32 protein-coding genes, 1 tRNA gene, 3 rRNA genes and 1 pseudogene (2 of these 37 cut by a window edge) are annotated in these 42329 nt (G+C 59.3%); 9 read left to right on the forward strand and 28 right to left on the reverse strand.

Annotation, left to right across the window (positions count from 1 at the left end; all coding sequences use genetic code 11):
• On the forward strand, positions 1 to 349 hold the 3' portion of the coding sequence (locus NMD14_18740; protein ID XEI32705.1) for an acyltransferase. 617 nt of this gene lie to the left of the window's left edge; only the last 349 of its 966 coding nucleotides appear in the window; its start codon lies beyond the left edge, outside the window; its stop codon occupies positions 347 to 349.
• Here the strand turns inward: NMD14_18740 and NMD14_18745 are convergent.
• Positions 274 to 780, reverse strand: coding sequence for a DUF523 domain-containing protein (locus tag NMD14_18745; protein ID XEI32706.1), 507 nt, complete (start codon positions 778 to 780; stop codon positions 274 to 276). The genes NMD14_18740 and NMD14_18745 overlap by 76 nt on opposite strands.
• Before the next feature lie 97 nt (positions 781 to 877).
• The gene (locus tag NMD14_18750) at positions 878 to 1528 is read right to left on the reverse strand and encodes a DNA mismatch repair protein MutT (GenBank protein XEI32707.1); all 651 of its coding nucleotides are present in this window, start codon (positions 1526 to 1528) and stop codon (positions 878 to 880) included.
• A 74-nt stretch (positions 1529 to 1602) separates the two neighbouring features.
• On the opposite strand from NMD14_18750, the gene NMD14_18755 reads away from it, so the two are divergent.
• Together NMD14_18755 and pncB are read left to right on the forward strand one after the other, a co-directional pair.
• Positions 1603 to 2238, forward strand: coding sequence for a nicotinamidase (locus NMD14_18755; GenBank protein ID XEI32708.1), 636 nt, complete (start codon positions 1603 to 1605; stop codon positions 2236 to 2238).
• Between the two features lie 189 nt (positions 2239 to 2427).
• Complete coding sequence (gene pncB, locus NMD14_18760; protein XEI32709.1) at positions 2428 to 3606, forward strand: nicotinate phosphoribosyltransferase; 1179 nt, start codon at positions 2428 to 2430, stop codon at positions 3604 to 3606.
• Between the two features lie 72 nt (positions 3607 to 3678).
• Here pncB and NMD14_18765 read toward each other — a convergent pair whose 3' ends face one another.
• From NMD14_18765 to rph, 10 genes and pseudogenes are all read right to left on the reverse strand, one after another.
• Positions 3679 to 4287, reverse strand: a complete 609-nt coding sequence (locus NMD14_18765) for a thiol:disulfide interchange protein DsbA/DsbL (GenBank protein XEI32710.1) — start codon at positions 4285 to 4287, stop codon at positions 3679 to 3681.
• 229 nt (positions 4288 to 4516) lie between these two features.
• A complete protein-coding gene (locus tag NMD14_18770; GenBank protein ID XEI32711.1) occupies positions 4517 to 5506 on the reverse strand; it encodes a serine/threonine protein kinase in 990 nt (329 codons plus the stop codon).
• 103 nt (positions 5507 to 5609) lie between these two features.
• Positions 5610 to 7061 (reverse strand): cytochrome c oxidase accessory protein CcoG, encoded by a 1452-nt coding sequence (gene ccoG / locus NMD14_18775; GenBank protein ID XEI32712.1) that lies wholly within the window; start codon positions 7059 to 7061, stop codon positions 5610 to 5612.
• 155 nt (positions 7062 to 7216) lie between these two features.
• Entirely contained in the window at positions 7217 to 7480 is a 264-nt protein-coding gene (locus NMD14_18780) for a YihD family protein (protein XEI32713.1), read from the reverse strand.
• A gap of 30 nt (positions 7481 to 7510) precedes the next feature.
• Complete coding sequence (locus NMD14_18785; GenBank protein XEI32714.1) at positions 7511 to 8665, reverse strand: GGDEF domain-containing protein; 1155 nt, start codon at positions 8663 to 8665, stop codon at positions 7511 to 7513.
• 126 nt (positions 8666 to 8791) lie between these two features.
• Positions 8792 to 9181, reverse strand: a complete 390-nt coding sequence (gene cueR, locus NMD14_18790) for a Cu(I)-responsive transcriptional regulator (GenBank protein XEI32715.1) — start codon at positions 9179 to 9181, stop codon at positions 8792 to 8794.
• Positions 9182 to 11614: a heavy metal translocating P-type ATPase gene (locus tag NMD14_18795; GenBank protein XEI32716.1), complete on the reverse strand. Its 2433-nt coding sequence runs from the start codon at positions 11612 to 11614 to the stop codon at positions 9182 to 9184.
• A 152-nt stretch (positions 11615 to 11766) separates the two neighbouring features.
• A pseudogene (locus tag NMD14_18800) lies at positions 11767 to 13187 on the reverse strand (IS66 family transposase).
• A gap of 148 nt (positions 13188 to 13335) precedes the next feature.
• The gene (gene pyrE / locus NMD14_18805) at positions 13336 to 13989 is read right to left on the reverse strand and encodes an orotate phosphoribosyltransferase (GenBank protein ID XEI32717.1); all 654 of its coding nucleotides are present in this window, start codon (positions 13987 to 13989) and stop codon (positions 13336 to 13338) included.
• A 75-nt stretch (positions 13990 to 14064) separates the two neighbouring features.
• Positions 14065 to 14781 carry a ribonuclease PH gene (gene rph / locus NMD14_18810; protein XEI32718.1) on the reverse strand — a complete coding sequence of 239 codons (717 nt, stop codon included), beginning with the start codon at positions 14779 to 14781 and terminating at the stop codon, positions 14065 to 14067.
• A gap of 147 nt (positions 14782 to 14928) precedes the next feature.
• On the opposite strand from rph, the gene NMD14_18815 reads away from it, so the two are divergent.
• Positions 14929 to 15792: a YicC family protein gene (locus NMD14_18815; protein ID XEI32719.1), complete on the forward strand. Its 864-nt coding sequence runs from the start codon at positions 14929 to 14931 to the stop codon at positions 15790 to 15792.
• A gap of 622 nt (positions 15793 to 16414) precedes the next feature.
• Here NMD14_18815 and NMD14_18820 read toward each other — a convergent pair.
• The 4 genes from NMD14_18820 to NMD14_18835 all read right to left on the reverse strand — a co-directional run bounded on the left by NMD14_18820 (position 16415) and on the right by NMD14_18835 (position 23279).
• Complete coding sequence (locus NMD14_18820; protein ID XEI32720.1) at positions 16415 to 17407, reverse strand: Abi family protein; 993 nt, start codon at positions 17405 to 17407, stop codon at positions 16415 to 16417.
• The gene (locus tag NMD14_18825) at positions 17407 to 19176 is read right to left on the reverse strand and encodes a restriction endonuclease subunit S (GenBank protein ID XEI32721.1); all 1770 of its coding nucleotides are present in this window, start codon (positions 19174 to 19176) and stop codon (positions 17407 to 17409) included. Before NMD14_18825 ends, NMD14_18820 begins: the two co-directional genes overlap by 1 nt.
• Positions 19176 to 20678: a type I restriction-modification system subunit M gene (locus NMD14_18830; GenBank protein XEI32722.1), complete on the reverse strand. Its 1503-nt coding sequence runs from the start codon at positions 20676 to 20678 to the stop codon at positions 19176 to 19178. Before NMD14_18830 ends, NMD14_18825 begins: the two co-directional genes overlap by 1 nt.
• Positions 20679 to 20786: 108 nt before the next feature.
• Positions 20787 to 23279, reverse strand: coding sequence for a DEAD/DEAH box helicase family protein (locus NMD14_18835; GenBank protein XEI32723.1), 2493 nt, complete (start codon positions 23277 to 23279; stop codon positions 20787 to 20789).
• 326 nt (positions 23280 to 23605) lie between these two features.
• Here NMD14_18835 and NMD14_18840 point away from each other — a divergent pair, with 326 nt between their 5' ends.
• Together NMD14_18840 and NMD14_18845 are read left to right on the forward strand one after the other, a co-directional pair.
• The gene (locus NMD14_18840) at positions 23606 to 23860 is read left to right on the forward strand and encodes a helix-turn-helix domain-containing protein (protein ID XEI32724.1); all 255 of its coding nucleotides are present in this window, start codon (positions 23606 to 23608) and stop codon (positions 23858 to 23860) included.
• Entirely contained in the window at positions 23860 to 25170 is a 1311-nt protein-coding gene (locus NMD14_18845; protein XEI32725.1) for a type II toxin-antitoxin system HipA family toxin, read from the forward strand. Before NMD14_18840 ends, NMD14_18845 begins: the two co-directional genes overlap by 1 nt.
• A 382-nt stretch (positions 25171 to 25552) precedes the next feature.
• Here NMD14_18845 and NMD14_18850 read toward each other — a convergent pair whose 3' ends face one another.
• Complete coding sequence (locus NMD14_18850) at positions 25553 to 26458, reverse strand: LysR substrate-binding domain-containing protein (protein XEI32726.1); 906 nt, start codon at positions 26456 to 26458, stop codon at positions 25553 to 25555.
• A gap of 120 nt (positions 26459 to 26578) precedes the next feature.
• Here NMD14_18850 and NMD14_18855 point away from each other — a divergent pair, with 120 nt between their 5' ends.
• The 3 genes from NMD14_18855 (at position 26579) to ovoA (ending at position 31006) form a co-directional block, all read left to right on the forward strand.
• Entirely contained in the window at positions 26579 to 27706 is a 1128-nt protein-coding gene (locus NMD14_18855; protein ID XEI32727.1) for an S-(hydroxymethyl)glutathione dehydrogenase/class III alcohol dehydrogenase, read from the forward strand.
• 48 nt (positions 27707 to 27754) lie between these two features.
• A complete protein-coding gene (gene fghA / locus NMD14_18860; GenBank protein ID XEI32728.1) occupies positions 27755 to 28591 on the forward strand; it encodes an S-formylglutathione hydrolase in 837 nt (278 codons plus the stop codon).
• A 264-nt stretch (positions 28592 to 28855) separates the two neighbouring features.
• The gene (gene ovoA / locus NMD14_18865; GenBank protein ID XEI32729.1) at positions 28856 to 31006 is read left to right on the forward strand and encodes a 5-histidylcysteine sulfoxide synthase; all 2151 of its coding nucleotides are present in this window, start codon (positions 28856 to 28858) and stop codon (positions 31004 to 31006) included.
• A gap of 79 nt (positions 31007 to 31085) precedes the next feature.
• Here ovoA and NMD14_18870 read toward each other — a convergent pair whose 3' ends face one another.
• From NMD14_18870 to NMD14_18920, 11 genes are all read right to left on the reverse strand, one after another.
• Positions 31086 to 32036, reverse strand: coding sequence for a bile acid:sodium symporter (locus NMD14_18870; protein ID XEI32730.1), 951 nt, complete (start codon positions 32034 to 32036; stop codon positions 31086 to 31088).
• A gap of 291 nt (positions 32037 to 32327) precedes the next feature.
• The gene (locus NMD14_18875; GenBank protein XEI32731.1) at positions 32328 to 33773 is read right to left on the reverse strand and encodes an amino acid permease; all 1446 of its coding nucleotides are present in this window, start codon (positions 33771 to 33773) and stop codon (positions 32328 to 32330) included.
• A gap of 175 nt (positions 33774 to 33948) precedes the next feature.
• A complete protein-coding gene (locus NMD14_18880; GenBank protein XEI32732.1) occupies positions 33949 to 34287 on the reverse strand; it encodes a tRNA-binding protein in 339 nt (112 codons plus the stop codon).
• A gap of 76 nt (positions 34288 to 34363) precedes the next feature.
• Entirely contained in the window at positions 34364 to 35809 is a 1446-nt protein-coding gene (locus tag NMD14_18885) for an amino acid permease (protein ID XEI32733.1), read from the reverse strand.
• A gap of 103 nt (positions 35810 to 35912) precedes the next feature.
• Entirely contained in the window at positions 35913 to 36368 is a 456-nt protein-coding gene (locus NMD14_18890) for a beta-galactosidase subunit beta (protein ID XEI32734.1), read from the reverse strand.
• The gene (ebgA, locus tag NMD14_18895) at positions 36365 to 39439 is read right to left on the reverse strand and encodes a beta-galactosidase subunit alpha (GenBank protein ID XEI32735.1); all 3075 of its coding nucleotides are present in this window, start codon (positions 39437 to 39439) and stop codon (positions 36365 to 36367) included. Before ebgA ends, NMD14_18890 begins: the two co-directional genes overlap by 4 nt.
• A 320-nt stretch (positions 39440 to 39759) precedes the next feature.
• Positions 39760 to 40725 carry a transcriptional regulator EbgR gene (gene ebgR, locus NMD14_18900; GenBank protein XEI32736.1) on the reverse strand — a complete coding sequence of 322 codons (966 nt, stop codon included), beginning with the start codon at positions 40723 to 40725 and terminating at the stop codon, positions 39760 to 39762.
• 165 nt (positions 40726 to 40890) lie between these two features.
• Positions 40891 to 41005 (reverse strand): 5S ribosomal RNA (rrf, locus tag NMD14_18905).
• Positions 41006 to 41028: 23 nt separating this feature from the next.
• Positions 41029 to 41104, reverse strand: a tRNA-Thr gene (locus NMD14_18910).
• Between the two features lie 106 nt (positions 41105 to 41210).
• Positions 41211 to 41325: ribosomal RNA gene (gene rrf / locus NMD14_18915) — 5S ribosomal RNA — on the reverse strand.
• A 128-nt stretch (positions 41326 to 41453) separates the two neighbouring features.
• A 23S ribosomal RNA gene (locus NMD14_18920) occupies positions 41454 to 42329 on the reverse strand (it continues 2013 nt past the right edge of the window).

Below are 42329 nucleotides of genomic sequence, written 5' to 3' on the forward strand. Positions count from 1 at the left end.
GGCGGGGCTGGCCTTTACGCTGGCAGCCATGGGCGAGCAGTTCGACAGCCTGATCAACGTCACCATCCGCTATCCGGACAATGCCGAGACCCCGTTCAAGGACTTCCTGATGGGGCGGGTAAAACGCATTCAGGTGCGGATTGAGGAGCTGCCGGTGAATGAGCAGTTGGTGGGGGATTACTTCAACGACAAGCAGTTCAAGCGCGGTTTTCAGGAGTGGCTAAACCAGCGCTGGCAGGAGAAGGACGATGTGCTGGAGGGGTGGCAGAGCGGTCAGTCACCGCTGCCAGTTGCCGCCAAATCCGGGGATGAATCCAAAGAGAGTGCCGAGGCCAACTCGGCCAACTGATCTTCGGAAAAGACCACAATCCCGTGGCGGCGCAGCAGGGCAGTGGTCTTGCCCTCGCCCGCCACAGAAACACCTTCGAAGCGGCCGTTATAGATACGGCCGCTGCCACATGAGGGGCTCCCCTCTTTCAGCAGGGCGAAGCGAATGCCCTGCGCCAGGCAGATTTCCAGCGCCAGTTCGGCGCCACGATCAAACTCTTCCGTCACATCCAGCCCGCTCGCCGTCACCACGAGCTCGCCCTGCCGCTCGGCAGGAGGACGCGGGGTCGGCAAACCGCCCGCCACTTCGGGGCAGAAAGCCAGCGCTCGCCCGTCGGCGCCCAGCGCACTCAGCCAGTCGCTGACAATCCCCTTGCTCTGGCCGTCGTAACGCACCGGCTGACCCAGCAAGCAGGCACTCACCAGCACCTTGTGCACGCTGGTCTCACTCATGCTTTGCTCCCCCACTGGCTAAAACCTGGGCCATCGTAGCGCAACGAACATGGACCCAGCAGACAGGCGCTCACCAACACACGAACGGGATTCGCACTCACGCTTCCGCTCCATGCATCACCTGATCGAACATCACGCAGCAGGGGCTCTCCAGCCGGTATAGGATGGCGGGGCGCTGTTTGCCGGTGCGCTTGCGGCCGGTATCTAGCAGGATGTCGGCGCGATGGATCCGCTTGCGAAATGCCGCCGTATTCATGGGGGTTTGCAGGATGATTTCGAAGGCGCGCTGCACCTCGGAGAGGGTGAACTCGGGCCCCAGCAGTTGCAATGGCAGGGTGCTGTAGCGGCTCTTGATCCGCAGCCGCTCCAGCCCCCTGGCGATGAGCTGGACATGGTCAAAGGCAAGACTGAGCCCCGGCAGGGTGGAGAGCGGATGCCAGCAACCGTGGATCGGCTCCACTTCCGGATCGACCAGGCAGAGATAGACCAGGGTCGTGGACCAGCCGCGAGGATCCCGCTCCAGATTACCGAGGGTGCAGACTTGCTCGCTGTAGCAGTGACCGAGTCCCCACTCCGCCAGCAGGCGGCGCTGGGCAGCATCCAGATCCCGATCCCGGGTCTCGTCGATGCGCAGCGCCGGCAGTTGCCAGCAGTGGGCAAAGGGGGGGCGATCACGGGTCTCGAGGAGTAACTCGAGCCGCTCCTCGTTCAATCGCAACACCACCATATCCAGACTCATTCTCAGCATGCCGATCGCCCTGCTCGCCTTCCATTAATGTTTGGTAGATAATATCACAGGAATATTATGTGCAGGAGCCACCCATGGGAACCATCGCCAGCCTGGATATAGATGCGCAGAAGGGCTTTACCCCCCTCTGCCCAAACGAGCTGCCCGTTGCGGGCGGGGCTGATATTGTGGCTGCGCTCAACGCGCAGGCTGCCCTCGCCACGCTGCGAGTCGGCAGCAAGGATGCCCACCCCGCCAATGCAGTCTGGGTAGCCAGCGAGCCTGCCGCCATGTTGCAACCGCTGGATCTGCCCAACGCCGATCTCACCTGGCCGGTGCACTGCGTGCCGGGCAGCAAGGGCTTCGAGCTGCTCGACGGCCTGCCCGCCCCCATCGACTATGACTTCTTCGTCTGGAAGGGGGTCGAGCCGGATCTGCATCCCTACGGCACCTGCTTCCACGACCTGGCCGAACGGCGCAGCACCGGGCTCATTGAATTCCTGCAAGCCCGCAAGGTCGATACCGTGCTGGTCGGCGGCCTCGCCACCGACTACTGTGTCAAAACCAGCGTGCTGCAACTGCGTCGCGCCGGTTTCCGGGTGATCGTCCATCTCGATGCCTGCCGTGGCATCGCGCCCGCGACAGTTGCCAGCGCCCACACCCAGATGATCGAGGCTGGCGCCGAGCTGGCCCAGACCCTGATCGATGTACAACGCCTGCTGGACGCCTGATATGCCCCCAATCCTCACCCGCCAACCCGATACCGGCGCCTGCAATTTACCTATGCAACTGGCGTTCGCCCGCCTGCGGGGAGCCTGATATGCCACCGATTCTTACCAGCCTGCTCGATACCGACGCCTGCACGTTACACATGCAGCAGCGGAGCACCATCATGCTCACCAGTCTGCGAGGAGCCTGATATGCCTCCAATCCTCACCAGCCTGCTCGATACCGACGCCTACAAACTGCACATGCAGCAAGCGGTATTCCATCGCTATCCGGATGCCGAAGTGGTGGCCGAGTTTCACAGCCGCAATGAAGAGGATCTGCTACCCATGATGGGGCAGATCGAGGAGCAACTGCGCCTCGCCGGATCCCTGCGACTGACCAAGCCCGAGCTCGATTTTCTGGCCGAACGCCCCTTCTTCACCCCTGATTATCTCGACCACCTGCGCCGCAAGCCGCTCGATGCCTCCCTGCTCAAGGTGTTCGAGCAGGATGGCCGCATCAATGTGCGGGTCGAGGGCCCCTGGCAGGATGTGATCCTGTGGGAGATCCCGGTGCTCGCCATCATCAGCGAGATGCGCAACCGCTTCCGCTACCCCCAGTTTGGCGTCAGCCATGCGCTGGAGCGGCTCGATCAGAAGATCGACAAGCTGGAGAAGGAGCTGAGCAGCGACGAGATGAGCGAGTTCAACCTCATCGACTTCGGCACCCGCCGCCGCTTCTCCCACGCAGTGCAGGATGCGGTAGTGGGTCGTCTCAAGGAGCGGCTGCCGGCGTTTCGCGGCACCAGTAACTACATGCTGGCCCAGAAGTACCAGCTGCCCGCGGTCGGCACCCAGGCCCACGAGTGGTTCCAGGCGCACCAGCAGCTCGGCTTCCCGCTGGAGCACAGCCAGCGCGCCGCCCTCACCAGCTGGCTGGATGAGTTCACCGACCATCTCGGCATCGCCCTGACCGACTGCATCACCATGGATGCCTTCCTGCGGGACTTCGATTTCGAGCTGGCCAGCAGCTATCAGGGCTTGCGCCACGACTCCGGCGATCCCGTGGTGTGGGGCGAGAAGGCGATCAGCCACTATCAGCGACTCGGCATCGACCCCACCGATAAGACCCTGGTCTTCTCCGACGGGCTCAACCTCGACAAGGCGGTGCAGCTGTTCCGCCACTTCCGCGGCCGCATCAATACCAGCTTCGGCATCGGCACCAAGCTCACCTGCGATCTGCCCGGTGTCAGCCCGATGAACATCGTCTTCAAGCTGATCGAGTGCAATGGCGGCCCGGTCGCCAAGATCTCCGACAGCCCGGGCAAGACCCTCTGCCGGGATGCGGACTTCATTCGCAACCTCAAGCAGGCGTTCCACGTCGGGGTCTGATCTTCGAGAGCGCCAGAAAACAAAAAGCCCGCCGGTTCGCACCGGCGGGCTTTTTTATCAACTCAAAAAGTATCAGTCTTGCTTGGCCAGCAGGAACTGCACCAGCTTGTTGAACTGCTCTTGAGAGGTGATGGATTCAATCTTCACCATGTACTTGCCGTTCACCAGGAAGGCCGGTACGCCACGGATTTTGTAGCTCTCCATGTTGCGATCGAACTGGGAGACCATGCCGGAGACGGCGAAGCTGTCGACGGCACCGTCGAACTCTTCGGCCGGTACGCCGTTGTCCACGAAGATCTGCTTCACGTCGTCACGGCTCATCGGCGGCTGACGCTGGGTGTGGATCTTGGTGAAGATGGCCGGAGTCAGCTTGGCTTCGGCGTTGAGCAGGCTGGCAACAGCGTAGGCACGCTGCATCTCGGGGCCCATTTCGCCACCCATGAAGTTCACCGGATTCTTCTTGAAGGGAACCCCTTCCGGCAAACCGGCCTTGAGCTGGTCAACAATAGGTTCGAAAGTAGCGCAATGCGGGCAGTAGTAGGAGAAGAACTCCATCACTTCCGGTTTGGCGGTCGCAGTCTGCTTGACCACATCGTAGTTGACGCCTTCCTTGAACTCGGGGGCGGCGTGAACCATGGGGATCATCAGCATGGCAGCAAGGAAAAATAGAACTTTTTTCATGATGTTTCCTGTTAAGGGATCACTGTGAGGCACGCCCGGCGAACCGAAGCAGTGCCAAGCCTATTGTTTCGCCATGCTGACGTCAATGGTCAGGGCCGGAGATCGAGTCCCGCTGGCCGCGCAAGATCCCTTCCATTTCACCAGTCTGGCATCAGACTCAACGGTGGCGCCTTCAGTGCCTCCAGCTGATCGTACCGCTGGTGGGGCGATCTGCTGGCCACCGGATAAGTTACCACCCCGGCATCAGGGTCAGCGGCGGCGCCTTCAGCGCTTCCAGCTGATCGTGCAGGGTCGCTATCTGCTGGCGCCAGTAGTGATCGGTATTGAACCAGGGGAAGTGACGGGGGAAGGCGGGATCTTCCCAGCGCCGCGCCAGCCACGCCATGTAGTGAACGATGCGCATCGCCCGCAGCGGCTCGATCAGCGCCAGCTCCCGCGAGTCGAACTCCATAAACTCCTCGTAGCCCGCCAGCAGGGTGTCGAGCTGGATCTGCTGCTCGTGGCGCTCGCCGCTCAGCATCATCCAGAGATCCTGAATCGCAGGGCCGGTGCGGCAATCATCGAGGTCGACAAACATGGGGCCGTCGCGCCACAGGATGTTGCCCGGGTGGCAGTCGCCATGCAGCGAGATCTGCGCCACATCCAGGGTCATGGCGTCACTGACATGTTTGATCAACTCGTCCAGCACCCCGAAGAATTGCTTCGCCAGCCCGCTCGGCAGCCACTCGCCAGACGCCAGCAGCTGACGCGGTTCGTGCAGCATGCTCTCCACATCGAGCCGCACCCGATGATGAAACGGCTTGCTGGCGCCGATCTGATGAATGCGACCGAGGAAACGCCCCACCCACTCCAGCTGATCGAGGTTATCCACCTCGAACTGGCGGCCACCGACACTCTGCCAGATGGCAAAGGGGTAGCCCTCGTGCTCCAGCAGGGTCTCGCCCGCGAAGGCGAGCGGCGCGGCGACCGGGATCTCAGCCTCCGCGAGACGGGTGGCAAACTCGTGCTCCTCGAGGATCTGGGCCCGGCTCCAGCGGCCGGGACGGTAGAACTTCACCACATAGCGGCGACGATCCTCATCCTGAAACTGATAGACCCGGTTTTCGTAACTGTTGAGCTCGATAAGGCCGGAGTCGAGCCGCAGGCCACTGAGATCGAGCGCATCCATGATGAGGTCGGGATTGAGGTCGGAATAGTTGAAACGCATGTCATCCACCATAAGAAAGGGGCGCCGTTGCGCCCCATTCTATCACTACTGCCCGATATTGCCGTGCTCGCTGGTGACCGGACGGGTGTCACACCCGGCACACCACCACACGCGGTTACAACCGGCTGATAAACTTGCTGCCCTGGCGCAGGTTGCCCTTGCTGTCATCGGGCGCCGCCCCCTCCCGTTTCAGCACGAACTGGATATCCAGCGCCGGCCGCTTCAGGTTGTAAGGATCGACCGCCAAGCTGACCGGCAGGGTGTAGATCTCGCCCGCCTTCAGGGTCACTTCACGGGGGCCGAACCACTGATACTCGGGCAAACCCTCCACATCCAGCTGGTAGGTCTGGGACTGCAGGGTCTTGTTGAGGATCTTGAGGGTGTAGGTGTTCTCGATAAGCCCCTCGCTGTTTTCGCGGAACAGCTGGTTGCGATCCCGCAGGATATCGAGCCCCATCGGCATGATGGACATGGCGTTGTAGACAAACACCCCCAGCATCACCGCCATCACCAGCCCGTAACCAATCAGCTTGGGCCGCGCCACATGGGTGGAGTCGTTGGCCAGCTTGTGCTCTGTGGTGTAGCTGATGAGCCCTTTCGGGTAGCCCATCCGCTCCATGGTCTGGTCGCAGGCATCGACGCAGGCGCCGCAGTTGATGCACTCGTACTGCAGGCCGTCGCGGATATCGATACCGGTCGGGCAGACCTGCACGCAGAGATCGCAGTCGATACAGTCGCCCAGCCCCATCGCCTTGGGATCCGCCTTGCGGGAGCGGGCGCCACGGGTCTCGCCACGCTTGGTGTCATAGCCGACGATGAAGGTGTCTTTGTCGAACATGGCGGACTGGAAGCGGGCATAGGGGCACATGTGGATACACATGATGGCGCGCATCCAGCCCGCATTGCCGTAGGTAATGATGGTGAAGAAGAGCACCCAGAACAGCACCCAGCCACCCGCCTGCAGGGTGAAGAAGTCCGGCACCAGTTCAGTCACATCCTGGAAGTAGGCGACGAACGTCAGGCCGGTCACCAGCGAGATCGCCAGCCAGGCCAGATGCTTGGCACCCTTGCGAGCCAGCTTCTCGCCGCTCCAGGGCGCCTCGTCCAGCTTGCGCCGCTTGTTGGCGGGCCCTTCCAGCTTCTCTTCAAACCAGATGAACATGAAGGTCCAGACCGTCTGCGGGCAGAGATAGCCACACCAGACCCGACCGAGGAAAGTGGTGACGAAGAAGAGGGCGAAGGCGGCAATCATGAAGAGCCAGGCGAGCAGGGTCAGATCCTGCGGCCAGATGGTGGCGCCAAAGATATGGAACTGCTGGTGACCGAGGTCGAACAGCACCGCCTGTCGCCCCTCGTAACGCAGCCAGGGCAGCAGCACGAACAGCGCCACAAAGAACCAGCCCATGGCCTTGCGCACCCGCTGCCAATACCCTTTTTGGGCCCGCACATAGATGCGGTTGCCCGGGTTGAATCTGTCGTCGCTGGCTTTGAACGTATGGGGGTTGAAGGTCCCGGTTACGTCCTTGTCGGTGACGTCCTTGATATCGATTTTATCGTGGTCGGCCATTGCAAGACATCGCTCCCTTATTTGTTATGGAGCGGATTATATCTTAAACAGCATGCTAATTGTGTGGATTAGATGTATCTAACATTGGCGTTTGATCGCAATTTTCGGCAACAAAAAAGCGCATCACCCCAGGGTGATGCGCTTCCGCAAAAGATTCACTTGATTCCGCGGGCCTTCAGCAGCGCCTCTTTGAAATCGGGTACGTGATCCTTGGCCAGACCGGGGATCATCGCCTGCTTGTCGGATTCCCGCATCTTGAGGTGATAGATCAGCATGTCGTCGGTCAGCTCGGACAAGGCGCCGTCATAGCCAGCTTCCGCCGCCAGTTTGGCAACAAACTGCACCAGGCTGAGATCCTGTTCCTTGATCCAGGCGGGCTGCAACAACTCCAGCAGCTCTTCGATACGATGACATTGCATAGACAACCTCTTTAATCTGTCACGTTAAACTCAGGCAACCTTACCCATCAAGGCTACTTCGATTCGATCCCGCCCATTATGCTTGGCCTGATAGAGTGCCGCATCCGCTTTCTGGATCAAATCGGCGATTTTCATGCTGTTATCCGGTATCAGTGTCGCAACACCAAAACTACATGTGACCCGACCGGAGACCAGTGACTTCTGATGCGGGATAGCCAACTTCTTGAGCGCCTGCCGCACATTGTCCGCCACCTGTAACGCCCCCTGCATGCCGGTGCAGGGCAGCAGCAGGGCGAACTCCTCGCCCCCGTAACGGGCCGCCAGATCGTCCTCGCGCCGCTCCACTTCGGCCAGTAACACCGCCACCTGTTGCAAACAGTCATCCCCCAGCTGATGGCCGTAGAGATCGTTGAATTGCTTGAAGTAATCCACATCCACCAGCACCAGCGACAGCGGCGCCCGGGCGCGATGACAGCGGCGCCAGGCCCGCTCCAGGCTGTAATCCAGATGGGCGCGATTGGCGATGCCGGTCAGACCATCCAGCCGAGAGGTGAGCGTGAGGTGCTCGGAGACCGCTTTCAGTTCGGCCACCAGTTCGGCATTGGAGAAACGGTGATGGAGCGAGGTGATCAGATCCCGCCGCATTCGACACAGCAGGGTCGGCAGAAAGACCAACAGATAGCCCGCCAGCATGCAGGAGACAATCCGCTCCTGCTCGTTGCCACTGCCCAGCTCGAACAACATCGCCATGCCCAGCGGCAGGGCGGAACCATAGAGGGTGCGGCGGCTGCCAAACAGCATGATGGCGCTGCCGGTAAGAATGAGGCTGGAGAGCATCATCATGGCAGCCCGATAGGTATCGGGAAGCTTGTCCATGTAGAGCAGCACCCCGAGGGCCCAGATGATGGAGGTGATAGTAGCGCCGATAAAGAGCTCCCGCTCCAGCACCGGTAGCTGGGTCTGGTGCAGGCGGGATCGCCGCCAACGCAGGTGCCAGCCCCAGCCAAGCAGCCACAGGAAGGTCCCGGCCAGCCAACCGAGTGCTTCGGTGGCGGGCAGATAGTCGTGAAACAGCAGACTCCAGCCAAATGCCAACACGCCCAAACAGGGGAGACTGAACGATGCGTGGGTATAGAGCTGGGCCATGATGGCCTGCTTCACCTGGCGTGTCACACTCTGGGTCAACTGAGTACTCCTGTACAAGAGCCGAGCAGTCTACCACCCCCCCTGAACAGCAACAATAAAGCACCGTTTATTAAGAAGTTAGTCAATCATCTGGGGTTTACCCTGCGCTGGCCGGCGTGCTCTTGCTCACCCCTTCTCCAGCTCTTCGAGGATCGGGCATTCGGGATTTTCGTCCCCGTGACAGCTGCAGACCAACCCTTCAAGGGAGGTAAGCATGGCCTGCAGCCCGGCGATGCGAGCACGCAGATCGACGATCTTCTCCTGCGCCAGCTTCTTCACCTGGGCACTGGTTCTGTGCTCGTCACGGTAGAGCGCCAACAACTCCTGACACTCCTCCAGATTGAAGCCGGTCTCCCGCGCCCGCTTGACGAAACGCAGCTCCCGCAGCGCCCCCTCGGTGTAGCTGCGATAGCCGTTGTCACTGCGCACCGGCGCCGAGATGAGGCCGATGCTCTCGTAGTAACGGATGGTCTTGGCGGTCAGCCCCGTGGCCTTGGCAACCTTGCTGATGTTCATTTATGCCTCCTTACTGATCTGGTTGAGTGATGCTGGCCCGTGCGCCGCCCTGGGCTGCCAGCGTTTCAATAACAGGGAATTGCTCAATACGGTGATGCTGCTCAGGGCCATAGCCGCCCCCGCCAGCTCGGGGCTGAGGTAGCCCAGCGCCGCCAGCGGAATGCCGATGATGTTGAACACGAAGGCCCAGAACAGATTCTGCTGGATGGTTCGCCAAGTGGCCGCCGAGATATCGATGGCATCGGCCACCAAGCGCGGGTCGGATCGCATCAGGGTGATGGAGGCGGTCTCCATCGCCACATCGGAGCCGGAGCCCATAGCGATACCCACATCCGCCGCCGCCAGCGCCGGGGCGTCGTTCACCCCATCCCCTACCATGGCCACCAGCCCGCGGGTTTGTCCCCGCAACGCCGCGACCTTCTCCACCTTGCCAGCTGGCAGCACGGAGTCAAAGGCTCCGTCCAGCCCCAGCTTGGCGGCGATATGGGCCACTGGCACCGGTGCATCGCCGCTCACCAGCCAGCTGGCGATGCCGCGCTGGCGCAGGGTGGCGATGGCTTCAGGACTCTCGGGGCGCAGGGTATCGGCCAGTGCGGCGATACCTGCCACCGTGCCGTCGATGGCCACCCAGACCCGGGTCGCGCCATCGGCGGGTTGCTCATCCTGATGCGGCTCGTCAATGCCGAGCTGGGCCAGCAGGGAGCCATTACCGATGGCGACTGTGTGACCCGCCACCTGACCGACAATACCGGCCCCGACCCGCACCTCCACCGCCTCCGGCTGGGCCAGTGTCGCCTCTTTGCCGACGGCCTCGCGCATGGCCAGCGCCAGCGGGTGTTCGCTCGCCTGCTGTAGAGCGGCGGCGAGGCGCAGCTGCTCGCCCGTGCCGCTCCAGCTCGCCAGCACCGGCTTACCTTGAGTGAGCGTGCCGGTTTTGTCGAAGATGAGCGCCTTGATGGCGTGGGCCTTCTGCAGGGTATCCACATCTTTGATCAGAATGCCGTGGCGCGCCGCCACCCCGGTGCCAGTGACGATGGCCGCCGGTGTGGCCAGCCCCAGCGCACAGGGGCAGGCGATCACCAGCACCGCCACCGCTGCCAGCAGCGCCTGACCGAAGTCGTTGCTGATGGCGTACCACACCAGCAGGGTGAACAGGGCGATGGCCATCACCACCGGCACGAACACGGCGGAAACCTTGTCCACCAGCTGTTGCAGCGGCGCCTTACCCATCTGGGCACTCTCCACCAGTGCGATGATCTTGCTGAGGCTGGAGTCCTCCCCCACGGTAGTGGCTTCGATCTCCAGTACGCCGGAGCGGTTGATGGCACCGCCCAGCACCTTGTCGCCCGCACTGCGCGGCACCGGCAGGCTCTCACCGGTGAGAATCGACTCGTCCAGCTCGCTGGCGCCGCTCACGATTTTGCCATCCACCGGCACCCGCTCACCCACCAGCACCCGCAGCCGATCGCCGCGCAGCACCTCGTCGATGGCGACGCTCTGCCAGCTCTCGCCACGCCAGACGGTGGCAGTTTCCGGCCGCAGCGCCATCAGTTCGCGAATGGCGGACTGGGTGCTGCGGCGGGCTCTCGCCTCCAGCAGTTTGCCCAACGAAATGAGCGTGATGATGATGGCGCTCGCCTCGAAATAGAGCTGGCCGCTGGCGGCCATCCCCAGCGTTAGCAGCAGATAGAGGCTGTAGAAGTAGGCGGCGCTGGTGCCAGTCGCCACCAGCACATCCATATTGGCTGCGCGATTCTTGAGAGCAAGCCAGGCGCCGCGATAGAAACGGGCCCCGATCCAGAACTGCACCGGGGTGGCGAGCAGCAGCTCGAGCCAGGCGGGCAGATGCCAGGGGAACAGTCCGGCCATGGCCAGCATCCCTACCAGCAGCGGTAGGGTGAGCAAAGCCGAGACGATGACCCGGGTCTGCGCCTGACGGGCAGTGGCGGCCTCTTGCGCTTCCCGCTCCAGCAACTGCTGGCGGCGGCCGCTGGCCGAGCCTTGTGCCAGCTGGGCGCCAAAGCCGAGCGCTTCGATCTGCTCGCGCAGGGCGGCGGGCGTCTGCATCCCGGATACCAGCACGATCCGGGCCTGTTCGATGGAAAAATTGACCTCGGCCGAGATAACGCCGGGCAGCGCTGCCAGCATCTTGTTCAGTCGAGCCGAACAACCTGCGCAACTCATGCCGGTAATCTGGAACTGGATGGTCTCGCTGCCGTAGTCGTAACCCTGACTCTTGATGCTGTCGAGCACCGCAGGCAGGCGATCGGGGCTGGCCAGCTCGATAGCAGCCTGCTCCAACGCGAAATTGACGGTGGCCGATACCCCGTCGAGTTTGTTGAGGCTGGTCGCGATGCGGCTGGCGCAGTTGGCGCAGCTCATGCCACTGAGTGGCAATTGCAGATGAATGGGGTGTTGCTGTTGAGTCGTCATGCTGTTCCTCCCCGAAACCCGTCGGCTCCACAAAACGCCGACTGGCAAACCCTAACCTTTACTGTAAGGGTAAGCTCAAGCCACATGATCCACTTTTTGCAGATGAAAAAAACGGCGCCCGTTTGCTGCCAGAGAACAAACGGGGTAAGCGTTCACCGACAGGGGCTTGACACACACAATTCGACAGGAATGGGGTAATCTGTTTTCTCGATGCAAGCACGAACAACTGCTCGCAACCACTCCTGAGGACAACGACCCAGTTTTTTGGCGGTCTCCACCAATGACAGGATGCGCTGGCGAAATTGTTCCCCTCGATGAGACCAAACGCCAAAGCTTCCCTTACGCCACAGCACATAACCGCGCAGGGCTCGCTCCGCCTCGTTGTTAGTCAAGGCGAGCTCATCATCGTTCATGAACCGCCACAGCATCTCGTCATCCCGGAGCAAGAGTTCACAGCGCCCACGGTAACGCTTGGTGCACCATAACGCTCCCAATTCCAACCGCTTGCGCCAGTTTTGCCTGTATCGCCTGAGCCTTCGCAGATAACGCTCTTTGCTCAGCAGACCGTTTTCCCATCGGTGCCTGGCCCTGAACACGCTGTCTGCCAGCAGGACCAGGCGGGCTCCGATTAGCTGATTAACGTCATCACTGCTATCGGCTATTGCGGCCACATTGCGCGCCACATGGGCCCAGCACAGCTGACGCTGACTGGCATCGATGAAGCGGTAACCGGCGTACTGATCTGTCACCAACACGCCATCGAGTTCAGAACCCAGCAACCGCTTGGCGGCATCCTGACCACGCCCGTAGGCGGTCATGAAGCAGACCGCAATCTTGCTCAGCGCCAACCACATCCAGCGCCGCTCGCCACCGCGCTGGTGCCGGGTCTCATCGGCATGGATATGGCTTGCCGACTGCACCTGCCGCTTGATGGCCTGGTGCGTGGGGGTGAGCATGGCGCTCACCCGGCCCTGCGCCTCGCTGATGGCACCGCGACTGAAGGTCAGGCCGAAGTGCTGTTTAAGCTGCTGCTGTATCTGGCTGATGCTCTGATGGAACTGGCCACTTTGCAGGGCAATGTAACTGAGTAAATGGGTGCCCATCTGGCAGCTGCTGATCGTCTCGGGCAGCTCAGCCTGGGCACTGGTCACGCAGTGAGTGCAGGTGCCCCGAAACAGCCGATGCTCAGTGACGAAGTAGCTTACCTCGGGCAGTTCAAACACCTGATGCACGCGGTAGGGTTTGGCATGAGGCAAGACGTTGCCACCGCAACAGAGGCACTCCGACGCCGGATAGTGAGCCGTTGTCGTCAGCCGGGCATCATGGGGATGCAGTTCGCGCCGGCTCCCCTTGTGGCCGGGCTGTGCCCCCGCTTCTTGCCAGAAGCAGGCCGTTTGCGCTCAGAGCGTGGGGCCGCTGCGCCATCGCTGGATGGCGGCTTGGATGAATTGCCGCTGTGTTGATTAAGGCGATCCTCCAGCTCGGCAATACGGTCGAGTAGCTTGTAAATCAGCTCATTGGCCTGCTCCAGCGTGAGCGGCAATCCTGGTGGAGGCGTGTTGTTCCTGTTCATGAAGACAAGGTTGCCTGATGGGCAGGATCAAACAAGAAGCAAATGTGGATCAAGAGACGATCGTATCATTATTTGCCTGTCAATACCCTGCGGGTGAACAGTTACCAAACGGGCGCCGCATTCAGCTATTGCGCGGTGTGAGCGGAGCTCAGATACCGTACTGGGCGCGGTAAGCCTTCATGGCAACCAGCTGCTCGGCCAGCTCCGGCTGCTCGGCCTGCTTCTCTTCCAGATAGGCAATCAGATCGCTCATCTGGATGATGGCGATGATGTGGGCGCTGTAGTCACGCTCCACCTCCTGAATGGCGGAGAGCTCGCCCTTGCCCTTCTCCTGACGGTCCAGCGCGATCAGCACGCCCGCCAGCGAGGCGCCGTTGGCCTGGATCAGATCCATGGATTCACGGATGGCGGTGCCAGCGGTGATAACGTCGTCCACCAGCATGATGCGCCCCTTGAGCGGGCTGCCCACCAGATTGCCGCCCTCGCCGTGATCCTTGGCCTCCTTGCGGTTGAAGCACCAGGGCACGTCCACATCGTGCTGCTCCACCAGCTGCACCGCAGTGGCGGAAGCGATGGGGATCCCCTTGTAGGCCGGGCCAAACAGCACATCGAACTCGATACCGGCATCCATCAGGGCGGCGGCATAGAAGCGGCCGAGACGGGCCAGATCGCGGCCGCTGTTGAACAGACCGGCGTTGAAGAAGTAGGGGCTTTTACGACCGGATTTCAGGGTAAATTCACCGAATTTGAGGACCTGTTTCTCCAGGGCGAACTCGATAAATTGACGCTGGTAGGCTTTCATTCTGGCTCCTTGCTTGGCTTGTCGTTGTCTTGTGTGGGGGTATAAAAAAACGCGGTCAATGCCGCGTTTTTAAAATCAGGAGAGTGACTGCTTCTGCAGCGCAATGATCTCGTCAATGCCGCCCTTGGCGAGCCCCAGCATCGCCAGCAGCTCCTCATGGGTGAAGGGCTCGGCTTCCGCGGTGCCCTGCACCTCGATGATGCGACCATCTTCGGTCATCACCACGTTCATGTCGGTCTCGGCGGCGGAGTCTTCGATGTACTCCAGATCGCAGATGGCTTCGCCCTGATACATGCCGACGGAAACGGCGGCGATCATCTGCTTGAGCGGGCTCTGCTTGATCATGCCCTTCTCGACCATCCAGTTCAGCGCATCCACCAGCGCCACGCAGGCACCGGTAATGGAAGCGGTGCGGGTGCCGCCATCGGCTTGCAGCACATCACAGTCAACGGTGATGGAGTGCTCGCCCAGCGCAGTCAGGTCTACCGCGGCGCGCAGGGAGCGGGCGATCAGCCGGGAGATCTCCAGCGTACGGCCACTCTGCTTGCCGGAGGCCGCTTCGCGGTTCATCCGGGAGTGGGTGGAACGCGGCAGCATGCCGTATTCGGCAGTGACCCAACCCTGACCCTTCCCTTTCAGGAAGCGCGGAACGCTGGTGTCGACGCTGGCGGTGCAGAGCACGCGAGTGTTACCGAACTCCACCAGCACTGAGCCTTCTGCATGTTTGGTGAAATTGCGGGTAATGGTAACCGGGCGAAGTTGCGCGGCACTGCGATCGCTGGGACGTGACATGGAACGGACCTCTGGGCTGGCTCAAATTGGCGGGGGATTATAAGTGATCCCGCCCCAAATATCAGCCGCTAAAACCACGGCATCGGCTGACGAGCAGGGCCGGGCTGAGTATACTGGCCGCACACTTCATCAAGCCCGGAACAATCAATGATTCACAGCATGACCGCCTACGCCCGCAAGGAATTCAAGGGCGACTGGGGCACAGCCGTTTGGGAAATTCGTTCGGTCAACCAGCGCTATCTGGAAACCTACATTCGCCTGCCGGAGCAACTGCGCAGCCTGGAGCCGGTACTGCGTGAGCGTTTCCGCGCCAAGCTGCAGCGCGGCAAGGTGGAGTGCAACCTGCGTTTCGAAGCCGCTCAAGCCGATGCAAAGCAGCTGCATATCAATGAAGAGCTGGCCAAACTGATCATCGATAGCGCCAACTGGGTAATGAAAGAGGCGGGCCAGGGTCAGCTCAATCCGGTCGACGTGCTGCGCTGGCCGGGCGTCATGGCCGCCGCCGAGCAGGACATGGACGCGGTCGCCACCGAGCTGCTCGGCGGGTTTGACCAGACCATGGAAGATTTCCTTGCCTCCCGCGCCAGCGAAGGGGCCAACCTCAAGGCGCTGATCGAACAGCGTCTGGCCGGTATTCAGGTGGAAGTGAAGAAGGTGCGCGAACACCTGCCGCAGATCATCGAGTGGCAACGCCAGAAGCTCACCGACCGGCTGGCCGAAGCCAAGGTCGAGCTGGATCCGGCCCGCATCGAGCAGGAGATCGTGCTGCTGGCCCAGAAGATCGACGTGGCCGAAGAGCTGGATCGTCTGGAGATGCACATCAGCGAAACCAACAAGATCATGAAGAAGGGCGGTGCCTGTGGCCGTCGCCTCGACTTTATGATGCAGGAGTTCAACCGCGAGTCGAACACCCTCGGTTCAAAGTCGATCAATGCCGAAGTGACCCAGTCCGCCGTCGAACTCAAGGTGCTGATCGAGCAGATGCGCGAGCAAATTCAGAACATCGAGTGATCGATTGAACCGCGCTTGCCAATAAAAAGAGCCCTTGATGATCAAGGGCTCTTTTTTTATGACGACGACAGAAGCGGCAGCGACGGTCACTCAGCACCGTAGGTGTGAATAACGTAGCGTATTGGCCCGATCACGCGTTTGGATAACCGCCTGATAAACGAATCATTACAGGCGCTAAATGGAGGCTGGCGGTAAACGGATGGTTACGCTTGGCTAACCACCCCTACGGGCTTCGCCATACAGCCAGTCGGTTGCTAATCATCGGGGTAACCGTTGCACTTTGCGCATCTCATCTACCAGCCTTTGGCGTCAGCGTAGAAGGAGTTACGGCCCCGTCCTCTCCCGGAGGGCGCGGCCAGCTTAATTCCCTCCCCTAGCAGTCAATAACTCCCATACCGTTTCCAGCGCTTGTTGTACTTGCGCCGTTCGTGTTCATGTTCGATGAAAAATGCCGTCCACGGCAGGATGTTGTCACCGCGGTCATCCAGCATCGCCGCCTGATCAGCCCAAAAATCTTGACAGACACGCCCACTGGGCGCACTATTTCCGCAACACGGCCCCTGTCGGTAATGCTGCTAGTCAGCAAAACTGCTCAGGGGTTTTTTGTTGCCTGTGATTTTCTTTACCAATCCTGTTGCCAGTTTGCAGGGGCACCCATGCCTGACAGGTCTAGGCCAAGATGGGCCAGATCCGGGAAAGCGTTGAGATGATCGCGCATCCGCTGCGGCCAGCTTGAGTTTGGGTTGATATAAGCCATCAGGTGGCGGCAGATCCGTAGCAGCAAGAAGCAGCGAGCCTGCGCATGGTGATTGTTTGTGTAGCTCGCAACCCAAGGCAAATTGGCAGCATGCGGCAGCTTTGGCTGTTCCGTAATGTTGCGATTCCACAACCGGCTATGGTGAGCACACACATTGCGCAAGTAGTTGAGACTGCGCAGCCAGGTTGCAAAGACCCGGCCATTAGCAACGCCATAGGCTGCCGCGATCTGATCCTGTTCCGTCTCTCTCATGCCTGCATAGAGCGTTGACATGGTGCCAAAATCCCAGACTTCACAGGCCACCCAAATTGGCAGCGGCAGCCCATATTTGACCTTGTTGTGTTTGACGAACTCCTCTTTGGAGCGGCCAATCAATCTGCCGTGTTTACCTAACCAGTCGTGATGCTTACTGACGCCGCTGCTCTCGTCAAGTTGCTGGCTGAAACCGGCAAACAGACACTCCGGCTTGAGATAGGCGAAGGGGTCAAGCTGCCCCAAGGTGTGGGAAATATCGACACGAATGGCGATTTCGATCCGCTCCAGCGCATCCATCGCCAACATGCGCAGTCGCTTGTCGAACACATAGAGTTCAACCGCATCGATGAAGCGGCTACCCGCCTTGAAGTGTTCCAGCGCGACACGGGTCGTTTTGATTTTCTGCGGCTTTCTGCCCTGCTCAGATAACAGAATCACCTCGCCAGAGCGTTCACGAAACGGATACCAGTAGCCACTGAGCCGGTAGTAACCGATGCGTTCGAGATAATCGAGGGCGATGGTCTGATCGGTGATGGTCATACCGCGCCGTTGCAGTTGGGCAAGCTGATCCTGATGGCTAAGCCACGGTTTGGTGTAGGGCATCAGCTTAGCGTCCCCTCTACCAGCGACTCGGCCAGCGCAAGCTGGGTCTGCTGGCTGGTTTGCAAGCGGGATTTTAGTTGGTCGCAGAGAGCCATTAACTCATGAACCCTGGAAATGATACGAAGTTGCTCTTGATATGGTGACATCGGAATTGGGATTTCCTCCCACTTACTTCTATTGATAATCGGAGTCGCAGAACCAGTCGCTCGTTCTAACAAGAGATTTGTAAAGGCCTTTGTAGTCATTGCAGCCAACAAAAAATATGAATCACATAAGATTGGTCTAATAGAGTTTATCTGTTGATTAAATCCGATCTGCCTGTCACATATGGTGGACTTACCTATAGACCCACCAATACAAACCATCAAGATATCCCCAGCGTTTGCTTCAGAGCTGAGCTCCAAGCCTACGTCACTAAGATACTTTTCTGCTGCCAATAATTTACCAGATGGAGTTATTTGTCCTGGCCCAATAAAAGGAATTTCACCATCATAAAAGGCAGAGTTTCCAGTGCTAGGAGTTTTCCCCGTTGAGCAAATCCCTATATTTCCAAGTCTGGCCCACTCCCATCCCTGCGGTAACTCAAACGGCTTTTCGTCTTCGCTGATCGCAGGTAGCGGTTTCTCTTTTTTGATTTTCTTCTCTTTGACCATCTGGGCTTTTTCGGCGGCGATGCGTTCCAGCAGGGCTGAGGCGGGTTCATCGCTCGGGTCTTGCGGCACCAGCTTGCCCATTACCGCCAATTGCAGGACGGTCTGTTTCAAGGCGTCAATACTGGCCTCGGTGGTAAAGAGGGTATCGAAGTGAGTGGTTAGCCGCGCCCAGTTTTGCGCCAGCTCATCAGCATCGCTGGAGTCTGTCAGCGTGGCGAGCAGGGTCTCCACCAGCGTCTGATGGGCCGCCAGCTGTGATTCGCTGCGCTGCTCCAGCTGGTCGCAGAGAGCCATAAGCTCATCCACTTTGGCAACGATGCGGTGTTGTTCTGGCAAAGGTGGGATGGCAATGACAAGTGGATTTAATTTTTCCAACGATATATTAGCAATATTTGTTGTCTGACTTGAGCTATCGATAAGAACAGACCTTGTCTGAGGTGCTCGTAATACAGCCATCAAAAAAGACGCATCAATTTCATATGGTCTAATTACACTAAGAAAACCACCAAATGTTGCACTTCCAGATGGTATTTCAGAAATGTAAGCAACTTTACCAACAAGCTCCTTGCTGTTTGCCATAGACATAACAATATCACCAACTTCGGCACACTGTTCTTGGCGTTTAACAAATGAGGTGTTTATATAAAGCAAGTCATCCCATTCTATTTTATCTTGGACATTAGCTGTGCGTAGGCAAGCTATTTTGCCCTCTGACGGTTCGCGGTGTTTTTCGCTAGCAGGAAATGTAATACCACGAATAATGGCTACAATATTTCCTAAACATCCCCACTCCCACCCCTCCGGCAATTCAAACGGCTTCTCTTCCTCGCTAATTTCCGGCAAGGCTTTGGGCTTTTTAATTTTGCCCTCTTTGACCAGCCGCGCCTTTTCGGCTGCAATCCGTTCCAGCAGCACGGAGGCCGGTTCATCGCTGGGGTCTTGCGGCACCAGTTTACCGCGCACGGCCAGCTCCAGGATCAGCTCGCGCAGCTTTTTGATGCCGGTCAGTTCCAGCTTGCTGTTGCTGCCGCGTCCGGCACTGCTTTTCGGGCGCACCGCCGCGGTCCAGAGATCCAGATGGTCGGTAATCAGATTTTCTATTTTCAGCGCCGCCATTATGCCTGCTCCCCTTGCTTGGCCGCACTTTTGCCCAAGGCGTCGCCCAGAATGGCTTTTAGCTGGTCACGCAGGGTCTGGATTTCAGCCTGCTCGGTGGCATAGCGCGCCAGCAGCTCGTCGGGGTCATGGCTTATCTGCTCGCCGACATGGGGATTTTTAATATCGAGGTTAAAGTTGCGCTCGATAATGGTGTCGATGCCGACCTTCCAGGCTTGCTCGTTCTCTACCCGGGCAGCAAAGCCGTCCGCCTCATCACCCCACCAAGCGATCTCTGCCTCAAATTCCTCAAACTTCATCGGCTTGGTTTTGCTGTAGTTCTTCACCCCGGCCGGATAGGGGTGCTCGTAGAACCAGACATCCTGGGTGGGCTGCCCCTTGGTGAAGAAGAGGATATTGGTCTTGATGCCGGTATAGGGGGCAAACACGCCGTTGGGCAGCCGCACTATGGTGTGCAGGTTGCACTCGCTGGTGAGCAGTTGCTTGATCTTGGTTTTGACCCCTTCGCCAAACAGGGTGCCATCGGGCAGCACCACGGCGGCACGACCGCCCTTGCCATTTGTTGCCGGGGCAAGGACTTCGATAATCAGCTGCAGGAACAGGTCGGCAGTTTCGCGGGTGCGCAGATCGGCCGGGAAGTTTTGCTCGATGCCATCCTCTTCGGTGCCGCCAAAGGGCGGGTTGGTGAGGATCACATCGATATCGCTATCCCAGCTCGACAGCGGTTTGTCGAGGGTGTTGCCGTGGCGGATCTGCACCGGCACCTCGATGCCGTGCAGCAGCATATTGGTGGTGCAAAGGAGGTGCGGCAGCTGCTTCTTCTCGACCCCCAGGATCTGCTGCTGCAGGGTCTGGTGGTCGGCAGCGGTCTCGACATAGTGCTCTTTGACATGATCGAAGGCGCAGGCGAGAAAGCCACCGGTGCCGCAGGCCGGGTCCATGATCCGCTCGCCGAGTTTGGGATCGATGCGGTTGACCATAAAGCGGGTGACGGCGCGGGGGGTGTAGAACTCACCCGCGTTACCGGCGCTTTGCAGGTCGCGCAGGATCTGCTCGTAGATATCGCCAAACAGGTGGCGTTCGCTGCTGTCGGTAAAGTCGATCTCGTTGAGCTTGTTGATCACCTGCTTGAGCAGGGTGCCGTTTTTCATGTAGTTGAAGGCATCGCTGAACGCCTCTTTCACCACATAGCCACGAGGGTTGAGATCGATATTGGCAGGCTGGTTTTTCAGGCTGTCGAACAGATCGTTGTTGACGAAATCGAGCAGGGCATCACCGGTCAGCCCTTCGCTATCGGCCGCCCAGTTGCGCCACAGGAAGCGCTCGGGGATGGGGCAGCGGTAGTTATCCTGCTCAAACTCCAGCTCCTCTTCCTGGGCGTCGAACACTTTCAAAAACAGCAGCCAGGAGAGCTGGCCAAGGCGCTGGGCATCGCCGTCGATACCGGCGTCCTTACGCATGATGTCCTGAATGGATTTGATGACTGAGCTGATGGATGACATGGGATTCTCTGCTTTTTACAAAAATGGCGACGAATGCGTCAGGAGTATCGATAAAACAAGCGGCCATCATTGGAATGGCCGCATGGTAGTTCAGAAGCAGTCAGGTCGTCAGGCGCTCTGCTGCTCACGATCAGTGTGGCGATAGATTTCTTGCTCCAGTTCGGTGATGGCCTGCTCGAACTGTTTGGGACCACCAAACCCCTTCTTGGCCAACTCCAGCGGGCGACCCAACTCGGTAAAGGGGGCGACTTTTAGCGCATCCTTGGTCTCAATCTCGGTCACGCCCTGATCGGCATACTTGTCGAGCAGGCTGGTAAGCACCTGCTGGGCGGTGTCGTTGTACTTGGTGAAGTAGTTGCGCTTTTTGACGTTGTTGGCCCGCTCGCGGCGGGTCAGTGGCGGCTGATCGTATACCACATGGCAGATAAGGTCGAACGGGTCGAGCTCCTTGCCCACTTCCTGCTCCAACACCTCCCACAGCACGCCCGCCTGAGCCAACTCATCCATGATGGCTTGCTTGCGCTCGGCCCCTTGCCAGCGTTTGGTGAAGGCATCGAGGGTGGCAAACTCCTTGAGCAGGGTCTTCTTGGTGTAGTCCTTGAAAGATTCGGTCACCAGCTTGCCATCGGCGTCATAGTACTGCACCCGCTCGGCGATAACGCTGACCGCGACCCCCTTGACATAATATTTGCTGACGCCGGGCTCGGGGCCACCCAGCGGGCCTGCGCCCTGGCCACCTGCGCCCTGACTCCCAGCGTCACTGTGGCCACCGTCACTACCGGTTGTGTAGCTGCCGGGTTGTTCATCGACTCCGGGAGCAAACGGATCGTCATTGTTGCCGGGTTCATCGGCTGGCAGTGGATCGGCTCCGTCGATGATATCGCCCAGGCCTTCATCCGGTTTGTTGATGTCTATCGGTTTGACCACCATGACGCGCTCCGGCTCGCCGTCGAAACGCGGGTCGGCAAACAGCTCGGTGGCCTTCTTGAAGTCGAGAATGGTAAACCAGAGCTTGCCGTACTTGTCGTCGATACGGGTGCCACGGCCGATGATCTGCTTGAACTTGGTCATGGACTGGATGTTTTGATCCAGCACCACCAGCTTGCAGGTCTTGGCATCGACGCCGGTGCTCATCAGCTCGGAAGTAGTGGCAATCACCGGATAGGGCTTTTTCGGGTTGATAAAGTTGTCGAGCTGGGCTTTGCCAAGGTCATCATCGCCGGTGATTTTCATCACATAGCGCTCATCCTTGGCCATCTGATCCGGGTTGAGGTTAACCAGCGCCCGTCGCATCCGGTCGGCATGATCGATGTCGTTGCAAAACACGATGGTCTTGGCCATCGGGTCGGTTTTCTTGAGGTAGTTGGTGATGGTCTCGGCCACCAGCTGGGTACGCTCGTCGATCACCAGAGTGCGGTCGAAATCCTTCTGGTTATAGATGCGGTCTTCAATCAGGTTGCCCTGTTTGTCCATCTGCCCTTTGGTGGGACGCCACCCCTGCAGATCAACATCGATATCGACCCGCACCACCTTGTAGGGGGCAAGAAAACCATCTTCGATCCCCTCTTTGAGGGAGTAGGTATAAACAGGGTCACCGAAGTAATCGGTGCTGGAGACGGTTTCGGTCTCTTTGGGCGTGGCGGTGAGACCAATCTGGGTGGCCGATGAGAAGTATTCGAGGATCTCGCGCCAGGCGCTGTCTTCGGCGGCGCTGCCCCGATGGCACTCATCCACCACGATGAGATCGAAGAAGTCGGGTGAGACCTGCTTGAAGGCTTTCTGTGACTCTTCCGGTCCGGTGAGCGCCTGATAGAGGGCAAGGTGGATCTCATAGGCAGGATCGATCGTGCGCCCGGTGACCTTGGTCATGGCCGAGCCAAAGGGCTGAAAATCATTGATCTTGGTCTGATCCACCAGAATGTTGCGATCGGCCAAAAACAGGATGCGCTTCTTGGCGCCCGCCTTCCACAAACGCCAGATGATCTGGAATGCGGTGTAGGTCTTGCCGGTGCCGGTGGCCATCACCAGCAATACCCGATCCTCACCTTTCGATATGGCATCTACGGTCTTGTTGATGGCCTGCAGCTGGTAATAACGGGGAGATTTGCCGCTGCCATCCGAGTAGTAATCCTGACTAATCATCGGCAACTGGGCTTGGGTATAACCCTTCCAGCTGCAGAACTTGTCCCACAGCTGGCCTGGGCTGGGGAAATCCTCCAGCGCGATCTCGGACTCCAGCTTCGCCGGGCTGGTCTTGTCATGAAAGACGAAGCCATCGCCATTGCTGGCAAACACGAAGGGCACATCCAGCAAACGGGCATAATCGAGCCCTTGTTGCATCCCCTTGCCAATCTCATGCTTGTTGGCTTTGGCCTCAATCACCGCAAGCGGCAGCCCCTCTTTGTGGTAGAGCACGATATCGGCCGATTTGACCTTCTTGCGTGCCGCCATCTGGCCGCGCACCACCACCTTGCCATCCCGCAGCTTCACCTCTTGGCGAACCTGGGTCAGGTCATCCCACCCCGCCGCCTTGATAGCAGGCAGCAGGTATTTCGAGATGATGTCGGCTTCGGTGAGGGTTGTTTTGTTGATCTCGGCCATGAGCACTCTTCCGGTCGGGGGACAATATTGCTCAAGATTCTCTCATAAATTCAGCCGGGTTTTATTGATTTCAGACTCATAAAGCAACATGGGGGGCTGCTCTTGATGGCATGCCTTCTGGCCAAGGATACGTCTGGCAATGACGCCTTAATGTTGCGCTGAATAGGTAATCTCCTCGCCTGCTGTTCTCTTACCCGCTATAGGGGATAAATGTTAATTACCGCCTTTGGCGTGTAATTTATATTTACCCTCTACAACAGGTAAACATTGATATACCTGCCACAGCGTGTAAATTGGAAGAAGGCACGCGACCAGGTAATCGACTCATGAAAGTAACCAGCGCCAAGCAGCTGAGCGCCTGTATCAAGGATGCCAGGCTTTCGCAAAAGCTCTCTCAAGGCAAAGTGGCCGAGAAAGTGGGGATTAGGCAAGACACTGTATCCAGCTTCGAGCTCAACCCTGAGTCCACCAAGCTGGAGACCCTGTTCAAGATCCTCGCAGCACTCGAGTTGTCACTGGATATCAAACCCCGCAATGAGTCATCCGACAGCCCTATATCAGGCTGGAAGGAGGAGTGGTAATGGCCAATCTGGCTGTCTACATGAACGGCTATCGGGTAGGCACATTCACCAAAACTGCCAGCGGCGCCCATCAGTTTCAGTACCATGAGTCATGGCTAGCACAACCGGGCAGCCGTCCGATCTCACTCTCCATGCCATTGCGCCATCAGCCCTACCGGGGCGATGAAGCCTATAACTTCTTCGATAACCTGCTGCCAGATAATATGGAGGTGAGGAACAGGGTTGTAGCACGCTATCAAGCGGCATCAACCCAGCCCTTCGATCTGCTCAGTTGCATTGGCCAGGATAGCGTAGGGGCATTACAGCTGGTTACCGAAGGGCACGATGTTCCAGATGTCAGGCGAATCGACTACAAGGCACTTTCCGATGACGAGCTCGAGCAGATCCTGACCAGCTACAAATCAGGAATCCCTTTGGGGATGGTCAGGGAGCAAGAGGAGTTCCGGATCTCTATCGCCGGGGCGCAAGAAAAGACTGCGCTGCTCTATCTCGATGGCCGTTGGTACTTGCCACTCAACGCAACGCCGACAACCCACATTATCAAACTCCCTATCGGCAAGATTGAAAGCCACTCCTACTCGATAGATCTCTCCCAGAGCGTAGAAAACGAATATCTCTGCACTCTGATTGCCAAGGAGTTTGGTCTACCCGTACCTCACTGCTTCATGATGCAGGTTGGCCAGGTCAAAGCACTTGCCGTGGAACGCTTCGACAGACGTTACGCCGCCGATCGCAGTTGGATCATGCGTCTGCCCCAGGAAGATTTCTGTCAGGTATTGAATGTTCCGTCAGCACGGAAATACGAGAGCCATGGCGGCCCCGGGATCACTGACATCATGAAAACCTTGCTGGGCTCTGCGACACCAGAACAGGATCGCTACCTGTTCATGAAATCTCAGGTGCTGTTCTGGCTGCTGGCGGCCACCGATGGCCATGCCAAGAACTTCTCGGTCTTTATTGAACCGGAAGGGCGTTTTCGCCTGACCCCTTTTTACGACATCCTATCTGTCTATCCAGTGTTTGGCGGCCGAGGCCTACACCCACGCGATGCAAAGCTGGCCATGGGCCTGGCCGCGACCAAGGGCAAGAAATATGCGATAGAGCAGATATTCCCACGCCACTTCTTTCATACAGCCAAAGCGGTGGGATTTGAAAAGGGGCAAATGGAAATGATCCTAAACGAAATGGCCAGTAGTCTGGATGAAGTGATCTCGGCCGTCCGTCAGCAGTTACCAGATACATTTCCCACCCAGATCGCGGACTCGATTCTGGATGGGCTCAGCACCAGAGCGCAGCGTTTAACTCTGTAGTCAACCAAGTGAAATGAAGCCTGGCCAGAGACAAAACATAAGCACCAACCATTGCCACCTCACATCCGGGCCCAGTTTCCCGGTTTCCCACTTTTCCCACCTCCACTTGGCCTGCGTGGGGATGGTTCAGCATAAACAGGGGCTATCACCATTGTCTGGGTAGTACTTTGGGTAGTTTTTCTTAAAAAAATAAGAAAAATGACATCATGACCATGATTTTTATAGATATTTATACTAAGTCATACAATTAGATCCAGAATATCGAGTGATCGATTGAGCCGCGCTTGCCAATAAAAAGAGCCCTTGATGATCAAGGGCTCTTTTATTTTCCGGCCATCACACCTGTCGCCCGCCGCCGGCGAGTCAACGGGCGGGGAACGTCCTAGCCTATCGGCATCACCAGCGCCGGTTGGTGCGGGTCGCTCAGCCGCTCGGCGAGGTAGTCCACCAGCAGCCGCACCTTGGGAGAGAGGTGGCGATTGTGGGGATAGAGGGCCCAGATCCCCTCGGCCGGGGCCCGCAGTTCGGGCAGCAGCTCGATCAGTTCGCCACGGGCCAGATGGTCGCTCACGTAGTAGTCCGGCAGCTGGATGATGCCAATCCCCTTGAGCGCCGCATCCAGCAGAGAGTGGCCACTGTTGCACTGCAACAGGCCGCGCACCCGCACGCTGTGGGAACGACCATCCAGGGTGAAGTGCCACTCGTCGCTGTTGCCCACCAGACAGGTGTGGCGGGTCAGCTCGGAGAGGCTGTTGGGCATGCCGTGGCGGGCGGTGTAAGCCGGCGAGGCGCAGACATAGGGCACCCGCTGCGCCAGCTTGCGCGCCACCAGCGTCGAATCCTTGAGATGGCCGAGCCGCAGCGCCAGATCGTAGCCCTCGTGCACCAGATCCAGCAGCTGGTTGGTGAGGTTGAGGGTCACCTCCAGCTGGGGGAAACGCACCATGAAGTCATTCACCAGCGGAGCGATGCGGCTCTCGCCGTAGGAGACGGGGGCCGTGATGCGCAGCGACCCTTGTGGTACCGCCTGATGGCGCCCCACCGCCAGCTCCGCCTCGTAGAGGTTATCGAGCAACTGACGGCAGTGGCGATAGTAGATCTCGCCAAGCTCGGTGAGCCGCACCTGACGGGTGGTGCGCAGCAGCAGCTTGGCCTGCAGCCGATCTTCCAGCTGCGCCACCTGACGACTCACTTGCACCACCGACACTCCCAGCTTGCGTGCCGCCGGGGTAAAGCCCCCCTGCTCCGCCACGCTGACAAATTCACAGATCCCTTCCCAGCCGAACATTATTACCTGTGTGTAAAAGTGATTTGAGATTTGCCCTCATTATCACCAAATCGGCGGGAAACTACACTGAATGTCCGAACTCATCTCTGTTCACCCTGCTCAACAAGAAGGATGTCATTCATGGCACAGGTTCAAAGCATCAAGTGTAAAGCCGCCATCGCCTGGGGCCCGGGTCAGCCCCTCTCCATCGAAGAGGTGGAAGTCATGCCGCCGCAAGCAGGCGAGGTGCGGGTGCGCATCGTCGCCACCGGAGTCTGTCACACCGATGCCTTCACCCTCTCCGGTGAGGATCCGGAAGGGGTCTTCCCCTGCATACTCGGTCACGAGGGGGGCGGCATCGTCGAATCGGTCGGCGAAGGGGTCACCAGCGTCAAAGTCGGCGATCACGTGATCCCGCTCTACACCCCCGAGTGCGGAGAGTGCAAATTCTGCAAATCCGGCAAGACCAACCTGTGCCAGAAGATCCGCGCCACTCAGGGCAAGGGGTTGATGCCGGACGGCACCACCCGCTTCTCGAAAGATGGCCAGCCCATCTATCACTACATGGGCACCTCCACCTTCAGCGAATACACGGTGCTGCCGGAGATCTCCATCGCCAAGGTGGACCCGGCCGCCCCGCTGGAAGAGGTCTGCCTGCTCGGTTGCGGCGTCACCACCGGCATCGGCGCCGTGATGAACACCGCCAAGGTGACAGAGGGTGAGAGCGTCGCCATCTTCGGGCTGGGGGGCATCGGCCTCTCGGCAGTGATCGGCGCCCGTCTGGCCAAGGCCGGTCGCATCATCGCCATCGACATCAACGAGAGCAAGTTCGAACTGGCCCGCAAGCTGGGCGCCACCGACTGCATCAACCCGAACGACTATGACAAACCCATCCAGGAGGTGATCGTCGAGCTCACCGACGGCGGCGTTGACTTCTCGTTCGAGTGCATCGGCAACGTCAAGGTGATGCGCGCGGCGCTCGAGTGCTGCCACAAGGGCTGGGGCGAGTCGGTCATCATCGGCGTGGCCGGCGCCGGCCAGGAGATCAGCACCCGTCCGTTCCAGCTGGTAACCGGTCGGGTCTGGCGCGGCAGCGCCTTCGGCGGGGTACGCGGTCGCAGCGAACTGCCGAGCTATGTGCAGCGCTACATGCAGGGTGAGTTCCGTCTCGATGACTTTATCACCCACACCATGCCGCTGGAGCAGATCAACGAGGCATTCGATCTGATGCACGAAGGCAAGAGCATCCGCACCGTCATCCACTACTGAGCTTGATCACCCCGCCCGCCATCGTGGGCGGGGTGCAGGAGTCCTTCGATGAATCTGGAGATTATCAGCAGCAACAAGAGCTTCGGCGGCTGGCACAAGCGCTATCGCCACCACGCCAGCGTGCTCGGCTGCGAGATGAATTTTGCCATCTATCTGCCGCCCCAGGCTCTCACCGGCCAGAAGGTGCCGGTACTTTACTGGCTCAGCGGCCTCACCTGCACCGATGAGAACTTCATGCAGAAGGCGGGCGCCCAGCGCATCGCCGCCGAGCTCGGCATCGCCCTGGTGGCGCCGGACACCAGCCCCCGCGGCGACGGCGTGGCAGACGACCCCGGTTATGACCTCGGCATGGGCGCAGGTTTTTACGTCAATGCCAGCCAGAGCCCCTGGCAGACGCACTACCAGATGTATGACTACGTCACCCGCGAGCTGCCTGACTTGATAGAGACCCACTTCCCGGTCTCGACCCGCCGCGCCATCAGCGGCCACTCCATGGGCGGTCACGGGGCACTGATCGCCGCGTTGCGGGAGCCCGGTCGCTACCGCTCGGTCTCGGCGTTCAGCCCGATCTGCCACCCGAGCCGCTGCCCCTGGGGCCAGAAGGCGCTTGGTGCCTACCTCGGCAGCAATCCCTTGTTGTGGCAGGAGTGGGATGCCTGCCAACTGCTGCGCAATGAGTCGGTCAAACCACTGCCCACCCTGGTGGATGTGGGGCTGGATGATCCCTTCCTCGCCGAGCAGCTGCATATCGATGCGCTGGCCGAGGTGGCCGCCAGCAAGGAGTGGCCGCTGGAGCTCAACCGCCACCAGGGCTATGACCACAGCTACTACTTCGTGGCGAGCTTTATCGAGGCGCACCTGCGCTTTCACGCCCGCCACCTCTGATCCCCACAACTGAAACAGGCCCGTGACGGGCCTGTTTGCTGGCAAAGGATGATGATCGGGCTGGCAAGATGGTCATCACCACTATTCTTATGATGGATTGGCGGGCCATCTTGCCGGTCACTATGCTGACAGCCCGTGGCAATTTTTGATTGCCGTACCGATCTGTTGAGCCAATAGTGGTACTTCGTGCGTACCAAGCTCTCCATTGCGGTAATGCCATTACCACTGTCTTGTCAGTCTTCACTGCCAACAAGGAGTCAGAGCGTGACCCAAGCAAGCCCTCTCTATGCCACTGCCGTCGGTCTGCCGAAGCCGACTCGCACCCCGCTGCTGACCGGCAGCGATCCCGAGCAGAAACGGCGCGAACTGCTCGCCTACTTCTGCCAGACCTTCGATCTCTACGACTCGCTGTTCGACTGTCTGGCCGATGAGCGGGCCTGGTTCAACAAGGCGATCCCGCTGCGCCATCCGCTCATCTTCTACTACGGCCACACCGCCGCCTTCTTTATCAACAAGCTGCTGGCGGCACGCCTAATCGATCAGCGGCTGGATGCCCGCATCGAGGCCATGGTCGCCATCGGGGTGGACGAGATGAGCTGGGATGATCTGGACGAGACCCACTACGACTGGCCAAAGGTCGCCGAGCTGCGCAGCTATCGAGCCAAAGTCCGTTCGCTGGTGTGCGATTTCATTCGGCAGATGCCGCTCACCCTGCCCATCGACTGGCAGAGCCCGGCCTGGGTGATCCTGATGGGGATAGAGCACGAGCGCATCCATCTCGAGACCTCCAGCGTGCTGATCCGCCAGTTGCCGCTCGCCTGGGTGCGGCCGCAGCCTTATTGGCCCGTTTGCGCCGAAGCGCGCCACCGCATTGACCAGGTACCCGCCAACAGCCTGCTGCCGGTGGCGGGCGGCAAGGTGCGCCTTGGCAAACAGGACGCTACCTACGGCTGGGACAACGAATATGGCGAGCGCCATATCGAGCTGGCCCCGTTTCAGGCCAGCCGCATGCTGGTGAGCAATGCCGAGTACCTCGCCTTCGTCCAGGCGGGCGGCTACAGCCAGCAACAGTGGTGGGACGAGGAGGGGTGGGGCTGGTGCCAGTACGCCAAGGCGCAGATGCCCACCTTCTGGGAGGGTGATCCTGCCGCGCCCGGGCAATTGCAGCTGCGGCTGATGACCGGGCAGGTCGCCATGCCCTGGGACTGGCCGGTGGAGGTAAACCAGCTGGAGGCCGCCGCCTTCTGCCGCTGGAAGGCGGCCCAGACCGGACTCCCCATCCAGCTGCCGAGCGAGGCAGAGTGGCAGCTGCTGCGCGAGCAGCTACCCGGCGATCAGCCGGACTGGACGGAAGCCCCAGGCAATATCAATCTGGCCCGTTTCGCCTCCTCCTGCCCGGTGGATGCCTGCCCGCAAGGGGAGTTCTTCGATCTGGTGGGCAATGCCTGGCAGTGGACCAGCACCGCCATCGATGGCTTCGACGGCTTTAAAATCCACCCGCTCTACGACGACTTCTCCACCCCCACCTTTGATGGCAAGCACACCCTGATCAAGGGCGGCAGCTGGATCAGCACGGGTAACGAAGCGCTCAAATCATCCCGTTACGCCTTCCGGCGTCACTTCTTCCAGCATGCGGGTTTCCGCTATCTGGTCTCCCGTTATCAGGAACCCGTTATCGTGAATCCCTATGAAACCGACACGCTGGTCGCTCAGTACCTCGACTTCCAGTACGGCCCGAGCCACTTCGGGGTCGCCAACTACGCCAAGACGCTTGCTGATCTTGCTGGCGAGCTCTGCAGCAACCACCAGCGGGCGCTGGATATCGGCTGCGCCACCGGCCGCGCCAGCTTCGAACTGGTTCGCCACTTCCAGCATGTGGACGGGGTGGACTACTCGGCCCGCTTCATCGACGTGGCGCTGGCCCTCGCCAGCCAGGACAGCTTCCGCTACGCCATTCCGCTGGAGGGTGAACTGGTGGAGTATTGCGAGGCACGCCTGTCGAGCCACGGGCTGGGGGCGAGTCAGGCTGAGCGCATCCACTTCAGTCAGGGGGATGCCTGCAACCTCAAGCCCAAATATGACCACTACGATCTGGTGCTCGCCTCCAACCTCATCGACCGGCTGCGGGAGCCCGCCCGCTTCCTGCGGGACATAGCGCCCCGGCTGCGCAGCGGTGGCTTGCTGGTGCTCACCAGCCCCTATACCTGGCTGGCGGAATATACCCCGCCCGCCAACTGGCTCGGCGGCATTCGCGAAAACGGCGAGGCGCTCACCACCTATCAGGCGCTGCAACGGCTGCTGGCGGCGGAGTTCGAGGAGCACTGCCCGCCCCGGGATGTGCCTTTCGTCATCCGCGAGACCGCCCGCAAGTACCAGCACACGGTGGCGCAGCTGACCGTCTGGCGCAAACGCTAGCACGCCGGTCGACATGCAGATGAGAAGAGGGAGGCCAACGGGCCTCCCTCTTGTTATGGCAGTCAAAACGACGCGAGTATCAATGCCCCTGCTCGTGATAGCGGCGGGCCAGCACGGCGCAGACCATCAGCTGGATCTGGTGGAAGATCATCAGCGGCAGCACCATCACCCCGACGCTGGCGGCCGGGAACATGACGTTGGCCATCGGCACCCCGTTGGCCAGACTCTTCTTGGAGCCGCAGAAGACGATGGTGATCTCGTCCGCCTTGTCGAAGCCGAGGCGACGGCTGATCCAGACGTTCCAGCAGAGCACCAGCGCCAGCAAGACGCAGCTCAGCAGCACGATACTGGCCAGATCGTACCAACCTACTTGATGCCAAATCCCCTGCACCACCGCCTCGCTGAAGGCGACGTAGACCACCAGCAGGATGGAGCTCTGATCCAGCTTGCCGATCATCGGACGGTGGCTGTCGACCCAGCGACCGATCAGCGGGCGCGACAGGTGACCCACCACGAACGGCAGCATCAGCTGCATCATGATGGACTGAATAGAGTGCCAGGTGTCGATCCCCTCCCCCTGCACGTGGATCATCATCCCCACCAGCACCGGCGAGAGGAAGATGCCGAGGATGCTGGAGGCCGAGGCGCTGCACACCGCCGCCGACACATTGCCCCCCGCCATCGAGGTAAAGGCGATGGCAGACTGCACGGTGGCAGGCAGGGCGCAGAGATAGAGGAAGCCAAGGTAGATAGCCGGGCTCAACCAGCTCGGCACCAACGGGGTGAGCAGCAGCCCGAGCAACGGAAACAGCACAAAGGTGCTGAGCATCACCACCAGATGCAGCCGCCAGTGGCCGAGGCCCGCCAGCAGGTTCTGGCGCGACAGCTTGGCGCCATGCATGAAGAACAAGAGCGCCACCGCCAGCTTGGTCAGCAGACCGAACCAGACGGCCACCTGCCCCTCGCAGGGAAAGAGGGAGGCCAGGGTGACCACCGCAATCAGCACAACAGTAAAGGGATCCAGACGCACAGGGGGTCTCCATCAGAGAGTATCCTGCCTTCGTGGCGGGAGGTCAGGATTGGGAGGACAAGAAACACAACAGGAGGTGTCTGGCACCTCCCGTTGAAACGAATCCCCAGCTTACCCCGATAACAGGGATGCGCAAAGTTGAGCGCTGGATAATTGTTCATCAATGCTTAACGCCTTTGCTTTGTCGAATAGCGGAAGTGACGACCCGCGGCCAGATAGCGCCAAACCGGCGAGAAATGGATATAAAAACGGGCGACCTTGGCCGCCCGTCTCGTTTTTTCGCTCAGCCGATCAGCGCTGGCTGGCCAGCTTGCTGTTGCCGGTTTTCTTCTCATTGCCGCCGAGCTTGCGGGCCTGCCGCTTCTCAAAGCGGGAGATCCACCAGTAAGCCAGCGCCGAGAAGACTGCGGTCATGAAGACGTTGATGAAGAAGGCGCGTACCAGATCCACCCCGGCCGGGAAGGCAGAGGCACTCATGCTCACCACGAAGATAGCGATCAGCACCGACACCACCGCCATGCCGAAGGTGCGCGACCCCATGCGGAAGTCGCGGGGGGTGTCGTCATGTTTCCAGCGAAACACCAAGTAGGCCACCATGATGAAGATCGGCGGCAACATGGCGGTACCGGCGGTGAGGTTGATGGCGGTGTTCATCATCTGCTGCACCGACTCGGAGCCAAAACCGTTGACCACCAGCATCGCGAATACGAAGACAAACTGCCACCAGGCGGCGCGCACTGGCACCCCGTGCTGGTTGAGACGGGTGGTTTTCTCACCGTAGACACCCTGCGGGATCTCGGAGAAGTGGATCTTCACCGGCGCCGAGGTCCACATCATCATGGAGCCGAACATGGCGATGAACAGCACGATACCGACCGCGCGGCCCACCAGGGTCTCGGAAAGCCCGAAGTACTGGGCCATGCCGGTGAAGATCTCCACCATGCCGCCGGCATAGGTGAGACTCTCGCGCGGTACGAACACATTCACCAGCAGGGAACCCAACGCATACATGGCGCCGATGACGATACCGGCGGTGATGATCACCTTGATAAAGGACTTCTGGCCGCCCTTCACGTCATTGAGATAGGCCGCCGCCGTTTCGGCACCGCCCGCCGCCTGGAAGATCCAGCACATGATGCCGAGGGTCGCCCAGTTGACGGTGGGGGTCATGGCCTCCAGCGTAATGGGCTGGGCCGCCACATGGTCACCGCCGAGCGCCATCAGGGCGCCCAGCACATAGATGGCGAACAGGGCAAATACACCGTAGGCCACCAATTCGGCAATCTTGCCGAGCCAGCTCGCCCCCTTGGTGGAGATATGGGTCGCCGCCGCAAACAATACGATGGAGATGATAGAGGTGACCATGGGGGAGAAGCTGTACTCATAGCCCAGCATGGCGTAGGAGGCATAGGCGATGACATTGGGCAGCAGGGAGACGAACCAGAACAGGTTCACGAACCAGTAGAGAAACGAGCCCAGATAGGCCATCCGGGTGCCGAGCGGCTTTTTCAGCCAGTCGTACATCCCCGACTCGGAGTTTTTGTTGGCCGAGACGAACTCGGCAATGATGAAAACGAATGGCACGAAGTAGACGAGCGTGGCCAGCAGGAAAATGGGGGCGGAGCTGAGCCCCAGCTCGATGTTGTTGTTGACGATGTTGCGCACGTTGAACACGGCGGCAAAGGTCATCGACAACAGGGCAAACTTGCCGATGGTGCCGCGTACGGATTCAGACATGGTGTCCTCCGGTAGATTCACGCCCCTTCGCACGGGGGCGCTATGACTCTGAATGTGTTCGGCGGCTGCCAGCTGGCCGCGCCGTTTACTCTCTTGTTATGGTCAAACTGGCCGCTCGTGGCGGCCTTTCAGGCAAACCGACGCACACTGGCTGCGCCAGCCTTTAATCCGTGATTCAGACGATCGGGGTGCCCGGCGCCATCGGCACCCGCGGCTGCAGCAGTACGCTCTGGCTCTCGTCGGGGGTCTCGGCGCAGAGCAACATGCATTCGGATCGCTCGCCGCGCATCCTGGTGGGCTTGAGGTTGGTCAGCACTACCACCTCGCTGCCCATCAACTCCTCTTCGCTGTAGTAAGGCACCAGACTGGTGACTGTCTGCAGCGGCCGCTCGCCCCCCACGTCGATCTGGACGATGTAGAGTTTGTCGGCACCGGGGTGACGCACCACCTCCAGTACCTTGCCCACCTTCATCTCGACCCGTTTGAATTCGGCAAACTCGATCGTCTCGCTCATGCTCTTTTCCTTTTCTGGTTCAACGGTTTGCGGGTGGCCAACGGCCACCCGATTTGATTGGGAGTCAATGCAGTGGCTATGGCGTCTGCATGGCAACCTGCGCCGCCGGCTGGGCCTCTTTGGCGCGTGCTTCGGCGCTGAGGGTGGCCTCGTAGCGGTTGTACTTCCACCAGGCGAAGCCGAGGAAAATCACGATCCCGCCGACGTTGTAGAAGATGATGGTCATGATGTCGGCGCCGGTCGGGAAGGTGGAGGCGAGGAAGCCCACCGAGAAGATGGCGATCAGCACCGACACCACGGCGATGCCGGTGGTGCGTGAGCCCATCTTGAAATCCCGCGGCAGGTGATCGAGCTTCAGGCGCAGATTGAGGTAGGCCAGCATGATGAACAGCGGCGGCAGCATGGAGGCAGCAGCGGTCATGTTGATGACTGTGTTCATCAGATCCTGCGCGGTGTTGGAGCCCAGAGTCGGGATCACCATCAGCGGCAGCACGATGAGGTACTGGATCCAGGCTGCACGAGCGGGCACACCGTTCTCGTTCAGCTCGACCGTCTTCTTGCCGAAGATGCCAGCCGGAATTTCGGAGAAGAAGATCTTCACCGGAGTCGCCGTCCACATCAGCAGGGAGCCAAACATGGCGGTGAAGGAGACCAGACCCACGAAGCGGTTCATCATGATCTCCGGCAAGCCGAAGTAAGCCGCCAACCCCTCGAACACCTGCACTGAGCCGCCGGTATATTTCAGGGTGCCGCTCGGTACGAACACGTTGATCAGCAGGGAGGCGATGGAGTAGAGCACGCCGATAAAGATCCCGGCGACGATGATCACCTTCACGAAGGATTTGGAACCCCCCTTCACGTCATTGACGTAGACCGCCACCGACTCGGCGCCACCGGCTGCCATAAAGATCCAGGTGGTGATGCCGAGGAAGGCCCAGCTGAAATCGGGGATCATCGCCTCTACCGTGATGGGGTCGGCCGGTTGCACGCCGCCCACCAGTGCCGTACCCGCCAGCAGTATGTAGGAGAGGGTCAGCAGCAGCATCAGGGACGAGGTCACCGAGGTGATGGGACCGAGCATCTTGGCGCCGTTGGTGGAGACATAGGTGGCAAAGGCAAACAGCACCATGCTCAATGCCGTGGTCGCCACCGGAGTGAGAATGTACTCGTAGCCGAGGAAGGCATAGGAGGCGTAGGCGATAACCCGCGGCAGCAAGGAGGTGAAGAAGAACAGGTTCACGAACCAGTAGGTGTAGGCGGAGATAAAGGCCCAGCGACCACCGAGGGAGCTCTTCACCCAGGCATAAACCCCCGCTTCGGAGTTCTTATTCAGTGATACGAACTCCGCAATGATCAGACAGAACGGAATGAAGTAAAAAATGGTGGCCAGAAAGAACATCGGGGCCGAGGCCAGACCGATTTCGATGTTGTTATTGATGACGTTGTTGAAGCTGAATACCGCCGCGAAGGTGAGCGACAGCAGACCAAACTTGCCTATCGTATTGCGTTTGGAATCAGACATGGTGCATCTCCAGACCTGTAGTTATCTCGGCGAAAGAGCGGGGCATGGGTTGTAGGGTGAGCCCCGCCCTTCCGGCTTTTATCAGTGCAAAAACAGCAGCTTGTTATTTGTTTTTGAAGTAGCCGCCTTCGACGGTGACCTTGATGATCAGCTTGCGCACCGGCCCGTCGCCGACAAAGCGGTAAGCCTCATCGTTCTCGAAGATCACCACCTGCCCGTTGCCCACCTGCTGGCGCTCACGCACCTCGCCGGCCAGCCACTCGCGGTCAGTGGTGTCGTCATAAGCCTGCTCGACCGCCAGCTCGCTCTTGGCTGCCCACTCCACCGTCTCTTCCCCTTCCAGGTAGTAGTGGACGTCGAAGTAGCGGCGCTGCCCCTCGAACAGTGAGGTGGCCGGGCTGGCCCCTTCCTGCAAACGGTAGGTGAGGGAATCACCGATGGAGTGGCAGATACCGGGCTTGAGGTTCGCCAGGTTGTTGATGGCCTCCACGCAGCGGCCCCACTTCTTGCCCTCCCGGTAGATGTTTTTGAACAGGGTCAGGTTGTCCAGGGTGATCATGCGAGGTTCCTCCCGCCGTTGATGGTGAGATCGAGCCCGGCCAGCGCAGCCGGATTGAGGTTGCCACGGGCGATGGGCAGCAGGGTCAGACCGAAGCTGAACGGCTCGAAGCGCACCCGCCAGGAGTCCAGCACCTCGGAGCCCCAAGAGTTGGAGCCGAGCCCCAGCACCTTGTGATCCAGATTGAGGGTCAGATAACCGCAGGGCTCCAGCTCGTTGATGTGCTGCGCCGCGTGGATATGCTCCCAGCTGTAGGGCCAGACGCTCAGGTTGATGGGGGCATCGGGTCGCACGTAGAGACCGGCGCCGTGGCGGTTGGTCAGGGTCGCCCAGCGCACCTGCTGGCGGTTGCCGTTGTCCTGTGGGAAGGGGTAGTGCTCCCACATCTCGCCGACTGTGCTCTGGAAGCTGTCGATCCAGTTGCTCTGGCGGCTGTCCTGATAGTTTTCGCCCGGCCCCATGCCGTAGTAGTGCACCCGGTCGAGATCCTGACGAATGCCCAGCTCGAAGCCGATCTTGGGGATGATGTCGTCATAACCGCCGTAGGGCTGACCGGAGAGTGCCACCTGCAGCTGACCGTTCGGGCTCAGGGTGTAGACGTAGCGGCAGCGCATGCCGAAGTCGAACACCGGCGGCGCGATCAGGCTTTCCACTGTCACCTCGACCGCCTCACCCAACTGGCGCCAGCTCAGAGTGCGGAAGTGCTCCTGCATGATCTGCAGGTGGTTGGGGTGCCACAGGCTCTCGTACTCCTGCTTGTGGTTGTCGATCATCGGCTTGAAGAAGGTGAGGCGCGGCGAGCGCTCAATCAGCTCGATACCATCCTGCTGCCAGCTCACCAGCTTGCCGTCGAGGCGCGAGAAGCGCAGGGCAAAGCCGCTGCCGCTCAGGGTCAGCGCGAGGCGCTCGTCGGCAATCTGCAACGCCGTGGCGTTGGGATTGGCAAAAGGCTGCAGCTGGCGAGTCGACTCTTTCAGCTGGAACTGGTACTGGCCCAGCTCGTGCTCCGCCGCGCTATAGCGAGTGGCGGTGGCCTTGATGACCCGCAGCTGGACGAAAGTTTCCCGCCCATCGAGGGATGGCAGTTCGAGTTGCAGCTCTGTGGTGGCACCGGGGGCAACCCCTTCCAGCCGGATTTGCTGGCTGGCCAGCAGTTCGCCCTCGGCCTTCACCTCGACCAGCAGGCGGATATCGTCAAGATTGGAGAACCAGTAGCGGTTTTCCACCGCCAGCTTGCCGCTCGCCAGATCCAGCGCACGCACCTTGACCGGGCAGATCACCTGCTTGTATTCACGCAGGCCCGGCCCCGGAGTCTGATCCGGATAGATAAGGCCATCCATGCAGAAGTTGTAGTTGTTGGGGTAGTCGCCGTAGTCGCCGCCGTATTTGTAAACGGCGCGCCCCTGCTCGTCCTGATCCAGAATGCCGTGATCACACCACTCCCAGATGTAGTGGCCCTGAATGTGGGGATGGCGGTCGAACACCTGCTGGTATTCACTCAGGCCACCCGGGCCGTTGCCCATGGCGTGGGCGTATTCGCAGATAATGCGCGGCTTCTCCATCGGGAACTCGCCGAAGCAGTTCATCTGGGAGACGCGGGAATACATGGTGCTCACCACATCCACCACCTCGGCATCGCGATCCTCTTCGTAGTGCACCAGCCGGGTCGGGTCGATCGCCTTGCAGCGCTGGTACATGGCTCTGATGTTGCAGCCATAGCCGGACTCGTTGCCGAGCGACCAGAGGATGATGGAGGGGTGGTTCTTCTGGGCGTGAACGTGGCGCTCGATGCGATCCACGAACACCGGCTCCCAGAAGGGGTCATCGGTGATGCGGCTGAGATCGCCTACGTTGGCAAAACCGTGGGTCTCCACGTCGGTCTCCGCCATCACGAACAGACCGTACTGGTCGCACAGCTCGTAGAAACGCGGGTCGTTCGGGTAGTGGGCGGTGCGCACCGAGTTGAGGTTGTGCTGCTTCATCAGCACGATGTCACGCTCCACCCGATCCATGCCGACCGCGCGGCTCTTGAGGTGGTCGTTGTCGTGACGGTTCACCCCGTGCAGCTTGAGGTAATGGCCGTTGACATGGAAGAGGCCATCCTTGACCTTGATTTCACGCACCCCGACCCGCTGCGGGATCACTTCCAGCAGCTCGCCCTGACCGTCGTAGAGGGAGAGTTGCAGCTGGTAGAGGTAAGGATCTTCGGCGCTCCAGAGATGGGGATTGGCCAGATCCAGCGTGAAGCGGCAATCACACTTGCCGTCGATGGCGAGATGATCGAGCGAGCCGCTGGCGATCTCGCTGCCCTGATCCAGCAGCGACCAGACCAGACGGTGATCACGGGCAGCTGCCCCAAGATTTTCCAGCTGGATGTCGCAGCTCAGGGTAGCGCTTTGATTGTCATCAGCCAGCGCGGTGCGGATGAAGAAGTCCTGCACATGGGCGGCCGGTTTGCCCACCAGATAGACGTCGCGGAAGATCCCCGCCATCCACCACATGTCCTGATCTTCGATATAGGTGGAGTCAGCCCACTGCATCACCCGCACTGACAGCAGGTTCTCGCCAATCTTGGCGTAGGCGCTGATATCGAACTCGGCAGTGAGACGGCTCCCCTTACTGAAGCCGACATAGTGGCCGTTCACATAGACCTCGAAGTAGGTCTCCACCCCGTCAAACTTGATGATCACCTGCTCGCCGTCCCAGGCCGGGCTCAGCATGAAGCTGCGCTGATAGGCGCCGGTGGGGTTGTTGGTCGGAACAAAAGGCACGTCGATGGGGAAGGGAAAACCTTCGTCGGTGTACTGCAGCTGACCATGTCCTTCCATCTGCCACATGTTGGGCACGGTGATCTGGCCCCACTCGCTCATGGGGCTGTGATAGAAGGCCTCCGGCACCTGCAGGGGGTGGTCGAAGTAGTGGAACTGCCACTGGCCGCCAAGGCTCAGAAAACGGCGGCTCAGCTCGCGCTGCATGGTGGCCGCCAGCCCGTGATCAGCATAAGAGAAGAAGTAGGCGCGAGGGGCCAGCCTGTTTTCACCAACAAATTGGACGTTTTCCCAGTTATTCACATATCCTCCCGGAACAAGGCAACGTTAACTGGGTAAACTCTAGATAAACATTTACTAAATATCAGTTTTCTATTGGTAAAGTTTTAACCTGGTCACAATGAACAGATGGTTTTGTGAGCGAGATCAGAAGCGGAGGATAAAAGGGGGGAAAGCAGACAGGGATGGCATGGATGTTGATGAATGCAGGCAAGTAATGGCTAAAACTACAGTAAAACAATGCATTATGAATTTGTCAGGAGATGAATTGGAGAGGATGATGAAGGGAAGGAGTCGCACCACGGCGAGATGACGCGACTAAAACAGGCTTTGTTTTACTAAAATTAGCGAGTGGTGCCACGCAGAGTCAGCTTGCTAGGTACCAACACTCGGAGTGGAATATCGCGCTCGTCTCGCAGCCGCTCAACCAGCAGATTAACCCCCTGGGAGCCCATCAACTCGGAGTGGATCCGCACCGTGGAGAGTGGCGGGAAGGTGAACTTGGCGGTCGGAATATCGTTGACGCTGATAAGCTCGATCTGCTGGGGAATCGCCAGTCCCTTCTCGTGGATGGCACGCAGCACACCGATGGCGATGGAGTCGGAGGCGACGAACAGCGCCTTGGGCCAGTCGCCCGCCAGCATCTCCTTCGCCAACTGGTAGCCGGAAGCACTGGAGAAATCGCCGCGATAGAGATCGCTCTCCTGCACCACCCCCAACCGCTGGCCATAATCCCGGAAGGCCAGCTCGCGCAGATCCGGATTCTCATCCTGGCCACCGATATAACCGATGCGCTGGTGCCCCTGAGCGATAAAGTAATCCACCACTTGCTGACTGATCAGGGCGAGATCCACGTCGACCGAGTCAAACTCCTCCATGGCGCGGGAATCAACAAAGACCAGCATACTGGAGCAGGTTCGCAACTGCGCCAGACGCTCGGCCGAGAGACTCCCCACCACCAGGATACCGTCCACGGCGGTCAGCTCGCGTCCTTCACCACAGTTGTAGAGGTGGGTCAGTTCGATGTTGAGACGGGCACTCTGGGTCTCGATGCCATAACGGATAGCGAGATAGTAAGGGTCATTGACCTCGGTACTCTGGGGATAGGCATAGACCACCAGAAAGTGCAGCTTGCTCTTGTGAACCCCCTTGCGGGCGCTGCTGGTCTTGTACTCCAGCCGTTCGGCAATCTCGAAGATCCGCTGCTTGGTCTCTTCCTTGACGCTCAGGCTGGGATCCTCGTTCAGTACCCGGGATACCGTGGCGAGCGACACCCCCGCCTCCTGTGCAATTTCCTTCAACGTAGCCATCAATACCTCGCTGGCAGCATCACGTGTTAATCGGTAACGGCTAAAGAGTAACGGGCAATCCCTTGATAGCCCAGCATTTTTACTAAAATGCCGGCAGCAGGGCCGATTTTTGAAACGCAGAAATGCAAAAAGGCCTCCCGAATGGGAGGCCTCTTATAAATAGGTGCCTGACAGTGTCCTACTCTCGCATGGCGAATGCCACACTACCATCGGCGCTACCGCGTTTCACTTCTGAGTTCGGCATGGGATCAGGTGGTTCCACGGCGCTATTGCCGTCAGGCAAAAGCTTTACTACTTCAATAATGGTGCTGATACCCAGAGTCGAACTGGGGACCTCATCCTTACCAAGGATGCGCTCTACCAACTGAGCCATATCAGCACACTAACCGGTAAAGACCGCACTGTGTGCGCTATCTAAATCTTCTGTCCAACACAACCTGACGTTGTATCGCGACCAACCACATCGCTGCAGTTGCTTAATTGATGCCTGGCAGTGTCCTACTCTCGCATGGCGAATGCCACACTACCATCGGCGCTACCGCGTTTCACTTCTGAGTTCGGCATGGGATCAGGTGGTTCCACGGCGCTATGGCCGCCAGGCAAATTACTTCAATCTGAGAAAGCTGACGTGAGTAGTGATGTTGCGCTTGGCTTGTCACTATCACTGAATTAGGTAAGTAGTTCGCTTGGTATTTGCTACAAGCCTTAGAACACTTCTTGAGTGTTGTATGGTTAAGCCTCACGGGTAATTAGTATGGGTTAGCTCAACACGTCGCCGCGCTTACACACCCCACCTATCAACGTTGTGGTCTCCAACGGCCCTTTAGGACCCTCAAGGGGTCAGGGATGACTCATCTCAGGGCTCGCTTCCCGCTTAGATGCTTTCAGCGGTTATCGATTCCGAACTTAGCTACCGGGCAGTGCCACTGGCGTGACAACCCGAACACCAGAGGTTCGTTCACTCCGGTCCTCTCGTACTAGGAGCAACTCCCTTCAATCATCCAACGCCCACGGCAGATAGGGACCGAACTGTCTCACGACGTTCTGAACCCAGCTCGCGTACCACTTTAAATGGCGAACAGCCATACCCTTGGGACCGACTTCAGCCCCAGGATGTGATGAGCCGACATCGAGGTGCCAAACACCGCCGTCGATATGAACTCTTGGGCGGTATCAGCCTGTTATCCCCGGAGTACCTTTTATCCGTTGAGCGATGGCCCTTCCATTCAGAACCACCGGATCACTATGACCTACTTTCGTACCTGCTCGACCTGTCCGTCTCGCAGTTAAGCTGGCTTATGCCATTGCACTAACCTCCTGATGTCCGACCAGGATTAGCCAACCTTCGTGCTCCTCCGTTACTCTTTGGGAGGAGACCGCCCCAGTCAAACTACCCACCAGGCACTGTCCGCGACCCAGATTATGGGCCTGCGTTAGAACATCAAACATACAAGGGTGGTATTTCAAGGTCGGCTCCAGCGCAACTGGCGTCACGCCTTCAAAGCCTCCCACCTATCCTACACATGTAGGTTCAATGTTCAGTGCCAAGCTGTAGTAAAGGTTCACGGGGTCTTTCCGTCTAGCCGCGGGTACACCGCATCTTC

This window comes from Aeromonas veronii (assembly GCA_041319085.1).
GTDB classification, from domain to species: domain Bacteria; phylum Pseudomonadota; class Gammaproteobacteria; order Enterobacterales; family Aeromonadaceae; genus Aeromonas; species Aeromonas veronii_F.

Coding starts and splice junctions, on each gene's coding strand:
- NMD14_18745 (XEI32706.1), bottom strand. CDS start 780: ATGAGTGAGACCAGCGTGCACAAGGTGCTGGTGAGTGCCTGCTTGCTG.
- NMD14_18750 (XEI32707.1), bottom strand. CDS start 1,528: ATGCTGAGAATGAGTCTGGATATGGTGGTGTTGCGATTGAACGAGGAG.
- NMD14_18755 (XEI32708.1), top strand. CDS start 1,603: ATGGGAACCATCGCCAGCCTGGATATAGATGCGCAGAAGGGCTTTACC.
- pncB (XEI32709.1), top strand. CDS start 2,428: ATGCCTCCAATCCTCACCAGCCTGCTCGATACCGACGCCTACAAACTG.
- NMD14_18765 (XEI32710.1), bottom strand. CDS start 4,287: ATGAAAAAAGTTCTATTTTTCCTTGCTGCCATGCTGATGATCCCCATG.
- NMD14_18770 (XEI32711.1), bottom strand. CDS start 5,506: ATGGTGGATGACATGCGTTTCAACTATTCCGACCTCAATCCCGACCTC.
- ccoG (XEI32712.1), bottom strand. CDS start 7,061: ATGGCCGACCACGATAAAATCGATATCAAGGACGTCACCGACAAGGAC.
- NMD14_18780 (XEI32713.1), bottom strand. CDS start 7,480: ATGCAATGTCATCGTATCGAAGAGCTGCTGGAGTTGTTGCAGCCCGCC.
- cueR (XEI32715.1), bottom strand. CDS start 9,181: ATGAACATCAGCAAGGTTGCCAAGGCCACGGGGCTGACCGCCAAGACC.
- NMD14_18795 (XEI32716.1), bottom strand. CDS start 11,614: ATGACGACTCAACAGCAACACCCCATTCATCTGCAATTGCCACTCAGT.
- pyrE (XEI32717.1), bottom strand. CDS start 13,989: ATGAAAGCCTACCAGCGTCAATTTATCGAGTTCGCCCTGGAGAAACAG.
- rph (XEI32718.1), bottom strand. CDS start 14,781: ATGTCACGTCCCAGCGATCGCAGTGCCGCGCAACTTCGCCCGGTTACC.
- NMD14_18815 (XEI32719.1), top strand. CDS start 14,929: ATGATTCACAGCATGACCGCCTACGCCCGCAAGGAATTCAAGGGCGAC.
- NMD14_18820 (XEI32720.1), bottom strand. CDS start 17,407: ATGCCCTACACCAAACCGTGGCTTAGCCATCAGGATCAGCTTGCCCAA.
- NMD14_18825 (XEI32721.1), bottom strand. CDS start 19,176: ATGGCGGCGCTGAAAATAGAAAATCTGATTACCGACCATCTGGATCTC.
- NMD14_18830 (XEI32722.1), bottom strand. CDS start 20,678: ATGTCATCCATCAGCTCAGTCATCAAATCCATTCAGGACATCATGCGT.
- NMD14_18835 (XEI32723.1), bottom strand. CDS start 23,279: ATGGCCGAGATCAACAAAACAACCCTCACCGAAGCCGACATCATCTCG.
- NMD14_18840 (XEI32724.1), top strand. CDS start 23,606: ATGAAAGTAACCAGCGCCAAGCAGCTGAGCGCCTGTATCAAGGATGCC.
- NMD14_18845 (XEI32725.1), top strand. CDS start 23,860: ATGGCCAATCTGGCTGTCTACATGAACGGCTATCGGGTAGGCACATTC.
- NMD14_18850 (XEI32726.1), bottom strand. CDS start 26,458: ATGTTCGGCTGGGAAGGGATCTGTGAATTTGTCAGCGTGGCGGAGCAG.
- NMD14_18855 (XEI32727.1), top strand. CDS start 26,579: ATGGCACAGGTTCAAAGCATCAAGTGTAAAGCCGCCATCGCCTGGGGC.
- fghA (XEI32728.1), top strand. CDS start 27,755: ATGAATCTGGAGATTATCAGCAGCAACAAGAGCTTCGGCGGCTGGCAC.
- NMD14_18875 (XEI32731.1), bottom strand. CDS start 33,773: ATGTCTGAATCCGTACGCGGCACCATCGGCAAGTTTGCCCTGTTGTCG.
- NMD14_18880 (XEI32732.1), bottom strand. CDS start 34,287: ATGAGCGAGACGATCGAGTTTGCCGAATTCAAACGGGTCGAGATGAAG.
- NMD14_18885 (XEI32733.1), bottom strand. CDS start 35,809: ATGTCTGATTCCAAACGCAATACGATAGGCAAGTTTGGTCTGCTGTCG.
- NMD14_18890 (XEI32734.1), bottom strand. CDS start 36,368: ATGATCACCCTGGACAACCTGACCCTGTTCAAAAACATCTACCGGGAG.
- ebgR (XEI32736.1), bottom strand. CDS start 40,725: ATGGCTACGTTGAAGGAAATTGCACAGGAGGCGGGGGTGTCGCTCGCC.